This window comes from Belliella pelovolcani (genome assembly GCF_900156785.1).
In the GTDB taxonomy this organism is placed as follows: Bacteria; Bacteroidota; Bacteroidia; order Cytophagales; family Cyclobacteriaceae; genus Belliella; species Belliella pelovolcani.
In genome coordinates this window covers 1-55,885 of the sequence record NZ_FTOP01000019.1, presented here as the reverse complement: position 1 = coordinate 55,885, position 55,885 = coordinate 1, and the positions used below count along the sequence as shown (strand labels likewise).

Genomic DNA, 55,885 nt, shown 5'->3' with positions numbered 1-55,885 from the left:
GCCGCCACATTATTAAAAAGCCTTTCAGGAAACTGAGAGGCTTTTGTGTTTTATAGCCCCTTGCTCTCGCTAAGCTAGCAAAGGAGTAAAGAGCGCTGTGGAAGTAGAAGGAAGATATATGCTTCGCGATATAATGTTGATATATGCCTTTCGGCGATATAGTCATGCCTATTTAAACTTTAACCAACATTCTTTAACCAACATTTCAACTCAATCAAATAGTCAATTCACATCAAACCTCAATATCCCAATCAACCAATAACTAAATCAAATAACCCCCTCTAACTTTTAAACTTTCTAACCTTTCAACCCAATTTCCAATTTTTTAAAAACCCTCAACCATCTAATTTCCTTTTTAGGGAATAAAGTTGCAGTTTTGCACAAATTCAATCCTTTATGACTATCCTGCTGAAATCCCTAAGTTTTATTGATTCCAAAGGCATTCATAAGCCAGATGATTACATCTTTGATGGGGGTAGCTTTGTCAAAGCGGCTCCTACAATACCAAAACAGATAGATCAAACCCTAGACTGTACTGGTCTCTTTGGTTCCGCCGGTTGGGTTGACTTAAGGTGTATGGCTTGTGAACCAGGAGAAGAATACAAGGAGAGTCTTGATAGCCTAGGAGCTTTGCTACAAGCTAGTGGATTCTCAAAGGCAGTATTGATGCCTAATACTCATCCTGCGATTCAAAATAAAAATGACATTCAGTTTTTAAAAAGCAAAACTTCAGGGTGGTTTACTGAAGCAGTGATACAGGCTTCAATTACAAAAGATAATAAAGGGGAAGATTTTACAGATATTTTAGATTTGAATTCACACGGAGCTTTTGTTTTTGGAGACGGACTCAACCCCCTCTCAAATCCAGACAGGCTTGCAAAAGTACTTCAATATCTTCAAAAATTCGATGGTATCTTATTTGATCATTCCTATGAACCTTTATTGGCTTTGTTTGGACAAATGCATGAAGGGTTAGTTTCCACAAAGATTGGAATGAAAGGAATACCCGGTCTAGCAGAAGAAATCGCCGTTAAAAAGAATCTTGATATTTTGAGATATACAGGTGGTAGATTGCATTTTCAAACCATTAGTACAAAGGGAGCTGTCGAAGCTATTAGGCTAGCAAAGCAAGAGGGACTTAGTGTTACCTGTGATACCTCTATTTATCACTTATTGTTTAGTGATGAAGACTTGCAGACATTTGATTCTAATTTTAAAGTAAATCCACCTTTTAGAGATCATGAAAACATATTGGCTCTAATAGAAGGCTTACAAGATGGTACGATTGACGCTTTGGTGTCAAATCATCAGCCACAAGATATCGATGCAAAACATATGGAGTTTGATTTAGCTCAATCTGGGACGATAGGATTGCAGACCTTTCTACCTGCAATGGCAAAGCTAAGTGATCAACTTGGATGGCAGCTTTTGATTTCTAAAATTACTGATGGTCCTAGAAGGGTATTAGGTGAAGACTTGTCATCAATCTCAAGCTTAACTATCTTCGACCCATCTGAAGCATGGCATTATAATCATAAATCTAACCTTTCCCTTTCATCAAATCACCCATGGATGAATTCCACTCTACAGGGTAAGGTGAAATTTGTGATAAATAGGGACAAATTAAACAAACTGTAATGTCTAAATACTTTTCTTACGCATTCAAAATAGGAGTACTTGGGGCATTGTTTTCCATAGTTGCTTTTTTTGGTTTAGGGATGCTTGGTCAAGACCCAACACTACCAAGCCAGCTTTTTAGTTTTGTTTCTGTACCAGTCTTTGTCGCCGCAGCCTTATATTTTGTGAGGTGGAAAGTCAATCAGAATCATTTAAGCTTTGCCGAGGGCATGACTATTGGGTTTGTCGTATATGTTACCAATGCGATTATCAGCTTTCTTGGGCTATTTCTCGGGTTGATATTTACTCCAGAATTATTTGAGAGGATAAAAGAAAATAAACTTCAAATCACATTAGACAAAAAAGACTTCACCATAGAGCAATATGGGCAAGAGGTTTTTGATTTGACATATGAAAGTATTTCTAATCTTACAGTGTTTCAAGTCTCTATTAATGATTTAATTTGGAAAATTATCTTTGGACTGTTTTTTACAATTATTATTTCTATTATTTTAAGAAAAAATTTAAACTAGCCAGTATTATGGAAGCACAACAAACGCCGTTTAAAGCAGGGATCAATTCAGGAGCAATTCTTGGGATTGTATCAGTGATCATTACGTTTATCTTTTACTTTATTAGCCCAGAGCAATTAGTAGGTACAGCCTATACTGTCATTTATTTCGGCGCTTTGATAGGCTTGGTTATTTATTTTGGTCTCCAATATCGCAAATCTGTAGGTGGATATATGGAGTTTGGGCCAGCGTTCAACTTTTCATTTATCACCATGTTGGTAGGTGGATTGATAGGCTTGGCAGGAACTATGATCCTTTATTTTGTAGTAGATCCTTCCTTACCCAATGTGATTGCTGACTCCGCTTTAGAAAGTAGCATGAACATGATGGAGAAGTTTGGGATAGCAGATAACTTGACTAGTGAGGAAATCGACGAAATGAGGAAAGCTACTTATGATTCAGTATCTCCTTTTGGTTTGATTAAGTCTCAAGGACTTGCTTTGATAGGTTATGCTATCTTATCTTTGATCATTGGCGCCATTATCAAGAGAAGAGATAAGTCGCTTGATTATTAATCTATAGAGATGCTTGATATTTCCGTGATTGTACCTGTTTACAATGAACAGGAGTCTTTACCAGAATTGAATAATTGGATTAGCCGGGTCATGCAGGACCACGGCTTTTCTTATGAGGTGATCTTTGTCAATGACGGAAGTACAGATGACTCTTGGGTAGTTATAGAAGAACTTTCTAAGACTAACCCTTATATCAAGGCGATTAATTTCACAAGGAACTATGGTAAATCTGCGGCTTTAGATATGGGCTTCAGTAAGGCGGATGGGGAAGTGGTCATCACCATGGATGCAGACCTTCAAGATAGTCCTGATGAAATCCCAGGTCTTTATCAAATGATCATAGAAGAACATTATGATGTAGTCTCTGGCTGGAAAAAGAAGCGATTTGATCCCATTTCCAAGACAATACCATCCAAATTTTTCAATGGAGTAACGAGATGGATTTCTGGAATCAAACTTCATGATTTCAACTGTGGATTGAAAGCCTATAAAAATAAAGTGGTCAAGAATATCCATATATATGGAGAAATGCATCGCTATATTCCATTGATTGCCAAGTGGAACGGTTTTTCTAAAATTGGCGAAAAAGTAGTAGAACATAGAGCAAGAAAGTACGGAGTTACCAAATTTGGTCTTGAGCGTTTTTTAAACGGGTTTCTAGATTTGATTTCTGTATCTTTTGTGAATAGGTACAAAAAGAAGCCCATGCACTTTTTTGGTACTTTAGGGACAATATCTTTTACATCTGGATTTTTGATTACGATTTGGTTGATTTTTCAGAAAATATATGGATTATACAATGGTAATAAGGTAAGAGAAATCACTGATCAACCTTTATTCTTTTTGGCTCTGGTAGCTTTGATTGTAGGGGTGCAACTGTTCTTGACAGGATTCTTGGCGGAGATGATGACTTCAAACAATGCCCGAAAGGCTGATTATAATATCAGTGAAATGATCAATATTGATAAATGATGAAGTTTTCTGTCATTGTTCCTGTATACAATAGACCAGAAGAGATAGCAGAGCTTCTTCAAAGTCTTAGTTTGCAGGAAGTAAAGCCCTTGGAGGTGATTATCGTTGAGGATGGATCTACTCAAAAATGCGAGTATATCATTGAGGCTTTTCTTGGACAACTTGAGATCCGATATTTTTTCATCGAAAACATAGGACAAGGTTTTGCAAGAAACTTCGGGATGAGCAAAGCCAAAGGTGACTTTTTCGTATTATTCGATTCAGATTGCATTATTCCAAAACATTATTTCTCTGTCCTTGAAAAGGCAATCTTGAAAAGAAAGTTGGATGCATTTGGAGGGCCAGATACAGCTGGCAAGGATTTTTCTCCCATTCAAAAAGCTATGAATTATAGCATGACATCTGTGCTGACCACAGGAGGAATAAGAGGAAAACTTAAGGATGTATCAAAATATCAGGCTCGTGGCTATAATATGGGCTTGTCAAAAGAAGCATTTCATCAGTCCAAAGGCTTTGTGGATCCTAATCGTGGGGAAGATATTGAATTAAGCATGAGGTTGAAAAAGTTAGGCTTTCGACTTGAGTTGATTGAAGAAGCCTATGTTTACCATAAACGTAAAAATACACTCGCTTCTTTTTTTAAGCAAAGTTATTCCTTCGGTCAGAATAGAATCAATATCAGTCGGTTTCATGCAGATGCTATCAAAATTGTCCATCTGTTACCACTCTTTTTCTTGCTGTTTTGGTTTTGTTTATTGTTAGGGTTATTTGTTTTTCCTGACTCTGCCCTAATAATTTCTGGGATTGTATTATTGGGAATTTGGAAAATTTCAATTTTAGTTCACTCTACGCTAATCAATAATTCTTTAATCGTCGGTGTGCTGTCAGTAATTACATCTTTCGGACAACTCAGCGCTTATGGTTTAGGATTATTAAGTGAATCTGTAAAGAAATTATTAAAAGGTTGACTTAACCTTTTTCGCAATAAAAAATAATTTCCTGATCAGGTAAAGCATATTTATTAATGGTTTCAAGGTCTAGTGATTTTACAAATAAATTTTCTTGTACCTTAAGCCCAGACTGACTAAGCCTTGAAGCATAATCATTTCCATATTTCCTAACATGGTCTCTTTGTCCAAATAGTCGTTCTCTTTCAGCTGGATCGGTAATCGTTTTATCTTCGATTGTTTCCTGTAGGTTATATACTGGTGATTGTATGATTCCCCAGCCATCTTTTTTCAGTACTCTGTTTATTTCTCTACATGCCTGAATATCGTCATCCACATGCTCCATGACGTGATTACAAAAGACTACATCAAAGCTCTCGTCTTCAAATGGAATTTGATGTACATCCATTTTGACTGTGGCTAAAGGGGATTCAATGTCTCCAGTGATGTATTCCAAATTTGGTAATGCTTTCATCCTGTCAATAAAGCAAAGCTCAGGTGCGATATGAAGTACTTTTAATTTTTTGGTGAAAAATGAAGTTTCCTTTTGTAAAAATAGCCACATCAAGCGATGTCTTTCTAAGGCTAAGCAGTTGGGACAAAGTGCATTTTCTCTTGCTTTTCGACCATAGGGGAGAAATTTCCTAAAAGTATGATCGCATACGTTGCAATGTACTTGCTTGCCTCTGTAAAACACAGCCAAAACCCTCAGGAAAAAATGTGATACAAGTTGAAGATATTTTCTAGGAATATACCTGATGACAAAGCTTATGATGGATTTCATGTGGTATTGAGGCTTATTTTTATTTGAATCAGCCTGCAATTTAAGGATTGTTGAGACAATAAATTGTCAGAAAGACTGAGTAATCTGCTAAGCGTTCTGTTTTTATGCTAGTGGCTGTATAATATGCTCGTTGGGTGATTTCCTGGTTTTCAAAATATTAGATTTGTAGATATTGGATTGTAACAAAAATCAGATGAAAAATAAAAAAACATATATAGGTATAGCCATTGCTGTTGTATTGGTTTTCTTGGTTTGGAGATTTTTCTCAAGTAGCGTAGGTGAGAGTTTTGATATTTTCGCAGATGTCAAGCAAGGAAGCTTTAGAGTAGAAATAACCAGCTCAGGAGAACTTGAGGCGCTTAATTCTGTCGAAATTCTGGGTCCATTAGAAGCGAGGAGATTTCGTGTTAATAATATTACTATCGAAAGTATGGTGGACGAGGGTACGATTGTCAAGCAGGGTGATGTGATCGCTGAGTTAGACAAGTCGGAGCTTTTTGGTCGACTGGATGATAAGCGCATTGATCTAGAGCAAAGTAGGGCGCAATTCGAACAGATTCAATTAGACACCTCTTTGGTTTTGAGGCAAGAAAGGGATAATATTTCCAATCTTGAGTATAATGTTCAAGAACGGAGATTGGTTTTGGAGCAATCTCAATTTGAGCCACCAGCGATTATCAAGCAAAATGAATATAATCTTGAAAAAGCTGAACGAGACCTTGAGCAAGCTCGAGAAAGATACAGGGTCAAAAGACTCCAAGAGCGTGCTAGAATGGTGGAGATTTCGGCTCGGGTGAGAGAAAATGAAAATGAATTAGCCCAGATGCAAGAGGTTCTCGAGAAGTTTACGGTCAAAGCACCGCAAAATGGTATGGTAATCTATCAGTCTGGTAGAGGAGGGAAAATCAAAGCTGGCTCTCAAATAAGTTCATGGAATCCAGTAGTAGCGACCCTTCCAGACCTGTCAAGAATGAGAAGTGTGACATATATCAATGAAGTAGATATTCGCAAAATTAAAACTGGTCAAGTGGTGGAGATCGGTTTGGATGCATTTCCGGATAAGAGATTGACAGGGAAGGTTACTCGGGTTGCAAATATTGGACAGCAAAGACCAAACTCTGACGCTAAAGTCTTTGAAGTAGTGATAGAGGTCAACGAAAGCGATGCAGCTTTGAGACCCGCTATGACTACTAGCAATACTATTATTGTCGACCGTATCGAAGATGTGAAGTTCGTGCCTTTAGAGGCTATCAATGTCCATAATGATAGCATCAATTACGTGTTTTTGAAAAATGGAGCAAAGCAGGAGGTGTTGTTAGGTCTAGCCAATCTCAATGATATTGTCATCGAAATGGGTCTCAATGAAGGTGATCGAGTGTTTCTTTCTACACCAGATTGGGCTAAGGATGCACCCGTCAAGTTACTCGCGGACCTAGATGGCAAGAGAAGAAAAATCATGGAAGAAACAAACGAAGCCGTAGAGCAGGTAGAAACTAATCAAAGTGAAGATCGGACAGAAAGAAGAAGGGGGAGACAGTGAAAAAACCTTTGATTGATGAAAGATTGATGGCGAATTTCTCCATCGCTTTGGAGGCTGTATTTGCTAATAGGTTGAGGTCATTTTTGACTGCACTAGGGATTATTTTTGGAGTGGCTGCTGTGATTGCTATGCTGGCCATAGGAAACGGTGCGCAGCAAGAAATCATGGAGCAAATCAAATTGGTTGGGGTGAATAATATTGTGATTCAGCCAATTGTGGAGCAAGTGGAAGAGAATGTAGGTCAGGAAAGTGATCTTGAAAGTGAGCGTAAGCGTTTTTCACCTGGACTCCGGCTGATCGATGTAGAATCCATCCAGAAAACAATCCCCAACATAGAAAAACTAAGCCCTGAGGTAGTTCTAGAAACTCACGTAGTTTATGGTGGGATTAGGCGGTCTGCAAAATTGGTAGGGATCACTCCTGCATACTTTGATGTTTTAGATTTTCGACTGGAAGAGGGAAAGCTTTTTAGTGAGGCAAATAAAATAAAAGGAGATCCAGTTTGTATCATTGGTAAGGCAGTTCAGCGTAAATTTTTTCCAAAAGAAAACCCTATCGGTAAAAAAATCAAAAGTGGTAATCAGTGGCTAGAAGTGATTGGTATCATGGAAGAACGACTGGTATCAGAGCAGAGTATTTCTAAGCTGGGTATCCGGGACTTCAATATGGATGTCTATATCCCTATCCAAAGTATGTTGGTTAGGTTTAAAAACAGAGACTTGGTTACAGGTTTTGATCTTGAAGATGAAGAGACAACTCAGAGAAATGTTAATTATCATCAATTGGACAAACTTGTAGTCCAAGTAGGAGAAAGTGAGGCATTGAAGCCTACTGCTGAAGTGATATCTAAGCTGCTCGCTAGGAGTCACAACGGTGTTGTTGATTTTGAGATTACCATACCAGAACTATTGCTCAAACAGCAGCAAAGAACCCAAAACATCTTTAATATAGTGCTGGGTGCTATCGCCGGAATCTCCTTATTGGTAGGAGGAATAGGGATTATGAATATCATGCTAGCTTCTGTGATGGAAAGAATAAAAGAAATCGGCCTAAGGCTTTCGTTGGGAGCAAAAAAATCCGATATTGTCAACCAGTTTCTTTTCGAATCCATCATGATCAGTGTTTCGGGTGGTTTGATAGGAGTGATACTTGGGGTAGTATTGGCCTATTTAGTCTCTGTTTTTGGAGATTTCCCTACAGTAGTATCTTTTACTTCTATCGTGCTATCCTTTGGAGTTGCTGCGACTGTGGGTTTGATTTTCGGAATTGCACCTGCCCAAAAGGCAGCTAGTCAAGATCCAATAACTTCTTTACGATATGAATAAAAAACCGATTCTTTATCTATTCTTGGTAGGATTTTTTCTTACAATCAACAATTCAAGTGCTCAGCAAAGTGTAGAATACACATTAGAGCAAGTAGTAGCAAGGGCCAAATCTCAATCTCCAGCTGCCAAAAGGGCAGAGACGCAACGAGAAAATAGGTATTGGCAATACCGACTCTTCAGGTCTAATTACAATCCTCAATTGAGATTGGGTGGTACTATCCCTAGTTATTCTCAATCCTTCAATAATGTCACCCAGCCTGATGGAACTATCCAATTTAGAGAAGTAAGACAGAACCTGATGGATGTCAATTTAGGATTGGTACAACAAGTTTCTGCCACGGGTGGTACAGTGTCGGTCAATTCTTCTACCAATAGATTTGATAATTTCCTAGCAACTGGCTTTGACCCACAGACAAGATGGAGCGGGGTGCCGATAAATGTCCGCTTAGATCAGCCGATTTTTGCTTTCAATCCTTTGAAATGGGATAAAAAAATCGAGCCACTCCGATTCGAAGAGAGTAAAAGAGAATTTGTAGAGGAAATGGAAGGTATTAGCAGATTCGTTGCAATACTGTTCTTTGACTTCTTAGATGCGCAAGTTAATTTGGAGATTGCTTCGCTTAATCTTAAAAATACTGAAGATATATTCAAAATCGAGCAGGGGAGATACAATATAGGGACTACTTACGAGGATAAGCTCTTGCAAGTAGAGCTTCAAGTACTACAGGCCAAGCAGCAGTTGGCTCAAGCTAGATTGGATATGGAAGAAAGATCTCTTAGGTTGAAGTCTTATGTGGGACTCAACGAGGCTACTAACTTAGTCTTGGTGCCACCAAAGGAGATCCCATTTTTTGATGTTCCAGTGGATGAAGCCATAGAGCGAGCATTTCAAAATAGATCTGAGGCACTTGGTTTTGAGAGAAGAAGACTTGAGGGTGAAGCTAGTGTAGCGCAGGCTAGAGGTCAGCGTTTTTTGATGAACTTGGGAGCAAGCTATGGTTTCAATAATGCTGCTTTGGCTTGGGGAGACATTTATTCTAATCCAAATACACAGGCTTTGGTCAACCTCAACGTATCAGTTCCGATTCTAGATTGGGGTAGAAATAAAGCAAGAATGGGACAAGCGCAAGCGAGTAAGCAATTGATTGAATATACTGTGGAGCAAGATGTGATCAACTTTGAACAGGAAATTTTTACCAAGGTGAAAAACTTCCAAATGCTGAAAGACAGAATGGAAATCACCAAAGTGTCTGATGAGGTGGCAGAGAAGCGTTATGAAATATCATTAAAAAGATATCAAAATGGCAATGTGACTATTACTGATTTGAACATCGCACAGCAAGAGAAGGATAGCAATAGAAGGGCCTATATTCAGTCTTTGAGAGACTTCTGGACTGCATATTATGAATTGAGAGAGCTGACCCTATATGATTTTGAGTCAAGGACTTTGTTGTATAGCGCTGATAATTCAAATTAAAAAACAAAAAAGGTCAAGACTTAATTGTCTTGACCTTTTTTGTTCATCATTCTTTTATGCTTTTTCAATGCCTCGTGAATGATCCACTCGATCTGTCCGTTTGTGCTGCGAAATTCATCTTCTGCCCATTTTTCCACAGCCTGCATCATCTTTTCATCTATTCTTAGGGCAAAGGGTTTTTTAGCCATAATCATTAATCCTCCTTCCAAGAATTTAAAATCTCTTGGATTTCTTTTTGCTTATGCGTGCTAAACACATATTTTTTATTTTCCTTCTCTAGGATTAGAATATGATCTGAAAAGTAAATAAATGCCTTGGTCTTCAGAGAAAACCTGATACCTACTCCTCCATATTCTAGCAATCCATCGGATTTTTTGAGTTCATATGTGTCAATTTCTTCTTTTTTGAACTTTGTCCAGCGATTGTAAATCGGTGGATTACGAAAGGAAATGCCATATTGATCTATCCGCAGCTCAAGCCTCATATTGAAAATGAAAAGAAATACGCCTATCATCAATCCTCCAACAATCAATATAGGAACCCATCCATCTTCTCCTAACTGCCCAGTAAAGTAGAAGGTCAATAGCAAAGCTAGCGTTGGCAGCTCAATCAATATGATTGCCCACATGATGAAGCTACCTCTTAAGTCTTGTTGCTCTTTGACTATCATGCTAAATTATTGGTTCAGCGTTCCCACATTCAACACAGGGCTTGCCGCTCTATCCGAACACAAGACCACCATCAAATTACTTACCATGGCAGCTTTTTTCTCCTCTTCAAAATCCACGATTCCTTTGATTTTCAAATCTTCCAATGCCATCTCAACCATGCCTACGGCACCATCTACAATTTTCCTTCTCGCTGCCACAATGGCTGTTGCTTGCTGCCTCTGAAGCATAGCTGAGGCAATTTCTTGTGCATAGGCAAGATGGGAAATTCTTGCCTCGATGACTTTGATGCCCGCATGATGCAAGCGTTCTGAAATTTCAGCTTCTAAGGAATGATTGACATCCTCAACCCCTGAACGTAAAGTCACCTCAGCATCTTCAGCTTCAAAATCATCATATGGATATTTGCCCGCCATTTTCCTTACTGCGGCATCTGACTGTAAGTGTATGAAATTTTCATAATCTTCAACTTCAAAAGTGGCTTTGAAAGTATCTTCAACCTGCCAAACTACAATGGTTCCTACCATAACCGGGTTTCCGATTTTGTCATTTACTTTTAGCGGCTTGTTTTCAAAATTTCTTACACGAAGAGATATTTTATTCTTGGTCATAAACGGATTGACCCAAAAGAAACCATTCGCTTTAACAGTTCCTTTGTAAGCTCCAAATAGAATCAGAACCATTGCCTTGTTGGGTTGTAAAGTAAAAAAACCTGGTAAGATTAAAATGAACAATATGACTAGGGCTATACCTAACCAAATGACGTGATTCATTAAAGAAATGATAATGGCCGGGATCAGGGCTATCGCCACCAAAACCATCAAATAGCCTGAAAGGGGTTTTGTTATTTTCTCCATAGTTTATGATATTAAAATGATATCATTACAATATACATAATTTTTGATAAAAGGTTACAAGTTTTTATTTATAACTAAAATCTACTATCTTTCTTTCTTTAGAAAATGAAACTATTTAAAATTAAGTAACAATGGAATTAGCTTTTATTAATAGTCCTAGTTTGATGGTTGTTTGGATTCTTACGATATATGGGAATATACTGATCAGTCTGTTTTTATTATTTTATATCCTATTGACAAAGAATCGGGATCATTTTATAACAATAGAATATTTGGTTTTGCTTTTCATTCCAGTGTTAGGAGTTGCCTACACTATCCATAGGATATTTAAAATCAAGAAAATTCAAAAAGTATAAAGTTTATTTGCCTTATGAGAATTGTATTAATACTGATGTCTCTTGTTTGGGTGTTGAACCAATCATTTGGACAAGGAGTCGATTTTCAGTCCATCACTTTGAAAGAAGCACTCAAGCAAGCAAAGGAGGAAGAAAAGCATGTTTTTGTGATGTTTGGTACTACACATTGTGGTTACTCTATGCAAGCTTTTTTCAATTTGGGTAATAATAAAGAAGTTGGAGAATTTATGAATTCTAATTTTATAAATGTAGCATTCGCAAATCCTGAGGGGTTGAATGCCAAAACTATGAATGAATTGGTGGATCTTTCTATGGCAGAACCATTTCCAAGGCTTGAAAATAATGAAGAGGTTATCTTTACTAATTATTTTGTTTTCCCCAATTTTTTCTTTTTAAATCCAAATGGGAATATCACATATTTCTTTAATGGTAGTAGGAAAATTGATAAAAGAGTTATGAAAGCAGCTCAGAAAGGATTGAACCCAAAAACTCAAACTCCATTGTTCTTTAGGACATATTTCAACAATAAAATGTATCCAAAAAGCAAGCGTTCTCTTAAAATGCTTTCAGAAGGAATGTTGGCCTACAATCAATTAGAGATGCCAGAAATTTTGGATTATTCAGATCCACAATCCATTACTTGGGAGGATATCAAACTCCCTGAAAAAAATCAAGTTTTTGCAATTCAGCATTTAGAAAACTCCTTGTTAAAAGGAGACCATTTTTTCAATCAGTTTTTAGCTGCTGTGATTTATAATAAGACTGGAGACTATGATAAGGCCTTTACGTTTGCCCAAAATGCCATAAATAATTATCCCAAACACTGGTCTAAGAAAAAAAGAGAATTGATAGATGAACTGCTTAGAACTCAGTTTTCATTGGATTAATTGCTATTTAAAAAGAAACCCTGCATAAAAATAGAGATTTTTCATGCAGGGTTTCTTTTTTATAATTACTTTATCATTCGTTATTCGGAATTCAATATTCGACATTTTTAATTTCGAATACCGAAGACTTCCCACTACTGAATCTACAATCTAAAATCTAAAATCTTAAATTAAGTCAGCATCGCTCCATCCACCTGAAGCACCTGTCCTGAGATGTAGGAACTCATATCAGAACCTAAGAATACACAGGCATTGGCCACTTCTTCGGGCTGACCGCCGCGCTTCATAGGAATAGCATCTCTCCAACCCTGAACAGTTTTTTCGTCCAAAACAGCAGTCATTTCAGTTTCTATAAACCCTGGCGCTACAGCATTACACCTGATGTTTCTAGAGCCCAATTCCAAGGCAACTGATTTTGTAAAGCCAACTATTCCAGATTTGGAAGCGGCATAGTTTGCTTGACCAGCATTCCCTTTGATACCTACTACTGAGGTGATGTTGATGATGGATCCAGCTTTGGCTTTCATCATGGTACGAGTAGCAGCTTTGACAGTGTTGAAGCAAGATTTCAAGTTGACATTAATCACCTCGTCCCAAGCTTCTTCAGTCATTCTCATCAAAAGGTTGTCACGTGTAATTCCAGCATTGTTGATTAAGATATCAAGTCCGCCAAATTCTGTCACTACTGCATTGACTAGTTCGTCAGCAGCAGCAAAGTTGGAAGCGTCAGAGCGATATCCTTTGGCTTTGATTCCGAAGGCTGCCAATTCATCTTCCAATGCCTGACCTTTTTCTACGCTTGACAAATATGTAAAAGCCACATTAGCACCTTCTTGTGCGTATCTGATGGCTATTGCTCTACCAATTCCTTTGGACGCTCCTGTGATTAGGGCCGTTTTTCCGCTTAATAATCCCATAGTTTAGTTTCTTTGGTTTTTTAAAATAAGGTCAAAAATAAAGATAATTTTTTAATGCACGCAGAGACGCAAAGACGCAGTCTTTTTGGTTATTTAATTTTAACCTCTTTAAAGACCAAAAACTATTCTTTTTACACCGTCTCTTAGAAGGCTTTCATTGAAATTAATTAGTAAACCAAGCTTAATATTAGTGAGCTTTAAATATGTGATTACTTGTTTGTAATGAACTTTAAATAAAGCTTCTATAGATTTTAACTCTATCAAAACCTTGTTTTCAATGATTAGGTCTGCTTTGAAGCTATTCTCGAAAATCATCCCTTGCCAAATGACAGGTATTGGTTTTTGCCTTTTTACATCAAATCCTTTATTACTCAATTCATATGCTAAAATATTTTCATAAATGTTTTCATATAAGCCTGGACCTAATTCAGAGTGAATCGTGTAGCATGAATCGATTACCTCTTTAGAAATTTCATTTTCAGTCATAAAAATAGAATTTGGAATGAACTATAATTTACTAGCAATAATTTAAGAAAAATTATCATTTGAATAAAATTCTAGAACTCAAATTTCTTTGCGTCTCTGCGTGCCATGATTATAGCCTAGTCTTATATTTTTTTCTCACCTTAAAAAGCTTATTTTTGCATAGCTTATTTGAAAATTAAACCTTAAAAATATGTCTTCAACGAAATATGATGTGATTGTAGTGGGAACTGGTCCAGGTGGGTATGTGGCGGCGATCCGTGCTGCTCAATTGGGGCTGAAAACCGCAGTTGTAGAAGCTGCCGAACTTGGTGGGATCTGTCTTAACTGGGGTTGTATTCCTACCAAAGCATTGATTAAAAGTGCCCAAGTATTTGAATATATCAACCATTCTGAGGATTATGGGATCAAAGTATCAGGTGCTGAAATGGATTTCAACGCCATGATCAAAAGAAGCCGTGATGTAGCAGGTGGTATGTCCAAAGGGATACAGTTTTTGCTTAAGAAAAATAAAATTGACCAATTACTTGGCTGGGGGAAAGTACAGCCAGGCAAGAAAGTGGAAGTTGAAGACAAGGATGGTAAGAAGACTGTCTATGCGGCTGATCATATCATCATCGCTACCGGTGGTAGAGCTAGAGAGCTGCCTGCTCTCAAGATTGACAATGAGAAGATAATCGGCTACAGAAAGGCAATGACTTTGGATAAGAAGCCATCCAAGATGGTTGTCGTGGGTTCTGGAGCTATTGGAGTAGAGTTCGCTTATGTGTACAATGCGATCGGTGTAGAAGTGACTATCGTGGAGTTCATGGATAGAATCGTGCCAAATGAAGACGAGGAAGTTTCCAAAGCGCTCGAAAAAATCTATAAAAAAGCTGGTGTCAAAATCATGACCAGTACGGAAGTGACAGGTGTAGATACCAAAGGCAAAGGCTGTAAAGTCACTGTAAAAGACAAGAAAGGTGCTGAATCTACCATAGAGTGCGATGTTGTACTTTCTGCTGTGGGTGTTGTGTCGAATATCGAGAATATCGGTTTAGAGGATGTAGGTATCTTAGTAGAAAAAGGCAAGATCAAAACTGACGAATTCTACAAAACAAATATGCCAGGCTACTATGCAATCGGTGATGTAGTAGCAGGTCCAGCATTGGCACACGTTGCATCAGCTGAAGGTATCATCTGTGTTGAAAAAATCGCAGGTCATCATCCTGAAGCATTGGATTACAATAATATCCCAGGTTGTACTTATTGTATTCCTGAGATCTCGTCTGTTGGTTATACCGAGGCCCAAGCCAAAGAAGCTGGCTATGAAGTCAAAGTGGGTAAATTCCCATTCTCTGCTTCTGGTAAAGCATCTGCTGCAGGCGCGAAAGATGGTTTTGTTAAGCTGGTTTTTGATGCTAAGTATGGTGAGCTTCTAGGAGCACATATGATCGGAGCCAATGTCACAGAAATGATCGCAGAGATCGTTGCTGTCAGAAAACTAGAAACTACTGGTATGGAGTTGATCAAGACCGTTCATCCTCACCCAACCATGTCAGAGGCGGTGATGGAAGCAGCAGCTGCTGCTTATGGAGAGGTCATCCATTTGTAATTGCAATGAAATAATCCTAATATTATAAGCACAAGGCGAAACAATTGCCTTGTGCTTTCTTTTTATAGGAATGTCACATATTTTAAAAAGTACCTTTTGGAAGAAGAACAGTTAATAGCAGGACTTAGGGCTCAGGACCGAAAAACGGTGGAATACCTTTACGATAAGTATTCTAGAGCGCTCTTTGCCGTTATTTCTAGGATCATTACTGATCATGACATTGCAGAGGAGGTTTTTCACGATGCCTTCATCAAGATCACTAGAAAAATAGACGGCTATGATGAATCAAAGGGGAGGCTTTATACCTGGATGGCAAATATCTGTCGCAATGCGGCAATAGATAAAACCAGGTCTAAGGAATTTTCTAAAAGCAGTAAGACCAATACGATAGATGACTACGTATATGGAATCGAAAGCGAATCGGGTACCTTGGAGCTTGTCGATGGGATTGGAGTCAAAGAGCTCTTGACCGCCCTCAATGAGGAACAAAGGTTTGTGATTGAATGTATTTATTTCAAAGGGTACACCCACTCCGAAGTATCGGAGGAATATGATATTCCCTTAGGTACGGTCAAGTCACGTATTCGAGCAGCTGTAAATGTATTAAAAAAGAACTTAGAGAAAATTTAGTGGATATTCAAGCTTATATATCGTCAGGAAAACTCGAACTCTTCGTACTAGGGGAGTTGAGTGTGCGGGAGCAGGAAGAAGTGATGAAGCTAGCTGAGCAGTACCCTGAAATCAGGAAAGAACTGGATCAGATAGAAGAAGCGATGTTTGCCTTTGATAATTTATCAGGGAAGGCTCCTTCGACATCATTGAAGGCTCAAGTAATGAATACTTGGGAAAAAGAGGTTAAGCCTGCTGCTTCAAATCAAGCCATTCCTTCCAAAGCAGAAGGGAAAGTGGTGCCACTTCAACCATGGAAAGCATATGCAGCAGCAGCATCTATTGTAGCAGTTGTCGCATCGGTTTTTGCAATTTATTATGCTACCCGATATTATGATGTAGACCAAAGGCTAATGGCAATGGTACAGGAAAGAGCAGTCCTCGCAGAGGAACTCGATAATTATAAAGTCAACTACGAACAGACGGATGCTCAATTGGAGACACTTCTGACAGGTAATTTCGAAAGGGTACCTATGAAAGGAGATGGTTTTGAGATGCAGAAGGATGCGCAAGTTGATGTATGGTGGGATAAAGGTGCAGAAAGCGTATTTATCTCTGTCAACACGCTGAACGAACTGGATGAAAACTCTGATTACCAACTTTGGGCAATCGGTGACGATGGTCCTGTAGGAATAGGTCTAGTCAATGCAAGACAAAAATTCAGCTTGCAACAAATGCAAGCAGTAGCCGCAGCAGGAGCTTTTGCCATCACTATAGAGCCTAAAGGAGGAAGCGAAAGCCCAACTTTGGAGAAACTCGTAGTCTTAGGACCTGTGGCTTAAAGTAATTAAATCAATAAAAAAGATAAAAAAGAAAACCAGACTGAGAAGTTGGGTTTTCTTTTTTATCTCAAATTCCCCAACTTGGCGTTTCAAATCTCTTTACCCTATGGAACTCCAACTTTCTACTCCTGCCTTGCTTTTCTCAGCCATCACCCTGATGATGCTGGCTTTTACAAATCGATTTTTGGCCATTGCCAATCTGATCCGAGGGCTTCATAAAAAATACCTCGAAAACCCTAAAGAAAACATCATCATTGAGCAAATTCACAATCTCAAAAAGCGGCTAAGCATGATTAAATACATGCAACTTTGCGGGGTATTAAGTTTCTTGCTTTGCGTGATTTGTATGTATCTGATCTTTATCGGGGCACAGTCCGCAGCCAATTATGTATTTATTGGTAGTATGTTGGCACTTTTGATTTCTTTGGGGATCTCTCTTGTAGAAATCCTGATTTCCACCCAAGCACTTAACCTTGAACTTAAGGATATGGAAAATCAATTTCAAGAGCGAACAAGCAGTTTTTGGTTTAAAAAAGATAAAAATGATGAATAAACTCAGTAATAAAATTTCAGTATTATTTCTATTTGTAGCACTTTGGTCATGTAACACCAAGAATGCTGAAAGTTCTGCAGAAGTAGCTACTGCTTCTAATTTAACTCAAATAGAAAGTATTGAAGAAGCTAAAGAATTCTACACTTGGACTGCAGATAGAATCCCGATGATTTCTGCCCATAGAGGAGGTCCTTATCCTGGCTTTCCAGAAAATTCTATTGAAGCTTTTGAAAATGTGCTAAACCATACTCCTGCAATTATTGAGTTTGATGTAGCACTGACCAAAGATTCGGTTTTGGTACTGATGCATGACAATACACTTGACCGTACAACTAATGGTTCTGGGAAAGTTATTGATATGACTTTCGAAGAAATTAGATCCCTTCGCTTGAAGGATAAAGATGGAAATCTTACTGATTTTATTGTTCCTACTTTAGAAGAAGTCTTGGATTGGGGAAAAGGTAAAGTGCTCTACACGGTGGATATCAAAAGAGAAGTTCCTTTTGAAATGGTCATAGAGGCTATCAAAAAAACGCAAGCAGAACCTTACGCTGCGGTTATTACTTACAGCGTCGAAGCAGCTAAAAAAGTACATGCTTTGCACCCAGAATTGATGCTTTCGGTAACTATAAGGAATGAAGAAGAATTGCAGAGATTTGAAGATTCAGGAATCCCGATTGATCAGTGGATAGCATTCACAGGAACTTCTGAAAGACCAGCTGATTTCAATCAAATACTCCATGAAAAAGGTGTTTTCACGATTCTTGGCGTATTGGGAAACTTAGACCGTAGCGCCATCGCCCGAGGTGATCAGATTTATGCAGAATTCGTCCAAAAAGGAGCGGATATTCTAGCTACAGACAGACCGATTGAAGCTGCAGAGGCGATTAAAGGTTTGATTCCGGAGAATAGTTCGAAGAAGAAATATTTGAAATAGGATTGAAATACTGTAGAAATAAGATGGAAATACGGTAGATATACGATAGAAATACGTTAGAAATAAAGTAGGAATAGAATAGAAATAAAGCTGAAATCTTACTTTCTACCTTGGTGAACCTGTCTGTTGCAGGCTGGGTGATATCTCTACGATATTTAATAGAACCTTTTTCAATCATATTTCGCCACAGGCAAATTTCAATTTATTTCACAAAGTATATTTCAAATTTTACCACATTTCATAAAGTATATTTCTACTGTATTTCCTTTAATAATTATATATGATAATTGATTTAAGAAGTGATACCCTAACAAAACCAACTCAGGGAATGCTCGAAGCCATGTGGTCAGCACCTGTTGGGGATGATGTGTTTGGAGAGGATCCAACTGTGAATGCTTTGGAGCAAAAGTTGGCAGATATGTTTGGCATGGAAGCGGGTTTGTTTTGCCCATCTGGTACGATGACCAATCAAATTGCTATCCGCTTACACACAGGTTTACAGACTGAAGTGATATGTCATAAATATTCCCATATCTATCTCTATGAAGGTGGAGGCATCATGTCCAATTCTCACGCATCGGTCAAGTTGCTTGATGGGGCTTATGGTAAAATCAGCCCTCAGGATATCCTAGATTCCATTAACCCAGATGATGTACATGCACCAGAAACTACACTGGTTTCTTTGGAGAATACCATGAACAAAGGTGGGGGAAGTATCTACACACTGGACGAAATCAAGCCCATCAAAGCGATCTGTAAGCAGCATGACTTGAAGTTACACTTAGATGGAGCCAGACTTTTCAATGCTTTGGTAGAATCGGGTGAAAGCCCAAAAGACTGGGGAGCAATTTTTGATACTATTTCTATTTGTTTGAGCAAAGGTTTGGGTTGTCCGGTAGGTTCAGTGCTTTTGGGATCTAAAGCGGATATCAAGCGGGCAAGAAAAGTCCGAAAGGCTTTTGGTGGAGGCATGCGTCAGGCTGGGTTTTTGGCTGCTGCAGCCATCTATGCTTTGGATCATCATGTGAATAGACTCAAAGAAGACCATGCAAGAGCAAGAAAACTCGGTGAAATGCTGGAGCAACATCCTTTGGTTTCTGAAGTGTTTCCAGTTATGACGAATATCGTAATCGCCAAATTAGCTGGAATCACTCCTGCTGAAATGCTGTCGAAACTAGAATCTCAAGGTATCAAAGCAGTAAAATTTGGAAAGGATCAGATTCGTTTTGTGACGCATTTGGATTTTAATGATGAGATGATGGGGATTTTTGGGAAGAGGTTAGAGGATATTTCATAGATACTTACTTCGTGATATTAGGTGGATATTAATTGGATATATGCTTCGCGAAATATACTTCGTGAAATAAGGTTGAAATATTGGGTTGATATTTATTTCATGATATTGATGGATAACTTGTCCCGGTTTATCGGGGTATACTTCGTGAAATAAGGTGGAAATATGCCTTCGGCGAAATATGGTTGAGATATTGGGTGACCTTTGGGGCTTTAAAATCCCCGAAGGGCTTAAATGTTAGCTGTTTTTTTCAGTTTGAAATACTGTTGAAACCGAAGCTTTAGCGGAGGTCCTGAGAGCTTTAGCGATTCGGGATATGCTTTCAGCGGAATAATGGGGTGATATTAGGTGGATATTTATGGACATTTGAATTCGAACTATGGTCAGAATAATTTTGCGTTGTAATTTCTCCAAGTCATTTCTTCCTCAAGGATGGTAAATTACTTTCCAAATTTATCGGAGCCACATTGGTTCCGCACACGTCAGCTTTTGATCTTTTTCAGGAGGAACTGGAGAAAGCAATCCTAGGTACCTTATAATTCATTCTCTTCGGACCATGCCATGAAGTTTTTAAAACTTATTTTTACAGCGTAAAAAGATTTACTTTTTGAACGTAAGATATTTTACTTTGATAAAATAAATACCTTCTGCATATCTACTCAGTAATGGTAACTGCACTTATGAAAATAAATAGAATCATTGCTTATTTTGTAGACCAGTCAGTGTTTGAGGTTGATTCTCCTTGACCACCAACAGGAAAGTTCGTGTTTGAGGGGTTCGGGTTTGCCTATACCATCATAAGGGCTGCGCATTGATAATTTGATCAATTTATCAGTTTCATCAGTTTCATCAGTTCCTATATATCAATATCTACAAGTATCCAATATCAAATTAATATCCATCAATATCTTTCTAATATTGTACTCAAGCAAAAAATCCATTTCAATCCAATATCAACATCATCAATGAACAATACCCCTCTAGCAGAAAGAATGCGTCCGTCAAAGTTGGAAGAACTGATTGGGCAGGAGCACCTTTCGGCACCCACTTCATTTTTGCACCGGGCCATCAAAAGCGGCAGTGTACCTTCTCTGATACTCTGGGGGCCTCCAGGGGTAGGGAAGACCACCATTGCCAATATCATAGCCAATGAAATCAAGGCACCTTTTTATACCCTGAGTGCCATCAGTTCGGGAGTGAAAGATATCCGTGAAGTGATCGAAAAGGCAAAATTCCAGATGGGCGTGGTACTTTTTATTGATGAAATCCACCGCTTCAATAAGTCCCAACAAGATGCACTTCTTGGAGCAGTGGAGAAGGGAATCATCCGCCTGATTGGAGCTACTACGGAGAACCCATCTTTTGAAGTCAATGCAGCCTTGCTTTCCCGCTGTCAGGTCTTTACGCTCAATCCCTTGGGAAGAGCTGAATTGGAAGCCATGCTGCATCAAGCCATGGAAAAGGATGTATTGATTAAAAAGAAGCAGATAGAGCTGAAAGAAACAGAGGCTCTATTGCGGCTATCAGGAGGGGATGGGCGAAAACTGTTGAACCTGTTTGAAATTGTGATCAATGGGCTGGAGGAAGAGCCCTGTGTGATCACCAATGAAAAAGTCACCAAGATCGCCCAGCAAAAAGTGGTCTTGTACGACAAGTCAGGCGAGCAACATTATGACATCATTTCTGCCTTTATCAAATCCATCCGAGGCTCTGATCCCAATGCGGCTGTTTATTGGCTGGCTCGGATGATCGAAGGAGGTGAGGATGTGAAGTTTATTGCAAGAAGACTGGTGATTTTGGCTTCTGAAGACATCGGCAATGCCAATCCTAATGCGCTACTTTTGGCGACCAATTGCTTTGAAGCAGTTAAGATCATCGGCTATCCAGAGGCCAGAATCATCCTCTCTCAATGTGTCACTTACCTGGCAAGCTGTCCAAAGAGCAACGCTTCCTACATGGCAATCAACAAGGCCCAGGCATTGGTGAAGGAGAAAGGGGATCTTCCAGTTCCGCTTCACTTGCGCAATGCGCCCACAAAGCTGATGAAAGACCTGAATTATGGCAAAGAATATAAGTATTCACATGATTACGAAGGGAACTTTGTCAATCAAGAGTACCTACCCGATGAACTCAAAAACCTTAAACTTTACGAGCCTGGCAGCAATGCCCGTGAAAATGAACTGAGGAAATACCTGAATTCTCGGTGGAAGGGGAAGTATGGGTATTAGGATTTATGGATATACGAAACTTTACCAGTAACATTAAAAAAATCCGAATTATCTAACTTCGGATATTAATTGATATTGGATATTTGTGGATATTGACCATTAGCAACCGAATAAGCCAATGAATTGATTTACTGGCATAGAAGCGTATAATCAGATTAGGGTTTTATCAAAATCCTTTATGATATCCTAATTTTTAGATACTTATTGGTTTGGATATTAAAAGATCTTGGCCAAAAGCAATACTTATGAATCCCAATAAGCCCTTTTAAAATACCCTAATATCAATTCAGTATCCATCAATATCCATGAATATCCATTGAGCCCCTGTTTTAAGAGTCGGATGAATTCAACCGAAATACTACAACATCAATCCTAAAGGAACCTGAATTCATCCACCTTCTCAATTTTCTGTTTGAGGTCAGCGATGTTGATACTCGCTTTGATGCCATTGTCACGAATCATTTTTTTATCCTTCAGGTTTTGGGTGATTTTTTCATAGACCTGTTGAGGAGTTTCAGTAGGTCCGTTTCCTTTTTTAGCCTGAATGATATTGTTTTTGTTTGCCAACTCAAGTGCCTCAAGTACCTTGAGGTGATAGTTGTCAGCCAATTCAAAGAAGTTGTCATAGTAGAGGATAAACTTCTTAGCCAATTCCACCGTGCCATTGACCTGATTGCTGTAATTTTTCAGCTCTGTTTCATTTTGGATCAGGTTAGCATAGTTGATTTTTCCTGCACTGTTTCTGTATTTGCGCTCTATTTGGTTCAGGTAGAGATCTACATATTCTTTGGAAAAACTACTCAAAACCCTGTTGAAATAAGCATCCAAAGACTCAGAGGACATCCTATCAGGGGTGTTGTATCCCAGTTTGGCAGCATCTTTCTTAAGTTTCCCCAGTAACTCCAGCTGAAGATTTTCTAAGAGTACGATCCTGTCATTATTGGAAGACTGGTTGATGGCATTGGCTTTGTCCAGTGCTGAGAAGTACACAAGATACTTGTTCAGCTCACTTTCAAACTTACCCAATTTTTGAAAATCAGGTTTTTTCTCGGTCAACATAGAGCTGTAAGCTACATTGATTAGGGAGTTGGAGGCGAAAAAAGCTTGGGATACAAAAGGTACCCCTTGTGTCAGCGGACTTGCCACGATACTGTTGGTGATCTCAAGAAACCTATCCATTTTGGTTTTCGTCTCGAATATGCCGATTTTCTTAGCGGACTCCATGATGACTTCTTCCAAAGAAAAACCCAAAGGGCCACCTTCTATGCTTCCTAGGGAATTGATAAATCCTTGGTACTCCTGATCAGTCATTCGGGACTTCAAGTTGATGATGTCATCGCTGAGTTTTTTGTAGATCTGAGTAGAATGGACGATGCTGGAGCGAAGAGATATCCACCTTGTCTCATCAGTAATGTTTTTATCAATAATCAGGTCGTTGAGGGCTTTGTTGGTCAGCTCAAGGTTTTGCTGAAGGCTTTCGTTGTAGTTTTTGAGTACTTCCAATTCTTTCTCTAATCGGAAAATTTTGACAGAGTCAGGACTAGTCTGTGCAAAGGTCGACCAAGTGGTCAGCGCTATCATGGAAGACAGCAAGAAGATTTTCTTCATTCAGTATAGAAAGGGGTATAAAGTTTTAGCAATCAGCGCAAAAACCGAGCAAATTTAGATTTGATTTTGAAATTTTAACATGGTTTCCAAAAAATATATTTCTCCGAATCATTGAAAAATTTCAATGACTATTGGATAGCGTTTTTGTGAAAAAATTAAACTTATAAAATAATTCCCTTGAATAGTAATAATTCTATTTTATCTTCATTCCGGTCTAAAATAAAATTGTTGCAAAATTGAACACCTAGCCTATGATGTTACAATTGATTAAATTGGAATTACTGAAAACAATGCGCTCCACTTCTTTTGCCAAGTCGGTATTGGTCGCTTTGTTTTTAGGTTTATTGGGGGTCATCCTGCTTTCTTATCTGCTTTTGTTAGGTTTTTTCCTTAAGGAAGTAGTAGAGAAGGGATTCAATCAGCCCGATGCTTACGTTGCAGTGAGTGCCCATTTGATTTACTTCTTTTTGGCGGAATTCATGTATCGGTATTTTACTCAAAAGCTACCAGTAATCGAATTAGAGAGGTTTCTTCATCTTCCTATTCGAAAAAGTAGGATCATTAATTTCCTTTTGGCAAGGTCTTTCATTTCTCCTTTGACTTTGATTGCATTCCTGATATTTGGGCCATTTGCTTTCAAAGAAGTAATGCCGAGGTTTGGAGATGGGGCTGGATGGTCTTGGTTGTTCTGTATTCTTTTTACCAGTTGGTCCTTACATTGGTTGATGCTTTGGTTCAAGCAGAAATTTGAAGATAGCTTCACGGGATTAGCAGTGATTTTCGTAGTGCTTTTACTTGGTGTTGGATCCAATTATTATGGTTGGTTTAATATTGGAGAATTGATGAAGCCTGTATTTGATTATTCACTTACTTCGCCTGTCCCTGTCGCAGTCATGTTTGTCATCTGCATAGCATTGTATAGACTAGCTTACAGCTATTATTATCAAAATGCCTACTTGGAAGATTTAGCCAAGGATGAGGAAGTGAAGTTTGCGAATTCAAGTTTTGGGATTTTCAATAGATTTGGACTAGCAGGTGAGTTGGCCAACTTAGAGTGGAAGCTGATCATTAGGCACAAGAAAAGTAGAACCTATTTGATGCTAGCGGGATTCTTCTTGCTTTATGGATTGATTTTCTATACCAACCCAGCCTATCAGGCTGAAGCAGGTTTTAGCCATATGTTTATTTTTGTGGGCACTTTTATTACCAGTATCTTCATGCTTCAATACGGGCAGCTCTTTTTGAGTTGGAATTCAGCTAATTTTGATTTCTTTCTTCAAAGAAGAGGTGGAGTCGAGGCTTTGGTAAGAGGGAAGTACTTACTTTTTGTGGTGACATCGGCCTTATGTTTTCTAGCGTCAGTTCCTTATGTCTATTTTGGATTAGATATCCTTTTGATTCATATCGCTACTTTCCTGTTTAATATGGGCGTTGTGATTCATTTGGTTGTGTATCTCTCTTTATGGAAGCCTAAGCCAATGGATTTGAACAAGGGAGCGATGTTCAATTATGAGGGAGTGGGTATTGCACAGTTTCTGATGATGTTGCCCATATTTCTTGGCCCTTATGCCGTATATTTCCCTTTTGCCCTTTTGGTCAATCAATATGCAGGACTTGCAGCATTGGCGATTACAGGCTTGGTAGGGATTGTATTTTCCCCCTATCTATCTTCTCTTCCAGTGAATAAAATTTTAAAAAATAGGTACGAAATTTCTTCAGCATTTAGACAAGAACTATGATAACGATTCAAGACCTTAAAAAGCAATATAAAGATGCTGTCGTATTGGACGTAGCATCTCTTGAAATTCCTAAAGCAGAATGTTTTGGATTAGTGGGTAATAACGGGGCTGGTAAAACTACCCTATTTAGAATTATCCTAGATTTAGTAAGGGCCACATCTGGCCGGGTTTTACTTGATGAGACAGATGTAAGCAAATCCGAAGACTGGAAGCGTCGTGTAGGAGCATATTTAGATGAGCATATGCTACTATCTTACTTGACAGCAGATGAATATTTTGAGACTTTGAGAAAAATCTATAACCTTTCAGAGGAGGATTTGGAAGAGCATTTGAATAAGTTTGAAGAGCTCTTCAATGACGAGATCAGAGGCAAAAAGAAATACCTTCGAGATCTTTCCAAAGGGAATACCAAGAAAGTGGGTATCGCTGCAGCCATGATGGGTAATCCAGAAGTGGTATTGCTGGATGAACCATTTGAAAATTTGGATCCAAGTTCACAAGTGAGATTGAAAAAACTGATTCTACAAGAAAAGGAGCGTTCGCAAATCACCTTTTTGATTTCCAGCCATGACCTCAATCATGTAACAGATCTCTGTGATAGGATTGTCCTGCTGGAAAAAGGGAAAGTAATCAAAGACCTTCATGATAAGTCGTCCATGGTAGAGGAATTGAATACTTATTTCGGAACTTAAATCAATTTTTGATGCGAGGTTAAAATCAAAATAAATTAATAAAAGTTGAACTCCCCTGATTCCCTTTGAGAATTGGGGGAGTTCAACTTTTTTAAGTGGAGCTGGCGAGATTCGAACTCGCGTCCAGATAGGGAAACACCGTACCGTCTACATGTTTAGTCACCTGTTGGCTTTTCGACTGTTGTTTGCTGGGTGACACACCGGACAACAGCTTATCCACTAATCTTAGCCTTGCTTAGTAGCCTCACAAGGAGCAGCGCTGTCAGTCGACACCTCAATTCCAACCGGACAGTGCAACGGTTGGTGAGATGTGGCCGGGGAGTATCTATCGAAACTCAACCCTTTAAGCATTATCTAGGTCCCCTAAGGGATAGATTAGGCAGCCATGGCGTAATTAGATTCGCCAATTATAGTTTGTATGAATTATTCACAGACGTACATACTCCACCTGACATGCGAGCCCGATCCTTACACCTACTGTCAAAACCGGTCAGCCCCATTACTTTCAAACAGGAGGACAAATATAAGGGAAATAAAGTTCCTGCTTCTAGTTATAAGGTTGGGAAAGTTGAAAAGTTTTAAGGTATGAGGATAAATCACTTTTTTGTGAATTGGGCTTTGGATTGAAAAATTAAAAAATTGGAAGATTTTGGACTATATATTTGAAACGTTTTCGAACAGTCATTGTACTTGGTACATTATCCACCGCACATTCAATCTCCTCAAATTTGTTTTCCGAAGCAAAATTCAAAAACTTTGTATTTCATCAAAAACCAAAACCGTTTTGAAGAGACATTTCTTTTTATTCTTATTGCTATTGCCATTCTATACAGAAGGTCAAATCTTGAACATCGAAAGATCCAGACTTCAAAAAGACACCTCCAAAGTTTTTCTCTTCAAAGCAAATGCAGGATTAAATGTCTACAATAGAAGTGCCGCAGCAGATGATCCAGTAAATCTATTTGGTTACAATGTCGATCTCAATGCACTATACTATCCAGGTAAGCATGGATATATGTTTATTTCTAAGTTTGATTATTTGAAAATCAACGATTCTGATTTCTTGAATTTTGGGATGGTTCATGCACGAGCAAATTTTCTCAGAGAGGAAGCTGTCAATTATGAGACTTTCGTCCAGTATTCATTTGATAATTTTCGTGGATTAGATCCAAGGTGGATAGTAGGAGGCTCTGTCAGGCATAGCTTGATCAAAACTAAGAAATTGTCTTTCCTTTATGGTATAGGAGGTATGTATGAATTTGAAAAGTGGCAAGTGCCCAACGAGGAACAATTCATAGAGGTCAATTTTTTTAAAAGTTCTAATTACATCAGTGTCCGTGCTACAATCAATGAATATGTAGATTTCAATATGGTCAATTATTACCAAGTAGGCTATGATCGAAGTATTTCGGGTTTTAGGCACCGAATTAGTAATTCGACCATTTTGAATACCAAACTCACGGAGAAGTTTGCCATCACAAATACTTTTGAAATTTCCTACGAGGATAGACCAATAGTACCGATTACCAATGTGATCTATTCTTTTCGAACAGGCCTTTCATTGAACTTCTAATTTCAAAATTTATTTCCTCACAGATTCAGCCAATTGTCAAAAATTAATCGCTGATTTTAAAAATCCGCGAGGACTAGTTTCCAATAATTTTATATCTTGCGGTGATGGAAAATTTTGTAGTATCAGCCAGGAAATATAGACCGTCCAATTTCAAGAGCGTGGTTGGCCAAAGCCATATTACCACGACTTTGAAAAATGCGATCAAGAATAATCACCTGGCTCAAGCTTTCCTTTTTTGTGGCCCCCGAGGAGTGGGTAAAACTACCTGTGCTCGTATCTTGGCCAAAACCATCAATTGTGAAAACCTAACTGCTGATTTTGAAGCTTGCAACACTTGTGATTCCTGCAAGGCTTTTAATAACAACGCTTCTTTCAATGTTCACGAACTCGATGCTGCGTCCAACAACTCAGTAGATGATATCAGGAATCTTGTTGAGCAAGTTCGTTATGCACCACAGCAAGGTCAATACAAGGTCTATATCATAGATGAGGTTCACATGCTCTCCAATCAAGCCTTCAATGCATTTTTGAAGACGCTTGAAGAGCCACCGAAGTATGCTATTTTTATTTTGGCTACCACAGAAAAGCATAAAATCATCCCTACGATTCTTTCCCGTTGTCAGATTTTTGATTTCAATAGAATTCAAATCAAAGACATCGCAGATCATTTGAAGTACATCGCAGGGGAGGAAAAAATAGAATCAGAAGAAGAAGCGCTCAGGTTGATTGCTACCAAAGCAGATGGAGCTTTGAGAGATGCTCTTTCTATATTTGATCTGATTGTTACTTATTCTGCTGGCAATAAGCTTACCTATCAAGAGACGATTTCCAATTTGCATATTTTGGATTATGACTACTATTTCAAAGTAGTCGATGCACTCCTTGAAGAAAGCATTTCCAAAGTATTGATGATTTTTGACGAGATTCTCAAGAAGGGTTTTGATGGACACAACTTCATCGTAGGACTCAATGAACACCTCAGAGATCTGATGGTTTGCAAGGATTCAGAGACTATAGAACTACTTGAAGTTTCAGAATCTGCCAAAGAACGCTATTTGCAGCAGTCTCAAGACGCTTCTCTGTCATTTTTATTGACTGCGATGAATATCTGTAATCAGTGTGATATTCACTACAAGGCTTCTAAAAATCAAAGGCTTCATGTAGAGTTAGCTTTGATGAAATTAGCAAAAGTCAATCAAGCCATCTCCTTGGCTGCTTTGGCTCAGGAAGAGTCAAAAAAAAAAGCCTAAGTAATCAATCAACTTCTGACTCAAAAGCGACACCAAGCCTTTTTAAGGATGCCAATCCATTTGGTCCCAAAAAGACTCCCGTCCAAAAGACCATTGCTATTCCCAAGTCTATAGAAGAGACAAAGAAAATTGTCGCCGCAAGACCGGTAGAAGTAAAACAGACTGTAGCAGAAACCCAAGTTCAAGAGGAGGTCAATCAGCTTACAGAGACTTTTGATGAAGCTAAGCTCAAGACTATCTTGGAGGGGATGGTAGAGGAGTTTAAATCAAATCATAAAAATCTGGAAGTGACTGTTTTTAAGCAGCCCTTTAGATTGGATGGAGAGCAAATTACTTTCTTGCTTAATGGAGAAATTCAAGAGGAGATTTTTGGGAAAATCCGTGGAGAAGTGCAGCAATTGTTAAGAAGGAAGCTGAATAATTATTCGGTAAGCATTCTTTCTGAAATTCATGAAGAGGCTGTGCCTGAAGGGAAAAGGCTCTACACGTCCACTGATAAGTTAAATTACCTACTCGAGAAACACGCCCCACTAAGAGAGCTACAACGTAAGTTTGGACTAGAAACTGATTTTTAATTCCTAAAAATCTATCCCAATCCCAAAGTTTATCAGGTTTTGAAGTTGAATAGCTGGGCCTTGCGTGTCATCAGACCTTGTTATCAAAACTCGCTCATCATAGATCAATACAGTTTCAATCCTTGTTGTGATGTATTTGTTGACCTTCATACTGATCACAGAGTTGAGGTTGACCACCATGTTTCCAAGTCTTTCATAATTGGAGAAAAGGTTGAGATCAGCTCGCCAGCGTATGTTTTCGAGGATTTGGACATCTGTAGAAGAGCTCACTGACATACCAGCTTCGGCTCTGATCGATTCTCCTGGCAAAACCCCAAAAGCTCCCGCTCTACTCAAGGAATCGTCTAGAACTACTGTAAATCGACCAGTAAATGGAGAAGCAATGATAGAGACTTTGTCATTGTTTTTATACTCTTTTTTATAATTGAGACCAGTAGAAGATTGGATATAGGCTGGTGCTAATAGATCAGATATTCGCTGTCTTGCATCTTGTTCCGCGCCTGAAGGTCTAAAATAACGATAGCCACCTAGTAGCTGTGTTCTCGCTTCTATTTGGGTAGACAAATACCACTTGGGTGAAAGTTCTCTACCGTACTTGCTGATGAAGAGGAAGTTGTCGTTGGTTTTTCTCGTGGCAAATCTCCGGTCACTTTGCCTATTGAAACCAAAGTTGACAGTTAGTTTACTGTCCCAGATTTTTTCATCTTTTTTGAAATTGGCAAAGAGATTCAAGCCTGTATTGAGCGCCATGTTGCTTGCCCCGCCTGCTGACCAATTGCTAAGACTCACTTGCTGAATGCTAAGGTTAAAGTTCCCCCCTTTTTTCCAATAGACGGGTTTTTCTGGTCTAATGATGATCACCGAGTCACCTAACATGATGATGGTCTCACCATTGATGACAAGAGTGTCAGCCAATTGTATTTCTTCCTGCGCATGACTCAACTGTAGCGTCCCTGCGAGTAAGAAAAGAATAAAAAGCAACCTTTTGATCATGGCTCAAAGATAAAAGAGAGTTTGTGAATTAAGGCTTGATGATGATCAATTTTTGGCCGACTCTGATATTGTCATTGCTCAGGTTGTTCCACTTTTTGATATCGTCGACTTTGACGCCATATCTTTGACTGATTCTGAATAGGTTTTCACCTTGAGCTACCGTATGTGTAAGTCTTTGGGAACTAGACTCAGGATTGGAAGCTACAGGAATAGGATCTGGTGCTGATGTAGGCGTTACAGTAACAGGCGATGTTGGAGTAGTGCTTGGTTGCTGTATTCCCAATTGTCTCTGCTGGTTGAGGGGAAGAATGGTGATATCTTCTCCTCTTTTCCTATGCTCTTGCAAGTTAAGAACCATTCCAGGTACTAAGTTTCTATCACTTCGAATTCTGTTTTTGGCCTTCAAGGATGAAAGCTTGATGCCGTAAAGCTGAGAGATAGACCAAAGTGTTTCCCCTTGCCTTACAATGTGAATTTCTGCATCAGCACTGCTATTTTTTGCTTTGGTGTAATAGTATGCTCCAGCTTGTATATTGTCTTTTCTATTCAGGTCATTGACTCTTCTTAGTTTGCCTTTTCTAATGCCGATTTGATCGGCAAAGTTTTCTTGAGAAGTAGCTTGTGATGCCTGTACAGCTTCAATATTGTTTACCTTAATTTGATCGGGCTGAGTAGCTCTTTGGGTGTTTCCTGTGACTTTAGGGTAGTTTCCTGGTTGGCTTTGGCTGTACCGTGTGGTTTGGGCAGTAGTAGTAGAACTGGTTGTTGCCGTGGAATTGGAGGCGATAACGGGTCTGCTAGGCGCTGCACCTGATTTTAAATAGACTACAGCATAGGTTTTGTCTCCAGGGATTTGACCATTGCTGGTCCATTTATTATACTCTCTGAGGTGATTTTCTGTCACTTGCAGTCTAGCGGCTACAGCTTTCAAAGTAGTAGGTCCTTGGACGCTGACCTCTTCCAAATATCCTGTATTGGATACAAGTCTTCCAATCTGTCCTTCAAAGGCAATTTTGTGTGCTAGAAACTTTTTGAAATACCAATGTGTGTTTCTATCTAATTCTACTACTTTTTTACCATTATATTGGGTGCCAAAGTAGGCTTTAGCACCACCTAAACCCATTTGATAAGCAACCAAGCCACACATCCAATTATCAAATTGGCTATTATTCTTTTTGAGGTAGAGTGCAGCTCCCTTTGTGGAGGAGACGATATTTTTCCTTTCATCTATCAAATTATCAACTCTTAAAAAAACCTCTTCTGCTGTACCCTTTTTAAACTGCCAAAATCCAACTGCATTGGAGGTAGAGACCGCATCAGCAATCAGGCTACTTTCTTGAATCACGAGATACTTAAGATCTAATGGTACGCCAGCAGCTTGCAGCTCTCGTTCTACAAATGGCATATATAGATTCACCCTATCCAACTTGGTTTTGAAATAGTTTTGATTTCTATGTAGGGCATCTACATCCAGCTGAATTTCCCTTCGTGCTTGTTCATTGAGTTTCAGAGTAAGGTCAGCAAAACGGATTTCTTTTGGAACTTGAGGGATTTGCGCCTGTGCCAAGCTGCTTACAAAGGTCAGCATGGAAAAAAAAAGCAGCGTTGTTTTAGTCAGATTTTTGATCATAATTTTCTTGCTAGCATGATTCCGTCTCTGATGGGTAGGAGAACATTCTCTACTCTAGGGTCTTCCTGTACCATCTGATTGTACTCCAGAAGTACTTTGGTGTCTTTGTCGATTTTTTTTCCTTCTTCGACCAATACTTTCCCAGACCAAAGTACATTGTCTGCCATGATGATTCCTCCTTTGTTCATTCTATCAATCACTAGATTGTAATAATTGATGTAATTGGCTTTATCTGCATCGATAAAAACCATGTCAAAGTTACCACTCAAGGTTGGGATGATGTCCAATGCATTTCCTAATCTGTAGTCTATTTGAGCAGCCAAACCTGATTTTTCAAAAAATCTTTTTACCATTGGGGCAATTTCATCATTGATATCTAAGGTGATTAGCCTTCCCTCTTTTGATAGTCCTCGTGCCATGCAAATGCCCGAGTAGCCTGTATATGTACCGATTTCCAAAATTACTTTCGGGTTATGCATCTTCACAAGAAGCTCGAGTACCTTCCCTTGAAGGTGTCCTGATAGCATCCGAGGCATCATGACTTTAGCATGTGTTTCTCTGGTGATATGCTTTAAGAGCTCGTCTTCTTGACTAGTATGACTTTCGCAATAGGCTAAGAGTTCGGGAGCAATAAATTCCATTTTATTTTGGTAAGTAGGTTAAATAGCTGAGTTGATTTGGGTCAAATACTTCATTGGCAATGTCCAACAACTCCTCAGCAGAAGTACTTCTAATCGTATCAAAGATACTATCTAAGGAATCAATTTTGCCTTTGTCGAGTAGGTTTTTACCAAAAACCAGCATCAAGGCTGCGTAATTTTCCTCTGCCATGGCCATCTGTCCGATCGCTTGTTCCTTGGCCATGTGTAGCTGCATGGTACCTAGCTTTTGGGTACGGAGCTTTTCCATTTCCCGCATGACTAGTTTCTTGGCTCTTTTGACTGTGTTCTCTTCCGTACCAAAGAAAATCCCAATAAATCCTGTGTCAGAATAGGTCTGATAGGATGACTCCACAGCGTAGACATAGCCATGTTTTTCTCGTAGAGAGAGGTTGAGCCGAGAATTCATGCTAGGACCCCCAAGGATATTATTGAGCAAGTAGAGTTTGAATCGCCTCGGGTCATAGAGGCTGTAAGCGGGTTTGCCTATGGCACAATGCGCTTGGCTAATCTCTTTTTCAACGATCTTTACTTTTGGTAGGTATTGAACATAGCTATTTCTAACATAAAGACTTCTCTTAGCTGGTATACCAGTTAAGTAGCCTTCTACTTGCTGTAGTACTTTTTTGAAGCTGATATTGCCTACTACAGAAAAGACAATCTGCGTGGTGTCTAGCCTGCTAGATATGAATTCAAAAAAATCTTGCTGGCTAAACCGACCTACTGTCTCTTCAGTGCCCAAGATATTTCTCCCTAAGGCATGTCCTTCGAAAACCAATTCGTCAAAATCGTCCTGAATAGAATCCTCTGGGGAGTCTCGGTACATGGCCATTTCTTCTAGTATGACTTGTCGCTCTTTTTCTATTTGTTTTTCTGGAAAAGTACTGTTGAACGTTATGTCACAGAGAAGCTCAGCCGCTTTGTTGAAATGCTCTTTAAGCACACTGGCATAGAAGCAGACCTTTTCCTTGGTAGTATAGGCATTTAGCTCACCACCTAGAGATTCCAATCTATTGATGATATGAAAAGCTTTCCGCTTTTTGGTACCTTTGAAGGCCATATGTTCCCAAAAATGTACCAAGCCCTCCTGTTCTTTGGTTTCGTCTCTACTGCCAATGTTTAATATAAATCCAGAATGAACCATCCTCGTATGTGGGACTTCCATGTGAATGATTCTGATTCCGTTTGATAGTTCTTTGAGGTTGTATTGCATCACTTATGATTTCGCAATTAATGTACAAAAATATAATAGTTTTAATGGTTTTCGGTTCAATTTTAGTGTAATTCCAAGTTTTACGCCTTAGAAAATTATATTTGTATATAGAAAGTAAAAATCAAACGCAAAATGAAATATACCCCCCTTCCAAAAGAACTTTACATCAAAAATCGTCAGAAGTTAAGCGAAAAGCTCCCAGCCAAATCCATAGCTGTTTTTCATTCCAATGACATCATGCCTACCAATGCGGATGGTACCATGCGATTCAGACAGAATAATGATATTTTTTACCTTTCTGGAATTGATCAGGAAGAGTCCATTTTGGTAATATGTCCAGATTTCCCAAATCCTGATATGCGGGAGGTTTTGTTTTTGCGTGAGACCAACGAGCATATTGCCATCTGGGAAGGACATAAATATACCAAAGAAGAAGCCTTCGAAGCTTCAGGAATTCAAAATATCCAATGGGTCACGAATTTCGAGCAAGTGCTCAATACACTGATGGCCTTGAGTGAACATGTCTTCCTCAATACCAACGAACACCTCAGAGCTGATGTGCAAGTGGAGAGTAGGGATGCGAGATTTATCAAGTTATGTAAACAAAGGTACCCGCTGCATACCTATCATAGGGTAGCTCCTTTGATGCATCAATTGAGGGCAGTAAAGGAGCAAGAGGAAATCAATCAGATGCAAATCGCCTGTGACATTACTGAAAAAGGCTTTAGAAGAATCCTCTCTTTTGTGAAGCCGGGTGTTACAGAATATGAAATCGAGGCGGAATTTATCCATGAATTTATCCGAAATAGAAGTAAAGGTTTTGCTTACGAACCCATCATCGCTTCTGGTGCAAATGCTTGTGTGCTGCATTACATCGAAAATAAAGAAATCTGCAAGGATGGAGACTTGATCCTTTTTGATGTAGGAGCGGAGTTTGGCAACTACAATGCTGATATGTCTCGCACTATTCCTGTGAATGGTAGATTTACCAAAAGACAAAGGTCAGTTTATGATGCAGTCCTTCGGGTGCAAAGAGCAGCTATGGATATGCTGACACCAGGCACAAATATTCAAGACTATCACAAGGAAGTTGGATTGATTATGCAGTCCGAGTTGGTGAGTTTGGGCTTGATCGATCAGACAGATATCAAAAACCAAGACCCAAAATGGCCTGCCTACAAAAAATACTTTATGCACGGAACCTCACACCATTTAGGTTTGGATGTGCATGATGTAGGGACGATGTATGAAGCGATAACTCCCGGCATGGTTTTCACCGTAGAACCGGGGATTTATATTCAAGAAGAAGGTTTGGGGATTCGGTTGGAAAATAACATTGTGATTCAAGACAACGGTAACTTCGACCTGATGCGCAATATCCCGATAGAAGCAGAGGAGATAGAGGAGCTGATGAATAAAGCATAAAGAAAGGAGGAATTCAGAAGGGTGAAGGATGAACTGCTTGCACAAAGATGCATAGAAGCAAAAGTGATCAGCTAAGTTTGGTCTTTAGCTGGTGGATGCAATGAAGCGAGAAGTAAGATGCAAGAAGCAAGAAATAAGACACTAGAAATTAGATACAATAATTAAGAAGCTAGAGAGGTTTCCATAAGCACAAGCCTGAAGGGCTTCAACATTTTAATAGCCCCGTATGAAATGCGGGGAATAAAGATGACAGTTGGGAGCGACAACCCCGAAGTGGGTTGAACTCCTTTAATCGAAACAAGAATCAAGATATAAGAAAATAGAAGCTTGAGACGAGATGTTAGAAGTAATTTTTAACAGCTACGAAGTAGTTTAACTTTGAATCCCCGGGTTGCTACCCGGGGTTTGAAGTTGATGATGAGGATAACAACCCCGAAGCGCTTGTCCGAGTATCGCTATCGGTACGGGAGGTTGAACTTCTTCATTTTTAGGGGAAAGTAAAGCTTGTTCATTGTGCTTATTTTATTTTTAGACTAAAAATTTTTTCAAAAATACAAGCTCAATAAAATCATATATAAAAGAATGATTTTAGACTATAAAACCTGATTTTATGCAATGAATACTTTTTAATTAGGATTTTTCCGTTATTAATTATTTCAAAAAATATTTGGAACTAATTTTATTTTCATCTATCATTGGAAATATTAAATTCTTAACTATAAAATATTTTTATGAAAAAGTATCTATCTATCTATCTATCTATCTATCTATCATCCCTTCATTAACAGGAAGTAAGTTTTTTCAAAACCTGACAGGTATACCTTTTACGAAGATTTTCAGTTTTTAACGATTACATCAATCTCGATTTCAACTTTTCCTTTGATCCCAAAGGGATCACTTGTCTATAGCATCGAACATGCCAAAAAGAGTACGACCCCAGCGGGGTCAAATAGCTCGTCTTAGTTCTTTTCTATAAACATATGACCTCTACGAGGTCTTTTTTAGGATTTAAAATCAGTAAATAAGCATAGTAAATTAATTACATATTTCGTAACTTTGTTTTGTAATATAGAATAATTTATTCTTATAAAAATTTAATGAGGATCGTTACTTGTAAACGAATACAGGAATTTGCAAAAAAGCATGCTGATGTTGAATTGCCATTGCGATTCTGGTATTCTACTACAAGTAAGAAAGAATGGGGCTCTTTAAATGATATCAAAAAAGATTTCAATTCGGTTGATTATGTAGGGAATCATCGATTTGTTTTCAATATCAAGGGAAACAATTATCGGCTGATTGCTATAATTTCATTCAATGCCAAAAAGGTTTATATCCGATTCATTGGTACACACGCAGAATATGATAAAATACAGGATATTCAAAATATTTAAAACATGATTAAATCCGAAAAAGAATATCAAGCAATCTTAAATAGGGTAGAAGAGCTACTTTCGAACCCTGATAATATAGAAAATTCAGATTCCAAAAGTTACATTGAGTTGAACTTGCTTTCTGATTTAGTTGCAGACTATGAAGAGAAATACTTCCCTATTCCTAACCCAACTTTGTCGGAAGCTATAAGGTTGCGTATGCAAGAACGAGGCTTAACACAAAAGTCTCTTTCAGAATATCTTGGCGTAAGTACCTCAAGAATCAGTGAGTACTTAAATGGAAAAAGTGAGCCAACGCTTAAAATTGCCCGAGAAATCAGTAGAAAATTAGATATCGAAGCTTCTATAGTACTTGGTGTTTAGTATCTTTTCGTTGGAACGGGAGATGATTAGGTTTAAAATCACTTTTAAAAGTTTCGAGTGAGCCCTATGAAAAAAAATGGATACTAAAACCTTCGAGGTTCTAAAAACCTCAAAGGTTAGCAACTCAGACCCTTGTGGTTTCCAAAACCTCGAGGGTCTTTCTCCTTGGAATTAACTTAAACTCGATATTACTTTTAATCCAAAACCTTCGAGGTTCTAAAAACCTCAAAAAGGTTACAAAAAAAAGCCGACTCCTCTCGAAGTCAGCTTTTTTGCTATGTATTAATCTAAAATCTGAAATCTAAGATCTTAAATCTAAATTACCCTATAGATACTCTTTTGAAAGCAGCTACGGTCATGCCTTTGCTTACTTTGTCAAGGTACTGAGCGATAGATAAAGAACCATCTTTCACAAATGCTTGGCTAAGCAATGTGTTTTCTTTGTAGAACTTGTTCAATTTACCCAATGCGATTTTTTCAAGCATTTCTTCAGGCTTACCTTCTTGTCTAGCTTGGTCTTTACCTACTTCGATTTCTCTCTCGATCACAGAAGCATCTACACCGTCTTTGTCAACAGCTACTGGATTCATCGCAGCAATTTGCATCGCTACATCTTTACCTGCCTCTTCTACGTCTGCACCGCTAGTGTTGGTCAAAGCTACCAATACACCCAATTTACCATTGGAGTGGATGTAAGGAACTACCGCCTCGTCTTTCACTACTTCAAAGTGAGAGATTTCGATTTTCTCACCGATTTTACCAGTCAATTCGATGATTTTCTCTCCTATTGTGATTCCTTCAAAAGGAAGTGCTTGGATGTCTGCAACAGAACTTGCATTATTTTCAGTTGCCAATTCCAAAGCAGTATTAGCAAAAGCCACGAATTCTTCGTTTTTAGCAACAAAGTCAGTTTCACAAGTCAAAGAAAGCAAGTATCCTGTAGTACCGTCAGCGCTAACTTTGGTTACGATAGTTCCTTCTTTGGTCTCTCTATCAGCTCTAGAAGCAGATACTTTTTGACCTTTTTTTCTAAGGATGTCAATAGCTTTTTCGAAATCTCCTTCAGCTTCGGTAAGGGCTTTTTTACAGTCCATCATACCGGCACCGGTCATTTGTCTCAGTTTGTTTACTTCTTGTGCAGTAATAGCCATTGTATTGTCAATTTATGAGATTAAACTTTTTTCTATTTCAATAAAACTTCAAAAATCTTGGCAATGAAGACCTTTGAGGTTTAAGGGTATGTGTATTGCTCAACCTAGATTGTAAAAACCTCAAAGGTCAGGCAAAAACAAAAAATTGAACACAGGTGTGTACCGTATGTTCAATCTTTTGTAATGTATTTCAAAGTAGTGGATTACTCTTGTGTATCGGCGTCCACAGCTCTTTTTGCTTCCTCTTCTTCAGTGAGTTTAGCATCTTCTTTGTCTTTCTTTCTTTCAGAAAGTCCTTCTTCGATAGCTGCGCCAAACGCTTTTACAAGCAAAGAGATTGATTTGAAAGCATCGTCATTGGATGGGATAGGGAAGTCTACCTCGTTAGGATTAGAGTTTGTATCTACCAATGCGAATACAGGGATACCAAGCTTCTGTGCTTCGGCGATAGCGATGTGCTCTCTTTTGATGTCTACTATAAACAAAGCAGCTGGAAGTCTAGTCAGGTCAGCGATACCACCCAATACTGATTCCAATTTCTCTCTTTGTCTAGTGATCATCAGACGTTCTTTCTTCGCCAAGTTCTTGTAGCCGTCTTCTTTCATCATTTTATCGATGGTAGACATTTTCTTCAAGGACTTTCTGATTGTAGCGAAGTTAGTCAACATCCCACCTAACCATCTTTCAGTTACGTAAGGCATGTTAAGTCTTCTAGCTTCATCGGCTACCAAGTCTTTCGCTTGCTTCTTAGTCGCAACGAACATGACTTTTTTACCTGAGCGTACGATCTGCTTGATTGCGTTGGATGCTTCGTCTAGGCAAACAAGCGTTTTGTTAAGGTCGATGATATGGATACCGTTCTTCTCCATGAAGATGTACGGAGCCATTCTCGGGTCCCACTTTCTAGTTAAGTGTCCGAAGTGAACACCAGCATCCAGTAAGTCTTTATATTCTATTTGTGCCATTAAAATATGATGTTGTTTCGATATAAAATGTGAAGAATCTCCAGATTAACGTTTAGAGAACTGGAATCTTCTTCTTGCTTTTCTACGTCCTGGCTTCTTACGTTCTACCATTCTGGAGTCACGAGTTAAGAAACCTTCTTTTTTCAATGCTTCTCTGTGGTCAGCGTTGATTTCGCAAAGTGCTCTGGCAATTGCCATTCTTGCTGCTTCTGCTTGACCTTTGATTCCGCCACCGTCCACGTTGATTTTGATGTCATAAGCTCCATCTTCGCCAACAAGGGCAAGGGGCTGCTTAACTACGATCTGGTGCAGATCAAATGGGAAGTAAACTTCGATGGTTCTGTTGTTCACAGAAATCTCACCTTTGCCTGGTTGCATGTAGATTCTCGCAACAGACGTCTTTCTTCTACCGATTGTGTTGATAATTTCCATAGACTGCTTTGATTAGAATTTATGTTCTTTAGGTTGCTGTGCAGCATGTGGGTGCTCAGGGCCATTGTACACAAATAAGTTTCTGTACAATTGTCTTCCAAGTCTATTCTTTGGAAGCATTCCTCTTACTGCTTTTTCTACCAAGATTGAAGCTGATTTGTCTTTCAATAGTCTTGGTGTAGAAATACGCTGACCTCCTGGATATCCTGTGTGACGAACATATACTTTTTCGTTCCACTTTTTACCAGTCAATCTAACCTTGTCTGCATTGATGACAATCACGTTGTCTCCGCAGTCTACATGAGGGGTATAAGAAGGCTTATGCTTACCTCTCAAGATTTTCGCTACCTCACTAGAGAATCTACCTAATACTGCAGCCTGGGCATCCACTACGATCCAGTTTTTTTCTACAGTTGCGGCATTCGCTGATACGGTCTTATAGCTTAATGTATCCACTGTGTAAATGTTTAATTATGAGCTTGTTAAATATATTTCACCCTCAAAAAGGGACACAAAGATAGAAGTAATTTCTTTTCTATGCAAAAGAAACATCATTATTACCCACATTTTCATGTGATTATGAATAATTTTTGATGCTTATATAGAATCCAATACTATGATTGATCCTAAAGCGGTACAATCAGATTGAATTCATTTTCTCACCTTAGACCTATTTTATTCTTATCGAATTTTGTCCAACATGATGCATCCCAATAAATTGGCTTCATCACTTAGGCTGTTTTTTCCAGCTGCTTGATCAATACCTGCATGTCTTTGGGGTAGGGAGCTTCTACATAAATCTCCTCGCCCTGAATTCCAGTAAATTTCAAAGCAAACGCATGGAGCGAAACACGCTGCATGATCGGTAATTCTTCTGTGCCTTGTTTGAGATTGAATCGCCTTTTGAGTGCAGATAGGAAGAGTGGTTTGCCGCCGTAAGTCTCGTCTCCACAGATCGGTGACTTCAAGTAAGCTAGGTGTACCCTGATTTGATGAAGTCTTCCAGTGATCGGTTTGCATTCTATTAAGGAATGCTTGAAATAAGTCCTGACTGTATTGAAAATAGTCTGGGCTGGCTTGCCATCTTTGCTGACTTTGGCGATTCCCTTATTGTTTGCAAGTAAATTGCGGTCCACGAGTAAGTCTTTATATTCGTGTATGCCTTCTACTACTGCATGATAGATTTTATCAACTTTTCTGTCTTCAAACTGGATGGCGATATTACGGTAGGCTTCAGGGTGCTTGGCTATTGCTAGGCAGCCCGAGGTCTCCTTGTCCAGACGATGACACACCTGGGCATCAGGGGTGTATCCTTTGGCCAAGTCCAGAATATTCTGGGCCTCATGCCGGTCATCCAATGTCGATAAATATGGAAGCTTATTGATCACGAGGTAATCCTCATTTTCAAACAGAATAAGATCTTTAAAATCAATTTTCTTCATGCAGCTTCTTAACCCAATAAGGGCGCAAAAGTATGGAAATAAATCAAGTAGAAGAAATTTTGACAAAAGAATATTTTGAGATTGTATAATAGAACTCCGTATGAGGGACCGACATCTTAGCCATGGGTTTCAACCCATAGTAAAAGATGGTAGCTGATGGGTTCATTGTTGTAAGTACGATCGATCTTCAGGATAATCTAATGTCGTTTATCCCTGCGGGACTTTCGGCGGAGATTGTTTTTTTTCCCGAAGACTGAAGCCTACGGTTAATACGATATCCGTGTCGCTGGTGTTTTTAATTCGGAAATCTCTCTTTTCTTTAGCCTTTACATTTCCTCTTTTATTTTACCTTTGGGATAAGAAAAACTACCGAATGAATAATCAAATACCAAATTCAAAACTGCGCACCGTCAATGTCATGCGCTATGTCATGCCATTGCGGGAAGGGGGTTCTTTGCCCGCTTTGGCAGATGCGGATGATGGATTTAGCTATGTATTGAAGTTTAGAGGAGCGGGTCAGCGTGAAAAGGCATTGATCGCTGAGTTGCTTGGGGGAGAAATTGCCAGATTGCTCGGCTTCAAAGTTCCTGAATTGGTTTTTGCCAATTTGGATGAAGCTTTTGGAAGAGTTGTATAATTTATTTGTCGCTTGACTCTTTCTTTTTTTCTTTTTCTACTGGCAAAGAAAAACTGAATATGGAGCCTTTGCCCAATGTGCTGCTGACGGCAATTTTACTATGGTGGGCTTCTAAAATATGTTTGACAATCGCCAACCCCAACCCAGTACCGCCTTTTTCTCGAGAGCGACTTTTTTCTACCCTGTAGAATCTTTCAAAAATCCTTTTGAGGTCTTCAGGTGGAATGCCTTGGCCATTATCTTTGACCTCAACACTATGTTGGCTTTTGTTCGTTTGCAGAATAACCTCCACTTCACCACCATCATGATTGTATTTGATGGCGTTAGAAATCAGATTTTGGCATACTCTGAATATTTTGTCTTTGTCGGCTGTGGTAACAAAAGTCTTGGACTTGTCATAGAAGAAGCGAATCAAGACGTCTCGCTTTGCCGCCTTTTGCTCTAATTCCTCAATTACTTCTAATATCAAATCTTTCAGGTCAAATTTCTCAAAATGAAATTTAATCACACCACTTTCCATCTGATTGAGCGTAAGTAAATCTTGAACCAGTTTGTCAAGAGAGTTGAGGCTTTTGGCGGCTCTTTTTAAGAACTTATACCTCACTTCCTCGTCATCCACTGCGCCATCCAAAAGAGTATGGATAAAACCTTGAGCTGCAAAAATAGGAGTCTTGAGTTCATGCGAAATATCAGCTATAAACTCCCTTCTGAAAGCCGCATTCTTTTGTAATGTTTCTATTTCCTTGTTTTTAGCAAGGGCATATGAGTTGATGGTTTTGTTGATTTTGCGTAGTGGGGAGATGGATGTACGAGTAGACTTTTCACTGATGGAAGAAATGTCTTTCTTTTGAATTTTTTCTAATACAGTGTAGATATTACTGATTTCCTTAAAGATCAAGAATTCCAATGTGACATTCATCAGAATGTAAGAGACCGAAAATGAAATTGCTCCAGCGACCAAAAGTAAGGTAGCTGTGGCATCATCCATCAGATATAAAAATGCCACCGTCAAGGCAGAAATGGCAATTGCCAAAATAAAAGAGATCCCCCTTGAAGTGGTAAGCATGTGTGATTAGATCAGTTCAGTTCGAATTTATACCCTACGCCTTTGACAGTAGTGATGTAATCGTCTCCGATCTTTTCTCTTACTTTTCTGATATGAACATCGACGGTCCTAGCTAAGACAAAGACATCGGCACCCCAAATATTTTGCAAGAGTTCATCTCTACTGAAAACCATATTAGGGTTTTTTGCAAGGAAATACAATAGTTCGAATTCTTTTTTCGGTAAAATGATCGTCTTGCCACTCTTGTCAATGGTGTAGCTGGTTCGATCTATCGTCAGATCTTTGATCTTGATTTGGGTGAGTTCTTGCTCTTTTTTGGCCTCTCTTCTAAAAAGTGCCGCGATTCTACTCATCAATGCGCGCGGTTTGATAGGTTTGGTGATGTAGTCATCAGCGCCTACATCAAAGGCTGCTACCTCTGAATATTCCTCAGACCTAGCCGTAAGGAAGATGATAAAAGTGTTTTTAAGTTCTGGGATTTCTCTGATTTGCCTACAGGTCTCTACACCATCTTGGTTGGGCATCATGATGTCAAGCAGAATGACATCTGGTTGGAATTTGGAAGCAAGTTTGACGCCTTTAATCCCGTCCTCGGCCGTTTCTACTTCATAGCCCTCTTTTTTGAGGTTATAACTCAGTATCTCTATGATATCTGGTTCATCATCGACAACAAGGACTTTGACTTTCTGTTTTTCACTCATGGCTATGCCGCTGGTTTCTGGTTTAATTCTGATGCTAATTTAGAAAAAGACCTCACATAAATTTGCTTCTTATTGATTGAGAAACCTAAAAACAACAGAAAATTTTTATTTGACTCCCTAATGTTAAGCCATTGTTAACGGAGTGTCAATTAATTATTACGCAATCCTTTGGCTTCTGTGATATCCATATTGAGTGCGCCGACCATCAGCCGTGCTTTGATCTTCAATGGGATTTTGTTCTGATCATCAGAGACCCATACTGTCACTGGATGTTCTCCTCTGAATAATTTATTGGCAGGCATAATTGGTGTAAACATAAAGGTATCAAAGTCTCCTACTTGAGTGGATAGCTTCTCTTTGCCTTCATATATTAATTTTAGGTTATATATTTCCTTGTCAAAAAATCCAGTGATATGGATGATGTCTCCTTTCTTGTACTTTTTCAAATCCATGGTGCGGAGTAGATAAAATCCACTCACAATATCTTGTACATTGGTAGGGACTTTGTAATCCTTAGTATCGACCACTTTTTTATTGTCTCTATCGTACAGTCTCACTTTGGCATTACCTTTTTCATGGTCGAAGATCACTCTTTCATTTTTGCGGTATTTGCCCTCTTCAATGAATCTATAAGATTGATATGGGATGATTTTGGTAGTATCTAAGTAGCTTCCCCAGGTATCATTTACTTTGAATAACTTGAATAACCCAAGGGTCTCTCCAGTCACATCTATTCTGTAGACAGGTTTACTATTGATGGTGCTTACCATTGGATAAACTTTCATTTTTGCTTCCGCAGCATCTAGAAAGCCGTAAGAAACTTTAAAAGTGAGTTCTTCCCCTTGCTTGAAAGCATTGTTTTTTTGTTGGGCAAATCCAGAGAGGCATCCCAAGCTGCAAAAAAATGCGACAATTAGTGACTTAAATAAATGATTTTTCATTAACTTTTATTTTCTGAACAAGTCTTTTCAAATCTTATTCCAATATTTACAGTTGATAACTTGTTAGCATTATTTAACCTTTGCTAGGTACGGATTATCCGACTATGTTGTTTATGATGGTTGGTTCTCCAAGTATCAATCATTAATTTCACAAATTCAAATCAAGAAAAAGTTAATATTCAAATATGAGCGCAAATACAGAAAAACTCAAAGCCCTGCAGTTGACCATTGATAAGTTGGAGAAGACTTATGGAAAAGGTACTGTCATGAAACTCAGTGACAATAAAGTCCAGGATATCCCAGCTATTTCCACAGGTTCCTTGGGCCTAGATATGGCTTTAGGTATTGGTGGGATCCCTAGAGGTAGAGTAATTGAGATTTATGGTCCAGAATCTTCTGGTAAGACAACCTTGACCATGCATTGCATAGCGGAAGCTCAAAAGGCTGGGGGGTTAGCTGCATTTATAGATGCTGAACACGCATTTGATAAGACTTATGCCGAAAAATTAGGTATTGACACAGAGAACCTCTTGATCTCTCAGCCTGATAATGGCGAGCAGGCACTGGAAATTGCGGAGCATTTGATTCGGTCTGGAGCGATTGATATTATAGTGATTGATTCCGTGGCAGCTTTGGTTCCCAAGGGTGAGCTTGAAGGTGATATGGGAGATAGTAAGATGGGGCTACAGGCAAGGTTGATGTCTCAAGCCTTGAGAAAGCTCACTGGTGCAATCAATAAAACAGGTTGTGCTTGTATCTTTATCAATCAATTGAGAGATAAGATCGGGGTGATGTTTGGAAGCCCTGAGACTACCACTGGCGGTAATGCCTTGAAGTTTTATGCTTCTGTAAGGTTGGATATAAGAAGAATCGGTCAGATCAAAGAATCTGCTGATAATATACTTGGTAATAGAACTAAGGTTAAGGTTGTTAAAAATAAAGTTGCCCCTCCTTTCAAAGTGGTAGAATTTGATATCATGTATGGGCAAGGCATCTCCAAAGTAGGAGAAATCATTGATCTAGGTGTGGAGTTTGATATCATTAAGAAGGCAGGTTCATGGTTTTCTTATGAAGGTAATAAGCTTGGTCAAGGTAGAGATGCCGTTAAGTCCCTACTTCTGGACAACCCAGAATTGATGGAAGAATTAGAAAAGAAGATCAAGGAAAAAGCAGGTCTAGGGGCAGTGTCTTTACCTGAAGAACTGGGAGAAGATTAAGGTAAATGTAGCGTTTGGAAATGTGAACAACTAAATAAAACCTGTATTTAAATAATATGTATATCTGCAATAAGAAAACTAACCAATTTAAATTGGGTGCTGGATCAATCCGATACTAATAGATATTGGATATTCATTGATATTGGCTTGAAATCATATATTTATTCCAATTTTAGGTTCTACTGACAAGAAAGCGGATAATCATGTTAAATAAATAGTAAAAAAAGACCTGCTGGAAAGCGGGTCTTTTTTTATTTAAGAATAATTTGTTTGGTCAATTTGATCTGATTGCTTCTACGGGGTCCAATCTGGCAGCCAGGGTCGCAGGGACTATCCCAGAGACAACTCCAATCATAGAAGATACTCCTAGACCTAGGATAATATTACCAAAGGTAAGGGTCAATTCCAACGATCCCAATTGTATAAAAGTAATCAGGTAGACTAGGATGATTCCGGCAATTCCTCCTATAAGACTGAGAAACATAGCTTCAAAAAGAAATTGGAATAAGATAAAGTAATTTTTAGCACCAAGGGATTTTTGTAGACCTATGATGCTTGTTCTTTCCTTCACAGATACAAACATGATGTTGGCTATTCCAAACCCTCCGACAAGGATAGAAAATCCTCCTATCACCCAGCCCGCACCACTGATCACATCAAAAATAGATCCGATTGTATTCATGATAAATTCAGACTTATTGAGGGAGAAGTTATCTTCTTCGGTGGGTTTTAGTCCTCTTTTAGCACGGAGCAATCCTTTGACTTCATTTTCTAAGGCAATCAAGCCAGCATCATCTTCTTGACCTTTCATAGCGATGCTTGGACCAAGTCCATACCTGCCAACATTATAAAGTTTGGTAAATGTCCCATAAGGAACCATCACAGCTTCATCCTTAGAAGGGGTGTCAAATAAGGCTTCACCTTCTTCTTCAAATACACCAATGACAAAGAATTTTTGACCACGTATTTTCAATTCTTTCCCCAACGGGTCGCTGTTTGAGAAAAGTGAATTGGCGATTTTGGTTCCTATTAGAATGACATTACGAGCCGAGTTGATTTCTAATTCTGTAAAGAATCTTCCAGCCCCTATTGGTACATCATAGACGTCTTTGTAAGTGAAAGAAACCCCTTTGAGAGAAGTCCCACTATAAGAATTGTTGCCCGATTGGACGGTTACATTCGCATCTGCAAAGATGGTGATGCCATCTGCATTTCTAACATTGTCTCTTAGAAAAGTATATTCTGCAAAAGTATTGTTAGGCCTTCTGAAGTATTTCCACCAAGGAAAATCTGGGCCTCCAGCAGAGTAGTCAAACTTATCTACAGTCATAACATTATTGCCAAGAAAACTCAGACTATTCTTAATATTATTCTCAAGAGAGTCGACCAAGGTGAAAACAGCAATAATGGCGAAAATTCCGACTGTCACCCCCAACAAAGATAGAATTGTTCTAGTGAGGTTGGCTTTTAAAGCTTGGAGAGCAAATAGGATGCTTTCCCATACTAGTTTGATTACGATCACGGCAAATACATGTTGATATAAAAACTAATTCACAAGATAGCATACATTTAGGGATTTTTCTTGTTAACTTTGCACTTTTTACGAAGTATCGTAAAATTAATCTTAAGCACACTACATTCATTCTATATGAAGTTATCCGATTTTAAATTCGAAGTTCCAAAAAAACTTATTTCCCTTTATCCAGCTGAGAACAGAGATGAGTCTCGTTTGATGGTTGTTCACAAAAAAACAGGTGAAATCGAACACCGAATGTTCAAAGAAATCACTGATTACTTTGGAGATGGAGATGTTTTTGTGATGAATAACACGAAAGTATTTCCTGCCAGATTATATGGAAACAAAGAAAAAACAGGGGCTAAGATTGAAGTTTTTCTTTTAAGAGAGCTCAATCAGGAATTGAGACTTTGGGATGTGCTCGTAGATCCAGCGAGAAAAATCCGTGTTGGTAATAAACTTTATTTTGGAGATAGTGATTTGGTTGCAGAAGTAATAGACAACACTACTTCTAGAGGAAGGACGATTAGATTTTTATTTGATGGAACCGATGAAGAGTTTTATAAAACGATCGATACTTTAGGAGAGACACCTCTTCTCAAAGAATATATAGATAGAAAAATTGAGCCAGAAGACAGGGAGAGGTATCAGACAATTTTTGCAGAGCATGTGGGGGCTGTTGCTGCCCCTACAGCGGGACTTCACTTTACACCGCATTTGCTGAAGAGGCTTGAGCTAAAGGGTGTAGAAGTGTCACCTATAACCTTACACGTAGGTCTCGGAACATTCCGTCAAGTAGATGTAGAGGACTTGACCAAGCACAAGATGGATTCTGAAAATTATGACATTCCACAGCGCACAGTAGATCTTGTCAATGAAGCTTTGGACAATAAAAAAAGAGTAGTAGCAGTAGGTACTACAACATTGAAGACAATAGAATCTTCTGTGACAGCTAACAATAGATTAAAAGTAAGTAATGGTTGGACTGATAAATTTATCATCCCACCATATGACTTCAAAATTGCGAATGCCTTGATTACTAATTTTCATTTACCAGAATCAACCTTACTGATGACAGCTTCGGCATTTGGTGGATATGATTTGGTGATGAAGGCTTATCAAGAAGCCATCAAGGAAAAATATAGATTCTTCTCCTATGGAGATGCAATGTTGATCATTTGATAACAGAAAGGCTCCTCGAGAGCCTTTTTTTATTTTTAATATTTCCTCAACTTTGGCCATTCAAATTAAAATGTATGTATGAATAAGTATGCGGTAATTGTAGCAGGAGGAAGCGGCACTAGAATGGGTGCTCCTATGCCCAAGCAGTACCTCCCAATTGGTGGGATGCCTGTTTTGATGCATACTTTGAGAAAATTTGTAAGGGCAGTTTTCAATATTAAGCTGATTCTAGTGATCCCAGCGAATGATTTTGAATTGTGGACAGAGCTGTGTGAGCAACATCAATTTCAGATACCACATCAAGTGGTAGCGGGAGGGAAAAGTAGATTTCAATCAGTGAAAAATGGTTTAAATATGATCCCTGATCATGAGGGCCTAGTAGCCATTCATGATGGGGTAAGGCCTTTTGTAGAAGCTGAGGTGATTCAGTCTAGCTATGAAGTAGCCGCTAAGTCAGGTAGTGCTATTGCTGTGGTTGCGCTCAAGGATTCTATCAGGAAGCTACAAGATGACGGGAAATCTGTTTTTCAGGAGAGACAATACTTTAGATTGGTGCAGACCCCGCAGACTTTTCAGGTATCAAAAATCAAGAAAGCTTTCGAAGTCCCAGAGTTGCATACCTTTACTGATGATGCTACAGTTTATGAACATCAAGGCTGGCAGGTGGAATTGATCGCTGGCAACTTGGAAAATATCAAAATCACAACTCCAGAAGACTTGGAATACGCAGAGTTTTTACTGCGTAAATAATTTCACCGATCAAATTTTGGTTTTTACCGAGTTTTGGATGTGCTCCACCTATTGATGGCGCAATGTGATTGAAGTCTGATGTATTTTTGTTTCATCAACTTTAAACATTATCCACATGACGAATCAAAAATTCAGCAATCAAAGTAACAATTACACCCTAGGGGTGATTTTGATTGTGGTCGGGGCGATCATTTTGATCAAAAAACTCGGCTTCATCCTTCCTTTTTGGCTTTTTACCTGGCCAATGATATTTATAGCAGTAGGCTTGGTGATTTTAATCAATTCTCAATTCAAAAATGGGTTTGGCTATTTTATGCTCATTTTTGGATCCTTCTTTATGTTGAAAAAGTACGTCGATTTGCCCGCAGGTTTTGAGGGCTATGTGATCGCTTTTGGGTTAATAGGTGCTGGTTTGTATTTCTTGATCAATCAGAAAAAGACTCCAGATAAGCTTTTTGGGACAGGAAGCCAAGGCTTTTCAGGTTTTAATGCTACCGCACAGGATGCTGAAGTAGTAGACGAGGAGGGAAATTCAAAAGAACAAGCTTCTAATAATTTTGGATTCGAACCAGAAATCATTTCGTCTCAAGCTTTCTTGTCTGGTGATCAAAAGCGCATACTTTCCAAAAATTTCAAAGGGGGTAAAATCTCTGCGATTTTGGGTGGGGCCGAGATCGACCTTAGTCAAGCCGATATGACTGAGCCAGCTATGCTCAACATCGAAGTGGCACTTGGAGGTGTCAAATTGGTCGTGCCTCCGCATTGGCAAGTCCAAGTAAATGTTTCCAATGTATTAGCTGGTGTGGAAGACAAGCGTTTGTATCAAAATGTAAGTCCAGACCCTAAAAAGATTTTAAAAATATATGGCTCAGTGATTCTTGGAGGCTTGGAGATTAAATCATTCTAAACCAACTTGTACCTGTGATCAGTCAAGTATTCAAATTTTCTAGCTCACTATGGTACAAAGCCATTCCGATTATCTTGCTATGGATAATTGGAGTGGCTTATTTGATTCAGTCTTATGGTGCAAGTCTAATAGCTGCATTTGTAGATGTAGGTATTTGTACTTTTTATTTGGTGTTGGGTTTTTTTCTTTTAGAGAATATTTTTAAGTTCTACACGCCACAAGGTAGGCGGTTATATATTTTTATTGCTTTTCCTTTTTTGATTTCCTTGATTGTTTTCTATTCAGGCATGTTCACTGTTGAGTTTTTCTTAAGAAATGAAGAAGCTTATCTAGGTTTCATGGCTGATTCATTTATAGTAAAATTATTCATCACTTTTTTGCTTTGTCTTGGCTATGCCTTGGTCTTGCTTTTGCAAACTAAGCTAGAATCCCAGTTACAGCACAAAGAAAGAGAAGAGCAGATCCAAAAACTCGCCAAAGAAGCTGAGCTTTATCAATTGAGGCAACAATTGCAGCCGCATTTCTTGTTCAATAGCCTCAACTCTATCAGTTCATTACTTCACCGAAATCCTGAGCGAGCACAAGAAATGGTGATTCAGCTCTCTGAATTTCTCAGAAGAACCATCAGGAAAGATGATCAGAAATGGATTTCTGTGGAGGAGGAATTAGCATTTTTACATTTATTTGTAGGCATAGAAAAGGTTCGGTTCGGCCATCGATTGTGCATTGATTTTGATCAAAAAGGAGAAGTTGCTGTATGTAAATTACCTCCTTTGCTTGTTCAACCTTTGTTAGAAAATGCAATCAAGCATGGCTTATATGGCTTACTGGGAGAGGTGAATATAAGTGTATCTTTTAGCCTAGAAGAGGCTTACTTGGTGGTTAGAATTATTAATCCATATGATCCTCAAGCAGGGCAAGCTACAGGAGAGGGCTTTGGTCTTGAAGTGATTAAAAGAAGGTTGTTTCTTTTGTTTGGTAGGCATGACCTGTTGGCTACTCAGGCTGATTCCATGTTGTTTAAAGTTCAAATCAAAATACCCCAAAACTATGATCAATATCATCATCATTGATGACGAGCCCTTAGCGGCATCGCTTGTAGAAGATTATTTAGCCGACTTCCCAGAAGCTGTGATAAAAGCAATATGCCATGATGGATTTGAAGGACTGAAGGCGATCAAAGAGCATAACCCAGATCTTATATTCCTAGATGTACAAATGCCAAAAATTACAGGGTTTGAAATGTTAGAACTACTTGAAAAAGCTCCAGCAGTGATTTTCACCACAGCTTATGATGCTTACGCCATGAAAGCTTTTGATGCTCATGCTGTGGACTATCTTTTGAAGCCGTTTTCCAAAGATCGCTTTGCTATTGCTTTTGAAAAATTCGTCAAACTCCAAGGAAATGAAGAAAAACCAATTGAAACGATTTTGTCTAAAATCGATTTTGGCGGACCTTCGGAGCGCATTGTGCTCAAGGATAAAAACGAGATTAAGATTATTCCTTATTCAGAAGTGAGGTACTTAGAAGCAAATGACGATTATGTAAATATTTACACGGCTGAAGGAAAATTTTTAAAGAATAAGACGATGAAATTTTTTGAATCAACACTTAATCCTAAGCAATTTGTTAGGGTGCATCGGTCTTATATTGTCAACCTTGGAGAGATTACTAAGATTGAGCCATATGAAAAAGATGGATATTTGCTGTTGTTGAAGTCGGGAGGAAAGGTGCCTGTAAGCAAGACAGGTTATCCAAAACTCAAGCAGGTCTTGGGACTATAATAGAAAGGGGCTTTGATCAGTATTGAATTAATAAAAAAAAGAGCCTAAAGTGGCTCTTTTTTAATATTCGTCTTCATTGAAGAAGAAGTCATCTTTTGTAGGATAGTCCGGCCAAATCTCCTCGATGTTCTCGTAAGGCTCACCGTCATCTTCCAGTTCTTGGAGGTTTTCTACAACTTCCAAAGGAGCACCCGAACGAATTGCGTAATCGATCAATTCGTCCTTGGTTGCAGGCCATGGAGCATCTTCTAAGTAGGATGCAAGTTCTAATGTCCAGTACATAGTGTCAATATTTTAATTGTTTACCGCCTTAACGGGTTGCAAAAATAGAAATTGTTTTAAATTTTCAATCTTTAACTGATTATTTGTTTGAAAGTTCCTTTAAGATAAAATTTTTCACATCAATTTTTCTCCTAAATGCACTGATCTTTCTCCTCATCATAATTTCAAAATCTGGCTCCTGACTTCTGAAGTTTTCCGAATTTTCTTTCACTGTTCTCAATTCGCTCTCGTCCCTATGAAGTAAATCTTTGAGTATGACTATTTTGATTTTGGCTTGTTCTTCATCTGATTTGTCCCTGAAGTCATCGTATTTTGATATCGCAAGCCTATTCAAGAATGATTTTTCAAAAACAATTTCTGAATAAAAGATGAAATTTCTAGTGATCAAGTTAGCATCTCTTGGACGCGTTTGACTCAAGGGTTTCCATTCTGCTTGAAGCTTTTTAGCTTGTGAGGTTACCATAGGAGTGCTTTCCTGATACGCAAGTTTTTTCATTTCTTCGGTGATCGATTCCATTTTGGCGATCACTTCTCTTGGGTTAAGTCTTGGCCCGGATTGCATTTCCCTTCTGAATCTACTGAATATACGGTTGTTCAGTTTAGAAAATTCATCCCAGAGTGGCTGTCTTTTTTCAGCTGGAACTTTCCCGGATGCTTTCCATTCTTTTTGGATTCTCTTGCTGATTTCAAATGCCTTTTTCGCATCGGGATTGTTGAAGGCTTCTTGTGCTTGCCTCACAAGGTCTTCGTAGACTTTAATATTTTCTTCCGCTTGCAAGGCTAGGCCTTCAAAGAATTGCTTTCTGTTTTCAAAGAAGGTATCCACTGCTGTATTGAAGGAGTTTTCAATTTCTTCTTCAAATTCCTTTTCCACTGGACCAGTCTTGATCCACCTCAACTTCAGCTCTTTGAATAGCTCTGAAGTTTCTTTCCAATCTGTGTTGTTTTTGAGTGTTTCTGCTTCTAAAATTAACCCACGCTTGATCTCAAGATTTCTTTCTCTATTCTTCTTGATGATGTCTTCTAGATAGGCTTCTAGCTGATTGAGGTCTTCTATCAATGGGACAAAATCTCCCAATGCATCGTATTGCATCAAAGAATCTCTCAAATGGATCAGTTTCATTAGAAATGATCCTTTGTTTTGATTCTCTTCTATGTCTTTTTTAAGATTCTCTACTTTCTCAGTGACTGTAGCAAATCTGTCTTCAAAGTACTTTAGGGTGGATGCCTTGTCTTCTTTGACTTCGCCGATTATTCTATCGGGCTGGCCCAAAAATCCCTTCAAAAATACCTTATCGTCCTTAATGTATCCGTATGGATGCTCCATTTTGATTTAATAGGTTGTAGTGGTTTATATTCTATACTAATTGCAAATTAATTAATTCGAAATCATATATCCTAAGAAAGCCCTTTTTTTGCATCTTTGTTCCTTAAGTTGACGAATTTTAATCAAAAACACAGCAAATGAGCGGAGAGAAGATCATATTTTCAATGGCTGGGGTATCCAAAATCTACCCCCCTCAAAAGAGAGTACTCAAAGATATCTATCTATCATTTTTCTATGGAGCCAAAATCGGCGTCCTAGGCCTCAATGGATCAGGTAAAAGTTCCTTATTAAAGATCATTGCAGGAATAGATAAAGAATTTCAGGGTGAGGTAGTATGGTCGCCTGGCTATTCAGTAGGCATGCTGGAGCAAGAGCCTCAACTAGATCCCACCAAAACAGTAAAGGACATCGTGGAAGAAGCAGTTTCGGAGACTGTCGCGCTTTTGAAAGAGTTCGAAGCGATCAACGAGCAATTTATGGATCCTGCCTTGATGGAAGACCCTGATGCCATGGATAAGCTGATCGAGAAGCAAGGGGATGTACAGCAGAAGCTTGACGCTGCCAATGCTTGGGAGTTAGAGACCATGTTGGAGAAAGCTATGGATGCGCTTAGATTGCCACCAAGTGATGCTATTGTTGGGAATCTTTCTGGTGGCGAAAAAAGGAGAGTAGCGCTTTGTCGACTTTTGCTTCAAGAACCGGATGTATTGCTCCTTGATGAACCTACCAACCACCTCGATGCTGAGTCAGTTCTTTGGCTTGAGCAACATCTCAAACAATACAAAGGAACTGTCATCGCAGTAACTCACGATAGGTATTTCTTGGATAATGTTGCGGGATGGATCTTGGAATTGGATAGGGGAGAAGGGATTCCTTGGAAAGGAAATTATTCTTCTTGGCTAGATCAAAAGCAAAATAGACTGAAACAGGAAGAGAAAACTGAATCTAAAAGGCAAAAAACGCTTGAAAGAGAATTGGAATGGATCAGAATGACTCCCAAGGCTCGTCAGGCCAAAGGAAAAGCGCGTCTAAGCGCTTATGACAAACTGATCAGCGAAGAAGGTAAGGAAAAAGAAGCAAAGCTAGAGCTTTACATCCCACCAGGGCCTAGATTGGGCGCAAAGGTAATCGAAGTCAATGGCGTTTCTAAAGCATTTGGAGATAAGTTGCTTTTTGAAAATTTATCTTTCAATCTGCCTCAAGGTGGAATTGTAGGAATAATTGGTCCCAATGGTGCTGGTAAATCTACACTCTTCAAATTGATAACTGGGAGAGAAAAAGCAGATGCTGGCAACTTCGAAGTAGGAGAGACGGTAAAGCTCGCTTATGTAGATCAAGAGCACGACAGCTTGGATCCAAATAAGTCAGTCTATGAGTCGATCTCTGGAGGAAACGAAATCATCAAGCTTGGAAACAAGGAAATGAATGCTCGTGCTTATGTAGGAAAATTCAATTTTACAGGTTCTGATCAAGAGAAAAAAGTTGGTGTACTATCCGGTGGAGAGCGCAATAGAGTTCACTTGGCGATGACACTTAAGGAAGGCGGAAATCTTTTGTTGCTAGATGAACCTACCAATGACTTGGATGTGAATACGCTAAGAGCTTTGGAAGAAGCATTGGAGAATTTCGGGGGCTGTGCGGTGATCATTTCCCACGATAGATGGTTTTTGGATAGGATTTGTACCCATATCTTGGCATTTGAGGGAGATTCTCAAGTATATTGGTTCGAAGGTAACTTCTCCGATTATGAAGAGAACAAGAAAAAACGTCTCGGTGATGTGACTCCTAAAAGGATTAAGTATAAGCCTTTGAGGTAATAAAAAAGCCCTCAGTCAACTGTCAACAGACTATAGTCGATTTGAAATGAACTTTATACAATATTATCAATGGCTATAGGTGTAATAGCTGATATACATATTAAATATTTGTGTAAACGATTTCTTAGAATTAGCCACCTAGAACAAAGTGAATGCTATATTTGGAGCTGCTGTGAACTGTTGATCATGGATAATTATGTAATTTAATTTGGTAATTGCATATAATAAACCATCCTTAAACTTTTGGGTTTAGGATGGTTTATTTATTTTTATCAATCAATGAAAATGAACTTATGAACAAAAAAATACTCAATATTGCCATCGCTATCCATGCAGCTATTTTAGCTCCGCATTATTTGGGTTTTGAATATCTTGGAAGTATCAGAGGGGCGATCTGGGCTTCTTTTACTTTTTTGTTATTAGCAAACTTCCTACACATCGCTTGGCTGGAATGGAAAAAGCAAAAAGAGATCAAGTCCAAGCAAAAATTATAAGTATTTTTGAAGAATCACTTCTGAAATATTTTTCATTTAAACAGGTTTAGAAATCATTTGTTAGCTTTTTTAAATCACTAAGCTCTTTTTTCCTGACTTCGACACTGGGACACCCAAAATCAAAAATCGAACATTTTTGCCAGTTTTTGCTGACCCTCGTTCAAAAACAGGGTTTTTCTCAGCTT

The 55,885-nt window shown here is 38.7% G+C and carries 55 protein-coding genes, 1 other RNA gene and 1 pseudogene; 33 read left to right on the top strand and 24 right to left on the bottom strand.

The genetic code is table 11. The features are described 5' to 3' along the window. Positions 1-396 precede the first annotated feature (396 nt). Genes BW935_RS16285 through BW935_RS16265 form a run of 5 tightly spaced genes read left to right on the top strand, consistent with a single transcriptional unit; the run spans position 397 to position 4,644 of the window. On the top strand, positions 397-1,638 hold the full coding sequence (locus BW935_RS16285) for a dihydroorotase (protein ID WP_076502850.1): 1,242 nt from the start codon (positions 397-399) through the stop codon (positions 1,636-1,638). Then, positions 1,638-2,150 (top strand): DUF4199 domain-containing protein, encoded by a 513-nt coding sequence (locus BW935_RS16280; RefSeq protein WP_076502849.1) that lies wholly within the window; start codon positions 1,638-1,640, stop codon positions 2,148-2,150. The genes BW935_RS16285 and BW935_RS16280 overlap by 1 nt, the downstream gene beginning before the upstream one ends. Before the next feature lie 8 nt (positions 2,151-2,158). After that, positions 2,159-2,704, top strand: a complete 546-nt coding sequence (locus BW935_RS16275; RefSeq protein ID WP_076502848.1) for a DUF4199 domain-containing protein — start codon at positions 2,159-2,161, stop codon at positions 2,702-2,704. Between the two features lie 9 nt (positions 2,705-2,713). Continuing rightward, positions 2,714-3,676, top strand: coding sequence for a glycosyltransferase family 2 protein (locus BW935_RS16270; RefSeq protein ID WP_076502847.1), 963 nt, complete (start codon positions 2,714-2,716; stop codon positions 3,674-3,676). Beyond that, positions 3,673-4,644 carry a glycosyltransferase family 2 protein gene (locus BW935_RS16265; protein ID WP_317044809.1) on the top strand — a complete coding sequence of 324 codons (972 nt, stop codon included), beginning with the start codon at positions 3,673-3,675 and terminating at the stop codon, positions 4,642-4,644. Before BW935_RS16270 ends, BW935_RS16265 begins: the two co-directional genes overlap by 4 nt. Position 4,645: 1 nt before the next feature. Here BW935_RS16265 and BW935_RS16260 read toward each other — a convergent pair whose 3' ends face one another. Further along, positions 4,646-5,407 (bottom strand): class I SAM-dependent methyltransferase, encoded by a 762-nt coding sequence (locus BW935_RS16260; RefSeq protein WP_076502846.1) that lies wholly within the window; start codon positions 5,405-5,407, stop codon positions 4,646-4,648. A 193-nt stretch (positions 5,408-5,600) separates the two neighbouring features. On the opposite strand from BW935_RS16260, the gene BW935_RS16255 reads away from it, so the two are divergent. The 3 genes from BW935_RS16255 to BW935_RS16245 are packed head-to-tail and all read left to right on the top strand — an operon-like array spanning position 5,601 to position 9,749. Continuing rightward, a complete protein-coding gene (locus tag BW935_RS16255; protein ID WP_076502845.1) occupies positions 5,601-6,947 on the top strand; it encodes an efflux RND transporter periplasmic adaptor subunit in 1,347 nt (448 codons plus the stop codon). Between the two features lie 26 nt (positions 6,948-6,973). Next, positions 6,974-8,272 carry an ABC transporter permease gene (locus tag BW935_RS16250; protein WP_076502844.1) on the top strand — a complete coding sequence of 433 codons (1,299 nt, stop codon included), beginning with the start codon at positions 6,974-6,976 and terminating at the stop codon, positions 8,270-8,272. After that, on the top strand, positions 8,265-9,749 hold the full coding sequence (locus BW935_RS16245; RefSeq protein ID WP_076502843.1) for a TolC family protein: 1,485 nt from the start codon (positions 8,265-8,267) through the stop codon (positions 9,747-9,749). Before BW935_RS16250 ends, BW935_RS16245 begins: the two co-directional genes overlap by 8 nt. Before the next feature lie 20 nt (positions 9,750-9,769). Here BW935_RS16245 and BW935_RS16240 read toward each other — a convergent pair whose 3' ends face one another. Genes BW935_RS16240 through BW935_RS16230 form a run of 3 tightly spaced genes read right to left on the bottom strand, consistent with a single transcriptional unit; the run spans position 9,770 to position 11,274 of the window. After that, positions 9,770-9,940 (bottom strand): type II toxin-antitoxin system antitoxin, encoded by a 171-nt coding sequence (locus BW935_RS16240; RefSeq protein ID WP_089242244.1) that lies wholly within the window; start codon positions 9,938-9,940, stop codon positions 9,770-9,772. A 2-nt stretch (positions 9,941-9,942) separates the two neighbouring features. Next, positions 9,943-10,419: a hypothetical protein gene (locus BW935_RS16235; protein WP_076502842.1), complete on the bottom strand. Its 477-nt coding sequence runs from the start codon at positions 10,417-10,419 to the stop codon at positions 9,943-9,945. 6 nt (positions 10,420-10,425) lie between these two features. Next, positions 10,426-11,274: an SPFH domain-containing protein gene (locus BW935_RS16230; RefSeq protein ID WP_076502841.1), complete on the bottom strand. Its 849-nt coding sequence runs from the start codon at positions 11,272-11,274 to the stop codon at positions 10,426-10,428. Between the two features lie 370 nt (positions 11,275-11,644). Between BW935_RS16230 and BW935_RS16220 the strand changes: the two genes are divergently transcribed. After that, complete coding sequence (locus tag BW935_RS16220) at positions 11,645-12,517, top strand: DUF255 domain-containing protein (RefSeq protein WP_084565978.1); 873 nt, start codon at positions 11,645-11,647, stop codon at positions 12,515-12,517. Positions 12,518-12,687: 170 nt separating this feature from the next. Here the strand turns inward: BW935_RS16220 and fabG are convergent, their stop codons facing one another. Both fabG and BW935_RS16210 read right to left on the bottom strand, forming a co-directional pair. Beyond that, positions 12,688-13,434, bottom strand: coding sequence for a 3-oxoacyl-[acyl-carrier-protein] reductase (fabG, locus tag BW935_RS16215; RefSeq protein ID WP_076502838.1), 747 nt, complete (start codon positions 13,432-13,434; stop codon positions 12,688-12,690). Positions 13,435-13,542: 108 nt separating this feature from the next. Further along, positions 13,543-13,920 (bottom strand): GxxExxY protein, encoded by a 378-nt coding sequence (locus tag BW935_RS16210; RefSeq protein ID WP_076502837.1) that lies wholly within the window; start codon positions 13,918-13,920, stop codon positions 13,543-13,545. A 190-nt stretch (positions 13,921-14,110) separates the two neighbouring features. On the opposite strand from BW935_RS16210, the gene lpdA reads away from it, so the two are divergent. The 6 genes from lpdA (at position 14,111) to BW935_RS16180 (ending at position 19,749) form a co-directional block, all read left to right on the top strand. Then, on the top strand, positions 14,111-15,511 hold the full coding sequence (gene lpdA, locus BW935_RS16205) for a dihydrolipoyl dehydrogenase (RefSeq protein WP_076502836.1): 1,401 nt from the start codon (positions 14,111-14,113) through the stop codon (positions 15,509-15,511). A gap of 96 nt (positions 15,512-15,607) precedes the next feature. After that, positions 15,608-16,141 (top strand): RNA polymerase sigma factor, encoded by a 534-nt coding sequence (locus BW935_RS16200; RefSeq protein ID WP_076502835.1) that lies wholly within the window; start codon positions 15,608-15,610, stop codon positions 16,139-16,141. Continuing rightward, positions 16,141-16,962 (top strand): anti-sigma factor domain-containing protein, encoded by an 822-nt coding sequence (locus BW935_RS16195; RefSeq protein ID WP_076502834.1) that lies wholly within the window; start codon positions 16,141-16,143, stop codon positions 16,960-16,962. The genes BW935_RS16200 and BW935_RS16195 overlap by 1 nt, the downstream gene beginning before the upstream one ends. 106 nt (positions 16,963-17,068) lie before the next feature. Continuing rightward, on the top strand, positions 17,069-17,515 hold the full coding sequence (locus tag BW935_RS16190; protein WP_076502833.1) for a DUF2721 domain-containing protein: 447 nt from the start codon (positions 17,069-17,071) through the stop codon (positions 17,513-17,515). Then, positions 17,508-18,452 (top strand): glycerophosphodiester phosphodiesterase family protein, encoded by a 945-nt coding sequence (locus BW935_RS16185; RefSeq protein WP_076502852.1) that lies wholly within the window; start codon positions 17,508-17,510, stop codon positions 18,450-18,452. Before BW935_RS16190 ends, BW935_RS16185 begins: the two co-directional genes overlap by 8 nt. 280 nt (positions 18,453-18,732) lie before the next feature. Continuing rightward, positions 18,733-19,749 carry a threonine aldolase family protein gene (locus BW935_RS16180; protein ID WP_076502832.1) on the top strand — a complete coding sequence of 339 codons (1,017 nt, stop codon included), beginning with the start codon at positions 18,733-18,735 and terminating at the stop codon, positions 19,747-19,749. 716 nt (positions 19,750-20,465) lie between these two features. Here the strand turns inward: BW935_RS16180 and BW935_RS16175 are convergent. Then, entirely contained in the window at positions 20,466-20,573 is a 108-nt protein-coding gene (locus BW935_RS16175) for a type II toxin-antitoxin system YoeB family toxin (protein WP_262484375.1), read from the bottom strand. Between the two features lie 138 nt (positions 20,574-20,711). Here BW935_RS16175 and BW935_RS16170 point away from each other — a divergent pair, with 138 nt between their 5' ends. Further along, positions 20,712-21,974 carry a replication-associated recombination protein A gene (locus BW935_RS16170; protein ID WP_076502831.1) on the top strand — a complete coding sequence of 421 codons (1,263 nt, stop codon included), beginning with the start codon at positions 20,712-20,714 and terminating at the stop codon, positions 21,972-21,974. A gap of 372 nt (positions 21,975-22,346) precedes the next feature. On the opposite strand, the gene BW935_RS16165 is transcribed toward BW935_RS16170, so the two are convergent. Next, on the bottom strand, positions 22,347-23,582 hold the full coding sequence (locus BW935_RS16165) for a hypothetical protein (RefSeq protein WP_076502830.1): 1,236 nt from the start codon (positions 23,580-23,582) through the stop codon (positions 22,347-22,349). A gap of 251 nt (positions 23,583-23,833) precedes the next feature. Here BW935_RS16165 and BW935_RS16160 point away from each other — a divergent pair, with 251 nt between their 5' ends. After that, positions 23,834-25,321, top strand: coding sequence for a DUF5687 family protein (locus BW935_RS16160; RefSeq protein ID WP_076502829.1), 1,488 nt, complete (start codon positions 23,834-23,836; stop codon positions 25,319-25,321). Beyond that, positions 25,318-26,013 carry an ABC transporter ATP-binding protein gene (locus tag BW935_RS16155; RefSeq protein ID WP_076502828.1) on the top strand — a complete coding sequence of 232 codons (696 nt, stop codon included), beginning with the start codon at positions 25,318-25,320 and terminating at the stop codon, positions 26,011-26,013. The genes BW935_RS16160 and BW935_RS16155 overlap by 4 nt, the downstream gene beginning before the upstream one ends. Positions 26,014-26,106: 93 nt before the next feature. Here BW935_RS16155 and ssrA read toward each other — a convergent pair. Continuing rightward, positions 26,107-26,511: a transfer-messenger RNA gene (gene ssrA, locus BW935_RS16150) on the bottom strand. 286 nt (positions 26,512-26,797) lie between these two features. Between ssrA and BW935_RS16145 the strand changes: the two genes are divergently transcribed. The 3 genes from BW935_RS16145 (at position 26,798) to BW935_RS16135 (ending at position 29,411) form a co-directional block, all read left to right on the top strand. Further along, positions 26,798-27,586 carry a DUF481 domain-containing protein gene (locus tag BW935_RS16145; protein ID WP_076502827.1) on the top strand — a complete coding sequence of 263 codons (789 nt, stop codon included), beginning with the start codon at positions 26,798-26,800 and terminating at the stop codon, positions 27,584-27,586. Between the two features lie 104 nt (positions 27,587-27,690). Next, positions 27,691-28,836 carry a DNA polymerase III subunit gamma/tau gene (locus tag BW935_RS16140; protein WP_076502826.1) on the top strand — a complete coding sequence of 382 codons (1,146 nt, stop codon included), beginning with the start codon at positions 27,691-27,693 and terminating at the stop codon, positions 28,834-28,836. Positions 28,837-29,084: 248 nt separating this feature from the next. Then, positions 29,085-29,411 carry a hypothetical protein gene (locus tag BW935_RS16135; protein WP_245802724.1) on the top strand — a complete coding sequence of 109 codons (327 nt, stop codon included), beginning with the start codon at positions 29,085-29,087 and terminating at the stop codon, positions 29,409-29,411. Between the two features lie 3 nt (positions 29,412-29,414). Here the strand turns inward: BW935_RS16135 and BW935_RS16130 are convergent, their stop codons facing one another. From BW935_RS16130 to BW935_RS16115, 4 genes are read right to left on the bottom strand one after another with little or no spacing between them, the layout of a single operon-like run. Then, entirely contained in the window at positions 29,415-30,404 is a 990-nt protein-coding gene (locus tag BW935_RS16130) for a DUF3078 domain-containing protein (RefSeq protein ID WP_076502824.1), read from the bottom strand. A 28-nt stretch (positions 30,405-30,432) separates the two neighbouring features. Further along, positions 30,433-32,034, bottom strand: coding sequence for a LysM peptidoglycan-binding domain-containing protein (locus BW935_RS16125; RefSeq protein ID WP_076502823.1), 1,602 nt, complete (start codon positions 32,032-32,034; stop codon positions 30,433-30,435). After that, positions 32,031-32,675 carry an O-methyltransferase gene (locus tag BW935_RS16120; RefSeq protein ID WP_076502822.1) on the bottom strand — a complete coding sequence of 215 codons (645 nt, stop codon included), beginning with the start codon at positions 32,673-32,675 and terminating at the stop codon, positions 32,031-32,033. Before BW935_RS16120 ends, BW935_RS16125 begins: the two co-directional genes overlap by 4 nt. A gap of 1 nt (position 32,676) precedes the next feature. Continuing rightward, positions 32,677-33,906 carry a M16 family metallopeptidase gene (locus BW935_RS16115; protein WP_076502821.1) on the bottom strand — a complete coding sequence of 410 codons (1,230 nt, stop codon included), beginning with the start codon at positions 33,904-33,906 and terminating at the stop codon, positions 32,677-32,679. Positions 33,907-34,038: 132 nt separating this feature from the next. Between BW935_RS16115 and BW935_RS16110 the strand changes: the two genes are divergently transcribed. The 3 genes from BW935_RS16110 to BW935_RS16100 all read left to right on the top strand — a co-directional run bounded on the left by BW935_RS16110 (position 34,039) and on the right by BW935_RS16100 (position 37,088). Then, entirely contained in the window at positions 34,039-35,331 is a 1,293-nt protein-coding gene (locus tag BW935_RS16110) for an aminopeptidase P family protein (protein WP_076502820.1), read from the top strand. A gap of 1,097 nt (positions 35,332-36,428) precedes the next feature. After that, positions 36,429-36,725, top strand: a complete 297-nt coding sequence (locus BW935_RS16105; RefSeq protein WP_076502819.1) for a type II toxin-antitoxin system HigB family toxin — start codon at positions 36,429-36,431, stop codon at positions 36,723-36,725. A 3-nt stretch (positions 36,726-36,728) separates the two neighbouring features. Beyond that, on the top strand, positions 36,729-37,088 hold the full coding sequence (locus BW935_RS16100; RefSeq protein WP_076502818.1) for a helix-turn-helix domain-containing protein: 360 nt from the start codon (positions 36,729-36,731) through the stop codon (positions 37,086-37,088). Positions 37,089-37,408: 320 nt separating this feature from the next. On the opposite strand, the gene tsf is transcribed toward BW935_RS16100, so the two are convergent. From tsf to BW935_RS16075, 5 genes are all read right to left on the bottom strand, one after another. Then, complete coding sequence (gene tsf, locus BW935_RS16095) at positions 37,409-38,239, bottom strand: translation elongation factor Ts (protein ID WP_076502817.1); 831 nt, start codon at positions 38,237-38,239, stop codon at positions 37,409-37,411. 203 nt (positions 38,240-38,442) lie between these two features. Beyond that, positions 38,443-39,204 carry a 30S ribosomal protein S2 gene (rpsB, locus tag BW935_RS16090; protein WP_076502816.1) on the bottom strand — a complete coding sequence of 254 codons (762 nt, stop codon included), beginning with the start codon at positions 39,202-39,204 and terminating at the stop codon, positions 38,443-38,445. A gap of 45 nt (positions 39,205-39,249) precedes the next feature. Continuing rightward, positions 39,250-39,636 carry a 30S ribosomal protein S9 gene (gene rpsI / locus BW935_RS16085; RefSeq protein WP_076502815.1) on the bottom strand — a complete coding sequence of 129 codons (387 nt, stop codon included), beginning with the start codon at positions 39,634-39,636 and terminating at the stop codon, positions 39,250-39,252. 12 nt (positions 39,637-39,648) lie between these two features. Beyond that, on the bottom strand, positions 39,649-40,092 hold the full coding sequence (gene rplM, locus BW935_RS16080; protein ID WP_076502814.1) for a 50S ribosomal protein L13: 444 nt from the start codon (positions 40,090-40,092) through the stop codon (positions 39,649-39,651). 275 nt (positions 40,093-40,367) lie between these two features. Beyond that, on the bottom strand, positions 40,368-41,078 hold the full coding sequence (locus tag BW935_RS16075) for an RluA family pseudouridine synthase (RefSeq protein ID WP_076502813.1): 711 nt from the start codon (positions 41,076-41,078) through the stop codon (positions 40,368-40,370). Between the two features lie 373 nt (positions 41,079-41,451). Here BW935_RS16075 and BW935_RS16070 point away from each other — a divergent pair. After that, positions 41,452-41,706 (top strand): annotated as a pseudogene (locus BW935_RS16070) (HipA family kinase); the annotation flags it as partial. Between the two features lie 10 nt (positions 41,707-41,716). On the opposite strand, the gene BW935_RS16065 reads toward BW935_RS16070, so the two are convergent. The 3 genes from BW935_RS16065 to BW935_RS16055 form a co-directional block, all read right to left on the bottom strand. Beyond that, positions 41,717-42,781 (bottom strand): sensor histidine kinase, encoded by a 1,065-nt coding sequence (locus BW935_RS16065; protein WP_076502812.1) that lies wholly within the window; start codon positions 42,779-42,781, stop codon positions 41,717-41,719. 11 nt (positions 42,782-42,792) lie between these two features. Further along, positions 42,793-43,482, bottom strand: a complete 690-nt coding sequence (locus BW935_RS16060; protein WP_076502811.1) for a response regulator transcription factor — start codon at positions 43,480-43,482, stop codon at positions 42,793-42,795. Positions 43,483-43,631: 149 nt separating this feature from the next. Next, entirely contained in the window at positions 43,632-44,423 is a 792-nt protein-coding gene (locus tag BW935_RS16055) for a DUF3108 domain-containing protein (protein ID WP_076502810.1), read from the bottom strand. A gap of 185 nt (positions 44,424-44,608) precedes the next feature. Here BW935_RS16055 and recA point away from each other — a divergent pair, with 185 nt between their 5' ends. Further along, on the top strand, positions 44,609-45,640 hold the full coding sequence (gene recA, locus BW935_RS16050) for a recombinase RecA (protein ID WP_076502809.1): 1,032 nt from the start codon (positions 44,609-44,611) through the stop codon (positions 45,638-45,640). A 274-nt stretch (positions 45,641-45,914) separates the two neighbouring features. Here recA and BW935_RS16045 read toward each other — a convergent pair whose 3' ends face one another. Beyond that, on the bottom strand, positions 45,915-47,162 hold the full coding sequence (locus BW935_RS16045) for an ABC transporter permease (protein WP_076502808.1): 1,248 nt from the start codon (positions 47,160-47,162) through the stop codon (positions 45,915-45,917). Between the two features lie 126 nt (positions 47,163-47,288). Between BW935_RS16045 and queA the strand changes: the two genes are divergently transcribed. From queA to BW935_RS16020, 5 genes are all read left to right on the top strand, one after another. Next, complete coding sequence (queA, locus tag BW935_RS16040; RefSeq protein ID WP_076502807.1) at positions 47,289-48,338, top strand: tRNA preQ1(34) S-adenosylmethionine ribosyltransferase-isomerase QueA; 1,050 nt, start codon at positions 47,289-47,291, stop codon at positions 48,336-48,338. Between the two features lie 78 nt (positions 48,339-48,416). Further along, positions 48,417-49,088, top strand: a complete 672-nt coding sequence (locus BW935_RS16035; protein WP_076502806.1) for a 2-C-methyl-D-erythritol 4-phosphate cytidylyltransferase — start codon at positions 48,417-48,419, stop codon at positions 49,086-49,088. Positions 49,089-49,203: 115 nt separating this feature from the next. Next, a complete protein-coding gene (locus BW935_RS16030) occupies positions 49,204-49,995 on the top strand; it encodes a LiaF transmembrane domain-containing protein (RefSeq protein WP_076502805.1) in 792 nt (263 codons plus the stop codon). Between the two features lie 14 nt (positions 49,996-50,009). Next, positions 50,010-51,068, top strand: a complete 1,059-nt coding sequence (locus BW935_RS16025) for a sensor histidine kinase (RefSeq protein ID WP_076502804.1) — start codon at positions 50,010-50,012, stop codon at positions 51,066-51,068. Continuing rightward, complete coding sequence (locus tag BW935_RS16020; RefSeq protein WP_076502803.1) at positions 51,046-51,780, top strand: LytR/AlgR family response regulator transcription factor; 735 nt, start codon at positions 51,046-51,048, stop codon at positions 51,778-51,780. Before BW935_RS16025 ends, BW935_RS16020 begins: the two co-directional genes overlap by 23 nt. A gap of 60 nt (positions 51,781-51,840) precedes the next feature. Here the strand turns inward: BW935_RS16020 and BW935_RS16015 are convergent, their stop codons facing one another. Together BW935_RS16015 and BW935_RS16010 are read right to left on the bottom strand one after the other, a co-directional pair. Further along, positions 51,841-52,062 (bottom strand): DUF2795 domain-containing protein, encoded by a 222-nt coding sequence (locus tag BW935_RS16015; RefSeq protein ID WP_008625540.1) that lies wholly within the window; start codon positions 52,060-52,062, stop codon positions 51,841-51,843. 79 nt (positions 52,063-52,141) lie between these two features. Beyond that, complete coding sequence (locus BW935_RS16010) at positions 52,142-53,389, bottom strand: DUF349 domain-containing protein (protein WP_076502802.1); 1,248 nt, start codon at positions 53,387-53,389, stop codon at positions 52,142-52,144. Positions 53,390-53,526: 137 nt separating this feature from the next. On the opposite strand from BW935_RS16010, the gene ettA reads away from it, so the two are divergent. Beyond that, positions 53,527-55,206, top strand: coding sequence for an energy-dependent translational throttle protein EttA (gene ettA, locus BW935_RS16005; protein ID WP_076502801.1), 1,680 nt, complete (start codon positions 53,527-53,529; stop codon positions 55,204-55,206). A 293-nt stretch (positions 55,207-55,499) separates the two neighbouring features. Next, positions 55,500-55,700, top strand: a complete 201-nt coding sequence (locus BW935_RS16000) for a hypothetical protein (protein WP_076502851.1) — start codon at positions 55,500-55,502, stop codon at positions 55,698-55,700. Positions 55,701-55,885: the final 185 nt, after the last annotated feature.

Bases quoted from the DNA above. Each gene is read 5' to 3' on its own strand.
- BW935_RS16285 (WP_076502850.1), top strand. From the start codon at position 397: ATGACTATCCTGCTGAAATCCCTAAGTTTTATTGATTCCAAAGGCATT.
- BW935_RS16280 (WP_076502849.1), top strand. From the start codon at position 1,638: ATGTCTAAATACTTTTCTTACGCATTCAAAATAGGAGTACTTGGGGCA.
- BW935_RS16275 (WP_076502848.1), top strand. From the start codon at position 2,159: ATGGAAGCACAACAAACGCCGTTTAAAGCAGGGATCAATTCAGGAGCA.
- BW935_RS16270 (WP_076502847.1), top strand. From the start codon at position 2,714: ATGCTTGATATTTCCGTGATTGTACCTGTTTACAATGAACAGGAGTCT.
- BW935_RS16265 (WP_317044809.1), top strand. From the start codon at position 3,673: ATGATGAAGTTTTCTGTCATTGTTCCTGTATACAATAGACCAGAAGAG.
- BW935_RS16260 (WP_076502846.1), bottom strand. From the start codon at position 5,407: ATGAAATCCATCATAAGCTTTGTCATCAGGTATATTCCTAGAAAATAT.
- BW935_RS16255 (WP_076502845.1), top strand. From the start codon at position 5,601: ATGAAAAATAAAAAAACATATATAGGTATAGCCATTGCTGTTGTATTG.
- BW935_RS16250 (WP_076502844.1), top strand. From the start codon at position 6,974: ATGGCGAATTTCTCCATCGCTTTGGAGGCTGTATTTGCTAATAGGTTG.
- BW935_RS16245 (WP_076502843.1), top strand. From the start codon at position 8,265: ATGAATAAAAAACCGATTCTTTATCTATTCTTGGTAGGATTTTTTCTT.
- BW935_RS16235 (WP_076502842.1), bottom strand. From the start codon at position 10,419: ATGATAGTCAAAGAGCAACAAGACTTAAGAGGTAGCTTCATCATGTGG.
- BW935_RS16230 (WP_076502841.1), bottom strand. From the start codon at position 11,274: ATGGAGAAAATAACAAAACCCCTTTCAGGCTATTTGATGGTTTTGGTG.
- BW935_RS16220 (WP_084565978.1), top strand. From the start codon at position 11,645: ATGAGAATTGTATTAATACTGATGTCTCTTGTTTGGGTGTTGAACCAA.
- fabG (WP_076502838.1), bottom strand. From the start codon at position 13,434: ATGGGATTATTAAGCGGAAAAACGGCCCTAATCACAGGAGCGTCCAAA.
- BW935_RS16210 (WP_076502837.1), bottom strand. From the start codon at position 13,920: ATGACTGAAAATGAAATTTCTAAAGAGGTAATCGATTCATGCTACACG.
- lpdA (WP_076502836.1), top strand. From the start codon at position 14,111: ATGTCTTCAACGAAATATGATGTGATTGTAGTGGGAACTGGTCCAGGT.
- BW935_RS16190 (WP_076502833.1), top strand. From the start codon at position 17,069: ATGGAACTCCAACTTTCTACTCCTGCCTTGCTTTTCTCAGCCATCACC.
- BW935_RS16185 (WP_076502852.1), top strand. From the start codon at position 17,508: ATGAATAAACTCAGTAATAAAATTTCAGTATTATTTCTATTTGTAGCA.
- BW935_RS16180 (WP_076502832.1), top strand. From the start codon at position 18,733: ATGATAATTGATTTAAGAAGTGATACCCTAACAAAACCAACTCAGGGA.
- BW935_RS16170 (WP_076502831.1), top strand. From the start codon at position 20,712: ATGAACAATACCCCTCTAGCAGAAAGAATGCGTCCGTCAAAGTTGGAA.
- BW935_RS16165 (WP_076502830.1), bottom strand. From the start codon at position 23,582: ATGAAGAAAATCTTCTTGCTGTCTTCCATGATAGCGCTGACCACTTGG.
- BW935_RS16160 (WP_076502829.1), top strand. From the start codon at position 23,834: ATGATGTTACAATTGATTAAATTGGAATTACTGAAAACAATGCGCTCC.
- BW935_RS16155 (WP_076502828.1), top strand. From the start codon at position 25,318: ATGATAACGATTCAAGACCTTAAAAAGCAATATAAAGATGCTGTCGTA.
- BW935_RS16140 (WP_076502826.1), top strand. From the start codon at position 27,691: ATGGAAAATTTTGTAGTATCAGCCAGGAAATATAGACCGTCCAATTTC.
- BW935_RS16135 (WP_245802724.1), top strand. From the start codon at position 29,085: ATGGTAGAGGAGTTTAAATCAAATCATAAAAATCTGGAAGTGACTGTT.
- BW935_RS16130 (WP_076502824.1), bottom strand. From the start codon at position 30,404: ATGATCAAAAGGTTGCTTTTTATTCTTTTCTTACTCGCAGGGACGCTA.
- BW935_RS16125 (WP_076502823.1), bottom strand. From the start codon at position 32,034: ATGATCAAAAATCTGACTAAAACAACGCTGCTTTTTTTTTCCATGCTG.
- BW935_RS16120 (WP_076502822.1), bottom strand. From the start codon at position 32,675: ATGGAATTTATTGCTCCCGAACTCTTAGCCTATTGCGAAAGTCATACT.
- BW935_RS16115 (WP_076502821.1), bottom strand. From the start codon at position 33,906: ATGCAATACAACCTCAAAGAACTATCAAACGGAATCAGAATCATTCAC.
- BW935_RS16110 (WP_076502820.1), top strand. From the start codon at position 34,039: ATGAAATATACCCCCCTTCCAAAAGAACTTTACATCAAAAATCGTCAG.
- BW935_RS16105 (WP_076502819.1), top strand. From the start codon at position 36,429: ATGAGGATCGTTACTTGTAAACGAATACAGGAATTTGCAAAAAAGCAT.
- BW935_RS16100 (WP_076502818.1), top strand. From the start codon at position 36,729: ATGATTAAATCCGAAAAAGAATATCAAGCAATCTTAAATAGGGTAGAA.
- tsf (WP_076502817.1), bottom strand. From the start codon at position 38,239: ATGGCTATTACTGCACAAGAAGTAAACAAACTGAGACAAATGACCGGT.
- rpsB (WP_076502816.1), bottom strand. From the start codon at position 39,204: ATGGCACAAATAGAATATAAAGACTTACTGGATGCTGGTGTTCACTTC.
- rpsI (WP_076502815.1), bottom strand. From the start codon at position 39,636: ATGGAAATTATCAACACAATCGGTAGAAGAAAGACGTCTGTTGCGAGA.
- BW935_RS16075 (WP_076502813.1), bottom strand. From the start codon at position 41,078: ATGAAGAAAATTGATTTTAAAGATCTTATTCTGTTTGAAAATGAGGAT.
- BW935_RS16065 (WP_076502812.1), bottom strand. From the start codon at position 42,781: ATGCTTACCACTTCAAGGGGGATCTCTTTTATTTTGGCAATTGCCATT.
- BW935_RS16060 (WP_076502811.1), bottom strand. From the start codon at position 43,482: ATGAGTGAAAAACAGAAAGTCAAAGTCCTTGTTGTCGATGATGAACCA.
- BW935_RS16055 (WP_076502810.1), bottom strand. From the start codon at position 44,423: ATGAAAAATCATTTATTTAAGTCACTAATTGTCGCATTTTTTTGCAGC.
- recA (WP_076502809.1), top strand. From the start codon at position 44,609: ATGAGCGCAAATACAGAAAAACTCAAAGCCCTGCAGTTGACCATTGAT.
- queA (WP_076502807.1), top strand. From the start codon at position 47,289: ATGAAGTTATCCGATTTTAAATTCGAAGTTCCAAAAAAACTTATTTCC.
- BW935_RS16035 (WP_076502806.1), top strand. From the start codon at position 48,417: ATGAATAAGTATGCGGTAATTGTAGCAGGAGGAAGCGGCACTAGAATG.
- BW935_RS16030 (WP_076502805.1), top strand. From the start codon at position 49,204: ATGACGAATCAAAAATTCAGCAATCAAAGTAACAATTACACCCTAGGG.
- BW935_RS16020 (WP_076502803.1), top strand. From the start codon at position 51,046: ATGATCAATATCATCATCATTGATGACGAGCCCTTAGCGGCATCGCTT.
- BW935_RS16015 (WP_008625540.1), bottom strand. From the start codon at position 52,062: ATGTACTGGACATTAGAACTTGCATCCTACTTAGAAGATGCTCCATGG.
- BW935_RS16010 (WP_076502802.1), bottom strand. From the start codon at position 53,389: ATGGAGCATCCATACGGATACATTAAGGACGATAAGGTATTTTTGAAG.
- ettA (WP_076502801.1), top strand. From the start codon at position 53,527: ATGAGCGGAGAGAAGATCATATTTTCAATGGCTGGGGTATCCAAAATC.
- BW935_RS16000 (WP_076502851.1), top strand. From the start codon at position 55,500: ATGAACAAAAAAATACTCAATATTGCCATCGCTATCCATGCAGCTATT.